General features: G+C 60.4%; 58 protein-coding genes (2 of these 58 running past the window's edge). 34 read left to right on the forward strand and 24 right to left on the reverse strand.

Features of this window, described 5'->3' with window-relative positions; translation table 11 throughout:
• From KGA96_RS13680 to KGA96_RS13725, 10 genes are all read left to right on the forward strand, one after another.
• Positions 1–41: the final stretch of an AraC family transcriptional regulator gene (locus KGA96_RS13680; RefSeq protein ID WP_046042045.1), read on the forward strand. Its footprint begins 865 nt before the window's first position; only the last 41 of its 906 coding nucleotides appear in the window; the start codon falls outside the window, past its left edge; the stop codon is at positions 39–41.
• A 255-nt stretch (positions 42–296) separates the two neighbouring features.
• Positions 297–1,607 carry an ABC transporter substrate-binding protein gene (locus tag KGA96_RS13685; RefSeq protein ID WP_223513217.1) on the forward strand — a complete coding sequence of 437 codons (1,311 nt, stop codon included), beginning with the start codon at positions 297–299 and terminating at the stop codon, positions 1,605–1,607.
• A gap of 184 nt (positions 1,608–1,791) precedes the next feature.
• On the forward strand, positions 1,792–2,718 hold the full coding sequence (locus KGA96_RS13690; protein ID WP_046042047.1) for a carbohydrate ABC transporter permease: 927 nt from the start codon (positions 1,792–1,794) through the stop codon (positions 2,716–2,718).
• 8 nt (positions 2,719–2,726) lie between these two features.
• Complete coding sequence (locus tag KGA96_RS13695; protein ID WP_046042049.1) at positions 2,727–3,557, forward strand: carbohydrate ABC transporter permease; 831 nt, start codon at positions 2,727–2,729, stop codon at positions 3,555–3,557.
• A gap of 34 nt (positions 3,558–3,591) precedes the next feature.
• Positions 3,592–4,695 (forward strand): ABC transporter ATP-binding protein, encoded by a 1,104-nt coding sequence (locus KGA96_RS13700; RefSeq protein WP_223464093.1) that lies wholly within the window; start codon positions 3,592–3,594, stop codon positions 4,693–4,695.
• 16 nt (positions 4,696–4,711) lie between these two features.
• Positions 4,712–6,184: a mannitol dehydrogenase family protein gene (locus KGA96_RS13705; protein WP_223513219.1), complete on the forward strand. Its 1,473-nt coding sequence runs from the start codon at positions 4,712–4,714 to the stop codon at positions 6,182–6,184.
• 74 nt (positions 6,185–6,258) lie between these two features.
• The gene (gene xylB, locus KGA96_RS13710) at positions 6,259–7,764 is read left to right on the forward strand and encodes a xylulokinase (RefSeq protein ID WP_223513221.1); all 1,506 of its coding nucleotides are present in this window, start codon (positions 6,259–6,261) and stop codon (positions 7,762–7,764) included.
• Positions 7,765–7,770: 6 nt separating this feature from the next.
• Positions 7,771–8,715: a carbohydrate kinase family protein gene (locus KGA96_RS13715; protein WP_223513223.1), complete on the forward strand. Its 945-nt coding sequence runs from the start codon at positions 7,771–7,773 to the stop codon at positions 8,713–8,715.
• A gap of 240 nt (positions 8,716–8,955) precedes the next feature.
• Complete coding sequence (locus tag KGA96_RS13720; RefSeq protein ID WP_046042055.1) at positions 8,956–9,222, forward strand: DUF2790 domain-containing protein; 267 nt, start codon at positions 8,956–8,958, stop codon at positions 9,220–9,222.
• 90 nt (positions 9,223–9,312) lie between these two features.
• Positions 9,313–9,708: a hypothetical protein gene (locus KGA96_RS13725; protein ID WP_046042056.1), complete on the forward strand. Its 396-nt coding sequence runs from the start codon at positions 9,313–9,315 to the stop codon at positions 9,706–9,708.
• On the opposite strand, the gene KGA96_RS13730 is transcribed toward KGA96_RS13725, so the two are convergent.
• Complete coding sequence (locus tag KGA96_RS13730) at positions 9,705–9,971, reverse strand: DUF1652 domain-containing protein (RefSeq protein ID WP_046042057.1); 267 nt, start codon at positions 9,969–9,971, stop codon at positions 9,705–9,707. The two genes, KGA96_RS13725 and KGA96_RS13730, sit on opposite strands and share 4 nt — an antisense overlap.
• A gap of 278 nt (positions 9,972–10,249) precedes the next feature.
• On the opposite strand from KGA96_RS13730, the gene eco reads away from it, so the two are divergent.
• Positions 10,250–10,732, forward strand: coding sequence for a serine protease inhibitor ecotin (gene eco / locus KGA96_RS13735; RefSeq protein ID WP_046042058.1), 483 nt, complete (start codon positions 10,250–10,252; stop codon positions 10,730–10,732).
• Positions 10,733–10,783: 51 nt separating this feature from the next.
• Here the strand turns inward: eco and ilvA are convergent, their stop codons facing one another.
• The 4 genes from ilvA to lpxO all read right to left on the reverse strand — a co-directional run bounded on the left by ilvA (position 10,784) and on the right by lpxO (position 14,709).
• A complete protein-coding gene (gene ilvA, locus KGA96_RS13740; RefSeq protein WP_080925342.1) occupies positions 10,784–11,797 on the reverse strand; it encodes a threonine ammonia-lyase, biosynthetic in 1,014 nt (337 codons plus the stop codon).
• 204 nt (positions 11,798–12,001) lie between these two features.
• The gene (locus KGA96_RS13745; RefSeq protein ID WP_223513235.1) at positions 12,002–13,165 is read right to left on the reverse strand and encodes a PQQ-dependent sugar dehydrogenase; all 1,164 of its coding nucleotides are present in this window, start codon (positions 13,163–13,165) and stop codon (positions 12,002–12,004) included.
• A gap of 67 nt (positions 13,166–13,232) precedes the next feature.
• Positions 13,233–13,580, reverse strand: a complete 348-nt coding sequence (locus KGA96_RS13750; RefSeq protein WP_223464086.1) for a hypothetical protein — start codon at positions 13,578–13,580, stop codon at positions 13,233–13,235.
• Between the two features lie 229 nt (positions 13,581–13,809).
• A complete protein-coding gene (lpxO, locus tag KGA96_RS13755; RefSeq protein ID WP_046042061.1) occupies positions 13,810–14,709 on the reverse strand; it encodes a lipid A hydroxylase LpxO in 900 nt (299 codons plus the stop codon).
• 488 nt (positions 14,710–15,197) lie between these two features.
• Here lpxO and KGA96_RS13760 point away from each other — a divergent pair, with 488 nt between their 5' ends.
• A complete protein-coding gene (locus tag KGA96_RS13760; protein ID WP_046042062.1) occupies positions 15,198–16,784 on the forward strand; it encodes an ABC-F family ATPase in 1,587 nt (528 codons plus the stop codon).
• Positions 16,785–17,066: 282 nt separating this feature from the next.
• Entirely contained in the window at positions 17,067–18,254 is a 1,188-nt protein-coding gene (locus KGA96_RS13765; RefSeq protein ID WP_046042063.1) for an MFS transporter, read from the forward strand.
• A gap of 32 nt (positions 18,255–18,286) precedes the next feature.
• Here the strand turns inward: KGA96_RS13765 and KGA96_RS13770 are convergent, their stop codons facing one another.
• Together KGA96_RS13770 and KGA96_RS13775 are read right to left on the reverse strand one after the other, a co-directional pair.
• A complete protein-coding gene (locus tag KGA96_RS13770) occupies positions 18,287–19,324 on the reverse strand; it encodes an alpha/beta hydrolase family protein (protein WP_046042064.1) in 1,038 nt (345 codons plus the stop codon).
• 167 nt (positions 19,325–19,491) lie between these two features.
• Entirely contained in the window at positions 19,492–20,103 is a 612-nt protein-coding gene (locus KGA96_RS13775) for an FMN-dependent NADH-azoreductase (RefSeq protein ID WP_046042065.1), read from the reverse strand.
• Between the two features lie 131 nt (positions 20,104–20,234).
• Here KGA96_RS13775 and KGA96_RS13780 point away from each other — a divergent pair, with 131 nt between their 5' ends.
• A complete protein-coding gene (locus KGA96_RS13780; RefSeq protein ID WP_046042066.1) occupies positions 20,235–21,143 on the forward strand; it encodes a LysR substrate-binding domain-containing protein in 909 nt (302 codons plus the stop codon).
• Positions 21,140–21,499 carry an MmcQ/YjbR family DNA-binding protein gene (locus tag KGA96_RS13785; RefSeq protein ID WP_046042067.1) on the forward strand — a complete coding sequence of 120 codons (360 nt, stop codon included), beginning with the start codon at positions 21,140–21,142 and terminating at the stop codon, positions 21,497–21,499. The genes KGA96_RS13780 and KGA96_RS13785 overlap by 4 nt, the downstream gene beginning before the upstream one ends.
• 12 nt (positions 21,500–21,511) lie before the next feature.
• On the opposite strand, the gene KGA96_RS13790 is transcribed toward KGA96_RS13785, so the two are convergent.
• Both KGA96_RS13790 and KGA96_RS13795 read right to left on the reverse strand, forming a co-directional pair.
• The gene (locus KGA96_RS13790) at positions 21,512–21,940 is read right to left on the reverse strand and encodes a DUF1294 domain-containing protein (protein WP_046042068.1); all 429 of its coding nucleotides are present in this window, start codon (positions 21,938–21,940) and stop codon (positions 21,512–21,514) included.
• Entirely contained in the window at positions 21,937–22,767 is an 831-nt protein-coding gene (locus KGA96_RS13795) for an undecaprenyl-diphosphate phosphatase (RefSeq protein ID WP_046042069.1), read from the reverse strand. Before KGA96_RS13795 ends, KGA96_RS13790 begins: the two co-directional genes overlap by 4 nt.
• Positions 22,768–23,061: 294 nt before the next feature.
• Here KGA96_RS13795 and pnuC point away from each other — a divergent pair, with 294 nt between their 5' ends.
• The 8 genes from pnuC to KGA96_RS13835 all read left to right on the forward strand — a co-directional run bounded on the left by pnuC (position 23,062) and on the right by KGA96_RS13835 (position 29,317).
• Entirely contained in the window at positions 23,062–23,625 is a 564-nt protein-coding gene (gene pnuC / locus KGA96_RS13800) for a nicotinamide riboside transporter PnuC (protein WP_046042070.1), read from the forward strand.
• Positions 23,622–24,146, forward strand: a complete 525-nt coding sequence (locus KGA96_RS13805; RefSeq protein ID WP_223464084.1) for an AAA family ATPase — start codon at positions 23,622–23,624, stop codon at positions 24,144–24,146. Before pnuC ends, KGA96_RS13805 begins: the two co-directional genes overlap by 4 nt.
• Before the next feature lie 392 nt (positions 24,147–24,538).
• Positions 24,539–24,940, forward strand: coding sequence for a hypothetical protein (locus tag KGA96_RS13810; protein WP_263286976.1), 402 nt, complete (start codon positions 24,539–24,541; stop codon positions 24,938–24,940).
• 1 nt (position 24,941) lies between these two features.
• A complete protein-coding gene (locus KGA96_RS13815; protein ID WP_046042073.1) occupies positions 24,942–25,520 on the forward strand; it encodes a hypothetical protein in 579 nt (192 codons plus the stop codon).
• 64 nt (positions 25,521–25,584) lie between these two features.
• The gene (locus tag KGA96_RS13820; RefSeq protein WP_046042074.1) at positions 25,585–26,439 is read left to right on the forward strand and encodes a hypothetical protein; all 855 of its coding nucleotides are present in this window, start codon (positions 25,585–25,587) and stop codon (positions 26,437–26,439) included.
• Between the two features lie 61 nt (positions 26,440–26,500).
• Complete coding sequence (locus KGA96_RS13825) at positions 26,501–27,181, forward strand: C39 family peptidase (protein ID WP_046042075.1); 681 nt, start codon at positions 26,501–26,503, stop codon at positions 27,179–27,181.
• 44 nt (positions 27,182–27,225) lie between these two features.
• Positions 27,226–27,969: a hypothetical protein gene (locus KGA96_RS13830; RefSeq protein ID WP_046042076.1), complete on the forward strand. Its 744-nt coding sequence runs from the start codon at positions 27,226–27,228 to the stop codon at positions 27,967–27,969.
• Positions 27,970–28,015: 46 nt separating this feature from the next.
• A complete protein-coding gene (locus KGA96_RS13835; RefSeq protein WP_223513239.1) occupies positions 28,016–29,317 on the forward strand; it encodes a hypothetical protein in 1,302 nt (433 codons plus the stop codon).
• A gap of 54 nt (positions 29,318–29,371) precedes the next feature.
• Here KGA96_RS13835 and KGA96_RS13840 read toward each other — a convergent pair whose 3' ends face one another.
• The gene (locus tag KGA96_RS13840; RefSeq protein ID WP_223464075.1) at positions 29,372–30,697 is read right to left on the reverse strand and encodes a sigma-54 dependent transcriptional regulator; all 1,326 of its coding nucleotides are present in this window, start codon (positions 30,695–30,697) and stop codon (positions 29,372–29,374) included.
• Positions 30,698–31,039: 342 nt separating this feature from the next.
• On the opposite strand from KGA96_RS13840, the gene KGA96_RS13845 reads away from it, so the two are divergent.
• The 3 genes from KGA96_RS13845 to nhaB all read left to right on the forward strand — a co-directional run bounded on the left by KGA96_RS13845 (position 31,040) and on the right by nhaB (position 34,462).
• A complete protein-coding gene (locus tag KGA96_RS13845; protein WP_007970062.1) occupies positions 31,040–31,306 on the forward strand; it encodes a hypothetical protein in 267 nt (88 codons plus the stop codon).
• A gap of 285 nt (positions 31,307–31,591) precedes the next feature.
• Entirely contained in the window at positions 31,592–32,881 is a 1,290-nt protein-coding gene (locus KGA96_RS13850) for a hypothetical protein (protein WP_046042079.1), read from the forward strand.
• 78 nt (positions 32,882–32,959) lie between these two features.
• Positions 32,960–34,462 (forward strand): sodium/proton antiporter NhaB, encoded by a 1,503-nt coding sequence (nhaB, locus tag KGA96_RS13855; protein ID WP_046042080.1) that lies wholly within the window; start codon positions 32,960–32,962, stop codon positions 34,460–34,462.
• Positions 34,463–34,510: 48 nt separating this feature from the next.
• Here nhaB and zwf read toward each other — a convergent pair whose 3' ends face one another.
• Positions 34,511–36,034 (reverse strand): glucose-6-phosphate dehydrogenase, encoded by a 1,524-nt coding sequence (gene zwf, locus KGA96_RS13860; protein WP_046042081.1) that lies wholly within the window; start codon positions 36,032–36,034, stop codon positions 34,511–34,513.
• Positions 36,031–37,011 carry a phosphogluconate dehydrogenase (NAD(+)-dependent, decarboxylating) gene (gene gnd / locus KGA96_RS13865; protein ID WP_046042082.1) on the reverse strand — a complete coding sequence of 327 codons (981 nt, stop codon included), beginning with the start codon at positions 37,009–37,011 and terminating at the stop codon, positions 36,031–36,033. The genes zwf and gnd overlap by 4 nt, the downstream gene beginning before the upstream one ends.
• A 272-nt stretch (positions 37,012–37,283) precedes the next feature.
• Here gnd and KGA96_RS13870 point away from each other — a divergent pair, with 272 nt between their 5' ends.
• Entirely contained in the window at positions 37,284–37,466 is a 183-nt protein-coding gene (locus KGA96_RS13870) for a DUF6026 family protein (RefSeq protein ID WP_046042083.1), read from the forward strand.
• Positions 37,467–37,672: 206 nt separating this feature from the next.
• Positions 37,673–37,882, forward strand: a complete 210-nt coding sequence (locus KGA96_RS13875) for a hypothetical protein (protein ID WP_046042084.1) — start codon at positions 37,673–37,675, stop codon at positions 37,880–37,882.
• Between the two features lie 81 nt (positions 37,883–37,963).
• Here KGA96_RS13875 and KGA96_RS13880 read toward each other — a convergent pair whose 3' ends face one another.
• The 3 genes from KGA96_RS13880 to zapE form a co-directional block, all read right to left on the reverse strand.
• Positions 37,964–38,455, reverse strand: coding sequence for a GNAT family N-acetyltransferase (locus KGA96_RS13880; RefSeq protein ID WP_046042085.1), 492 nt, complete (start codon positions 38,453–38,455; stop codon positions 37,964–37,966).
• A gap of 116 nt (positions 38,456–38,571) precedes the next feature.
• Positions 38,572–39,153 carry a DinB family protein gene (locus KGA96_RS13885; protein WP_046042086.1) on the reverse strand — a complete coding sequence of 194 codons (582 nt, stop codon included), beginning with the start codon at positions 39,151–39,153 and terminating at the stop codon, positions 38,572–38,574.
• Positions 39,154–39,179: 26 nt separating this feature from the next.
• On the reverse strand, positions 39,180–40,298 hold the full coding sequence (zapE, locus tag KGA96_RS13890) for a cell division protein ZapE (RefSeq protein ID WP_046042087.1): 1,119 nt from the start codon (positions 40,296–40,298) through the stop codon (positions 39,180–39,182).
• A gap of 157 nt (positions 40,299–40,455) precedes the next feature.
• On the opposite strand from zapE, the gene KGA96_RS13895 reads away from it, so the two are divergent.
• On the forward strand, positions 40,456–41,508 hold the full coding sequence (locus tag KGA96_RS13895; protein WP_046042088.1) for an aldo/keto reductase: 1,053 nt from the start codon (positions 40,456–40,458) through the stop codon (positions 41,506–41,508).
• A gap of 114 nt (positions 41,509–41,622) precedes the next feature.
• Here the strand turns inward: KGA96_RS13895 and speB are convergent, their stop codons facing one another.
• Entirely contained in the window at positions 41,623–42,582 is a 960-nt protein-coding gene (speB, locus tag KGA96_RS13900; RefSeq protein ID WP_223513241.1) for an agmatinase, read from the reverse strand.
• Positions 42,583–42,602: 20 nt separating this feature from the next.
• Entirely contained in the window at positions 42,603–43,694 is a 1,092-nt protein-coding gene (locus KGA96_RS13905) for a polyamine ABC transporter substrate-binding protein (RefSeq protein ID WP_223513243.1), read from the reverse strand.
• Positions 43,695–43,795: 101 nt separating this feature from the next.
• On the opposite strand from KGA96_RS13905, the gene KGA96_RS13910 reads away from it, so the two are divergent.
• From KGA96_RS13910 to KGA96_RS13920, 3 genes are all read left to right on the forward strand, one after another.
• Positions 43,796–44,689, forward strand: a complete 894-nt coding sequence (locus KGA96_RS13910; protein WP_046042091.1) for a LysR family transcriptional regulator — start codon at positions 43,796–43,798, stop codon at positions 44,687–44,689.
• 164 nt (positions 44,690–44,853) lie between these two features.
• A complete protein-coding gene (locus KGA96_RS13915; protein ID WP_223464070.1) occupies positions 44,854–45,960 on the forward strand; it encodes an enoyl-CoA hydratase/isomerase family protein in 1,107 nt (368 codons plus the stop codon).
• A gap of 3 nt (positions 45,961–45,963) precedes the next feature.
• The gene (locus KGA96_RS13920) at positions 45,964–47,115 is read left to right on the forward strand and encodes an acyl-CoA dehydrogenase family protein (protein WP_223513245.1); all 1,152 of its coding nucleotides are present in this window, start codon (positions 45,964–45,966) and stop codon (positions 47,113–47,115) included.
• A gap of 124 nt (positions 47,116–47,239) precedes the next feature.
• Here the strand turns inward: KGA96_RS13920 and KGA96_RS13925 are convergent, their stop codons facing one another.
• From KGA96_RS13925 to KGA96_RS13950, 6 genes are all read right to left on the reverse strand, one after another.
• Entirely contained in the window at positions 47,240–48,013 is a 774-nt protein-coding gene (locus tag KGA96_RS13925; RefSeq protein WP_008023124.1) for an enoyl-CoA hydratase, read from the reverse strand.
• Between the two features lie 30 nt (positions 48,014–48,043).
• A complete protein-coding gene (locus KGA96_RS13930; protein WP_223513248.1) occupies positions 48,044–49,171 on the reverse strand; it encodes an acyl-CoA dehydrogenase in 1,128 nt (375 codons plus the stop codon).
• A 142-nt stretch (positions 49,172–49,313) separates the two neighbouring features.
• Positions 49,314–50,507 (reverse strand): acetyl-CoA C-acyltransferase, encoded by a 1,194-nt coding sequence (locus KGA96_RS13935; protein ID WP_223457062.1) that lies wholly within the window; start codon positions 50,505–50,507, stop codon positions 49,314–49,316.
• Between the two features lie 12 nt (positions 50,508–50,519).
• Positions 50,520–51,281: an SDR family NAD(P)-dependent oxidoreductase gene (locus KGA96_RS13940; protein ID WP_046042097.1), complete on the reverse strand. Its 762-nt coding sequence runs from the start codon at positions 51,279–51,281 to the stop codon at positions 50,520–50,522.
• A gap of 16 nt (positions 51,282–51,297) precedes the next feature.
• On the reverse strand, positions 51,298–52,962 hold the full coding sequence (locus tag KGA96_RS13945) for an AMP-binding protein (protein WP_223513252.1): 1,665 nt from the start codon (positions 52,960–52,962) through the stop codon (positions 51,298–51,300).
• Positions 52,963–53,098: 136 nt separating this feature from the next.
• Positions 53,099–54,022 (reverse strand): carbon-nitrogen hydrolase family protein, encoded by a 924-nt coding sequence (locus tag KGA96_RS13950; RefSeq protein WP_223464067.1) that lies wholly within the window; start codon positions 54,020–54,022, stop codon positions 53,099–53,101.
• Positions 54,023–54,106: 84 nt separating this feature from the next.
• On the opposite strand from KGA96_RS13950, the gene KGA96_RS13955 reads away from it, so the two are divergent.
• Positions 54,107–55,015 (forward strand): LysR family transcriptional regulator, encoded by a 909-nt coding sequence (locus KGA96_RS13955; protein WP_046042100.1) that lies wholly within the window; start codon positions 54,107–54,109, stop codon positions 55,013–55,015.
• Between the two features lie 9 nt (positions 55,016–55,024).
• On the opposite strand, the gene KGA96_RS13960 is transcribed toward KGA96_RS13955, so the two are convergent.
• Complete coding sequence (locus tag KGA96_RS13960) at positions 55,025–55,279, reverse strand: hypothetical protein (protein WP_007970091.1); 255 nt, start codon at positions 55,277–55,279, stop codon at positions 55,025–55,027.
• Between the two features lie 164 nt (positions 55,280–55,443).
• Between KGA96_RS13960 and KGA96_RS13965 the strand changes: the two genes are divergently transcribed.
• A protein-coding gene (locus KGA96_RS13965) for a YqjD family protein (RefSeq protein WP_223464066.1) crosses the window boundary here: on the forward strand, positions 55,444–55,449 show its 5' portion. 312 nt of this gene lie beyond the right edge of the window; the window shows 6 of its 318 coding nt (coding positions 1–6); its start codon is at positions 55,444–55,446; its stop codon lies beyond the right edge, outside the window.

The raw sequence follows: 55,449 nt of genomic DNA on the forward strand, positions 1-55,449 counted from the left end.
GGTTGGTGGTGCAGCGGTTGACCGAGCAAAACCTGGGTTGACCCCTCACATCCCACAGGTACAGCGCTAAGCCTTGAAACCTGTACGGATTCAATACCCCTCCTTCGCTGAAAAGCCCTTCCCTGCGCCCAACACCCAAAACTTCAGTGCAAAAAAGTATCGATCAAGGTGCGATGGATGATTTGTCTCGCCTGCCATTGAAGGATGTAATCAGCACAGATTCTTCCCTCCGCAGGAAGACACAAAAACAATAACTGTCCTTCTGTCTCCCGCCGGGTGCAGAAAAGGAGTGCACGATGCAACCTTCGGTAAAAGCCCTGCTTACCCTCACCTGCATGACCCTCAGCAGCGTCACCCTTGGTGCGCAGACCCTGACCATCGCCACCGTCAACAACAGCGACATGATCCGCATGCAAAAGCTCTCGAAAACCTTCGAGGCCGAGCATCCGGACATCAAGCTCAATTGGGTGGTCCTCGAAGAAAACGTCCTGCGCCAGCGCCTGACCACCGACATCGCCACCCAGGGCGGGCAGTTCGACGTGCTGACCATCGGCATGTACGAAGCCGCACTCTGGGGCGCCAAGGGCTGGCTGGAGCCGATGAGGGATTTGCCGGCCAGCTATGCCCTCGACGACGTGTTCCCGTCGGTGCGCGAAGGCCTGTCGGTCAAAGGCTCGCTGTACGCCCTGCCGTTCTACGCCGAGAGCTCGATTACCTATTACCGCACCGACCTGTTCAAGGACGCTGGCCTGACTATGCCCGAGCGTCCGACCTGGGAGCAGATCGGTGAATTCGCCGCCAAACTGAACAAACCCGAGCAGGAACAGTACGGTATCTGCCTGCGGGGCAAGGCTGGCTGGGGCGAGAACATGGCGCTGATCAGCACCGTGGCCAACGCCTATGGCGCGCGCTGGTTCGATGAAAAGTGGCAGCCGGAATTCAACGGCCCCGAATGGAAAAACGCGCTGAACTTCTATGTCGACACCATGAAGCAATCCGGCCCGCCGGGGGCGTCGAGCAACGGATTCAATGAAAACCTGGCGCTGTTCAACAGCGGTAAATGCGCGATCTGGGTCGATGCCAGCGTCGCCGGCTCGTTCGTCACCGACAAGTCCCAGAGCAAGGTCACCGATCACGTCGGCTTCACCTATGCGCCGCATCAGGTCACTGACAAGGGCTCGGCCTGGTTGTACTCCTGGGCGCTGGCCATTCCGACCAGTTCCAAGGCCAAGGACGCGGCGAAAACCTTCAGCGCCTGGGCCACGTCCAAAGAATACAGCGCACTGGTCGCGGAAAAAGACGGCATCGCGAACGTGCCACCCGGCACCCGGGCCTCGACCTACAGCGAGGCGTACATGAACGCCGCGCCGTTCGCCAGGGTCACGCTGGAGTCGCTCAAGGCCGCGGACCCGGGCAAGCCGGGCGCCAGGCCTGTGCCGTACATCGGCATCCAGTTGGTGACCATTCCCGAGTTCCAGGGCATTGGTACCCAGGTCGGCAAATCCTTCTCGGCGGCGCTGATCGGCCAGACCACGGTCGACCAGGCCTTGGCGGCAGCCCAGCAAACCACCGAGCGCGAGATGAAGCGCGCGGGTTATCCCAAGTAACCCTTCAGTACTCATTTTTGTGGCGAGGGAGCTTGCTCCCGCTGGGCTGCGAAGCGGCCCCAAACCCAGCAACAGTGTCTTTTCTGACAGGACACTTTCGCCAGGTTTACGACTGCTTCGCAGCCGAACGGGAGCAAGCTCCCTCGCCACAAGTAACTCGCCGAATAACGAGCAAGTGATCACCATGAATACATCAACTGCCAAAGCTCACATGGACATTGCCCAACCCCAGCGCAAAAGCCGCGTGGCCAATCCCGGCTGGTTCCTGGTCAGCCCTTCGGTGGCCTTGCTGCTGTTGTGGATGATCGTACCGCTGGGTATGACCGTCTACTTCTCGACGATTCGCTACAACTTGCTCAACCCCGGCGAGAACGAGTTCGTCGGGCTGGAAAACTTCACCTACTTCCTCACCGACTCGGGCTTCCTGCCCGGCGCCACCAACACCTTGTTGCTGGTGGGCAGCGTGCTGCTGATCAGTGTGGTGTTCGGCGTGCTGATCAGTGCGCTGCTTGAGGCCAGTGAGTTTTTCGGTCGCGGCATCGTGCGGGTGATGCTGATCTCGCCGTTTTTCATCATGCCCACGGTGGGCGCGCTGATCTGGAAGAACCTGATTTTCCATCCGGTGTCGGGGATTCTCGCCTACGTCTGGAAGCTGTTCGGTGCGCAACCGGTGGACTGGCTGGCGCACTACCCGCTGCTGTCGATCATCATCATTGTCTCGTGGCAATGGCTGCCCTTCGCGATCCTGATCCTGATGACCGCCATGCAGTCCCTCGACCAGGAACAGAAAGAAGCCGCGCGCCTCGATGGTGCCGGGCCCATCGCGATTTTCTGGCACCTGACCCTGCCACACCTGGCGCGTCCGATTGCGGTGGTGGTGATGATTGAAACCATCTTCCTGCTCTCGGTGTTCGCCGAAATCTTCACCACCACCAACGGCGGCCCCGGCTACGCCTCGACCAACCTCGCCTACCTGATCTACAACCAGGCGCTGGTGCAGTTCGACGTCGGCATGGCCTCGGCGGGCGGCCTGATCGCCGTGGTCATCGCCAACATCGCCGCGATCATCCTGGTGCGGATGATTGGCAAAAACCTGACCGACAAAGCCTGAGGCCTGCCATGACTCTTCAACAATCCCGTCGTTTGCAAAGCCTGCTGCTCGGTACGTTGGCCTGGGCCATCGCCATCGTGATTTTCTTTCCGATCTTCTGGATGGTACTGACCAGTTTCAAGACCGAAATCGATGCCTTCGCCACACCGCCGCAGTTCATCTTCATGCCGACGCTGGAGAACTACCTGCACATCAACGAGCGCAGCGACTATTTCAGCTTTGCCTGGAACTCGGTGGTGATTTCCTTCAGCGCCACGGCCCTGTGCCTGCTGATCGCGGTGCCGGCGGCCTACTCCATGGCGTTCTACGAAACCCAGCGCACCAGAGGCACGCTGCTGTGGATGCTCTCCACCAAGATGCTGCCGCCAGTGGGTGTGCTGATGCCGATCTATCTGCTGGCCAAGAGTTTCGGCCTGCTCGACACGCGGATCGCGCTGATCGTGATCTACACGCTGATCAACCTGCCGATCGTGGTCTGGATGATTTACACCTACTTCAAGGACATCCCCAGGGACATCCTCGAAGCCGCGCGGCTGGACGGCGCGACGCTGGCCCAGGAAATGCTGCGGGTGTTGCTGCCCATCGCCAAGGGCGGCCTGGCATCCACGGTGCTGCTGTCGCTGATCCTGTGCTGGAACGAGGCGTTCTGGTCGCTGAACCTGACCTCATCGAAAGCCGCGCCATTGACCGCATTGATCGCTTCGTACTCAAGCCCCGAAGGGCTGTTCTGGGCCAAGTTGTCGGCTGTCTCGACCCTGGCCTGTGCGCCGATCCTGATCTTCGGCTGGGTCAGCCAGAAACAACTGGTGCGCGGCCTGTCGTTCGGCGCCGTGAAATAGCCCTCAAAAGAATAAGCACAAAAGGAGCGCCACCATGGCCAACCTGAAAATCAAGAATCTGCAAAAAGGCTTCGAAGGCTTTTCCATCATCAAGGGCATTGACCTGGAAGTGAATGACAAGGAGTTCGTGGTCTTCGTCGGCCCGTCGGGGTGCGGCAAATCCACGCTGCTGCGACTGATCGCGGGGCTGGAGGAAGTCAGCGGCGGCACCATCGAGCTCGACGGTCGCGACATCACCGAAGTGAGCCCGGCCAAGCGCGACCTGGCGATGGTGTTCCAGACCTACGCCCTGTACCCGCACATGAGCGTGCGCAAGAACATGTCGTTCGCCCTCGACCTGGCCGGCGTGGCGAAAGCCGAAGTGGAGAAGAAGGTCAGCGAAGCAGCGCGCATCCTCGAACTGGGGCCGATGCTGGAGCGCAAGCCCAAGCAACTGTCCGGCGGCCAGCGCCAGCGCGTGGCGATTGGCCGGGCCATCGTGCGCAACCCGAAAATTTTCCTGTTCGACGAACCGTTGTCCAACCTCGATGCTGCCCTGCGGGTACAGATGCGACTGGAACTGTTGCGCCTGCACAAGGAACTGCAAGCCACGATGATCTACGTGACTCACGATCAGGTCGAAGCGATGACCATGGCCGACAAAGTGGTCGTACTCAATGGCGGCAAGATCGAGCAAGTCGGTTCGCCGCTGGACCTCTATCACCAGCCGGCCAACCTGTTCGTCGCCGGTTTCCTGGGCACGCCGAAAATGGGCTTCCTCAAGGGTAAGGTCACCCGCGTCGACAACCAGGGCTGCGAAGTGCAACTCGACGCCGGAACCCGCGTCAGCCTGCCCTTGAGCGGCAGGCATCTGAGCGTCGGGAGTGCGGTGACGCTGGGCATTCGCCCGGAGCATCTGGAGCTGGCCAAACCCGGCGATTGCACCTTGCAGGTCACCGCCGATGTCAGCGAACGCTTGGGCAGCGACACCTTCTGCCACGTCCGGACGGCATCCGGCGAAGCCCTGACCCTGCGCGTTCGCGGCGATCTGGCCAGCCGTTACGGTGAAACCCTGAGCCTGCATCTGGATGCGCAACACTGCCATTTATTCGATGCCGACGGCGTGGCGTTGACCCGCCCGCTGCGCGTTGCTGCCTGAATTCAGAGAGCCTGCGATGAAACTCAATAAACACAACCTCAGCCGCCTCGCCCCTGAAGTGGTCCTGCCCGCCTACGCCCTGGGCGAGACCCGCCAAGGCATCGCGCACATCGGCGTCGGCGGTTTCCACCGAGCCCATCAGGCTTACTACACCGACGCCTTGATGAATACCGGCGAAGGCCTGGAGTGGGCCATCTGCGGTGTCGGCCTACGCACTGAAGACCGCCGCGCCCGTGACGACCTTAGGGATCAGGATTACCTGTTCACCCTGTTCGAACTCGGCGATAGCGACGACACCGAAGTGCGGGTGATCGGCGCCATCCGCGACATGCTGCTGGCCGAGGACGGTGCCCAGGCATTGATCGACAAATTGGCCAGCCCCGAGATCCGCATCGTCTCTCTGACCATCACCGAAGGCGGGTATTGCATCGACGACAGCACCGGCGAGTTCATGGCGCACTTGCCGCAGATCCAGCATGACCTGGCGAACCCTGACGCCCCGAAAACCGTGTTCGGTTTCCTCTGCGCCGCACTGGCCAGGCGCCGCGCCGCCGGCACAGCGACCTTCACCCTGATGTCCTGCGATAACCTGCCGCACAACGGCGCCGTCACCCGCAAGGCCCTGCTGGCTTTCGCCGCCTTGCACGACAGCCAATTGCGCGACTGGATCGACACCAACGTCAGTTTCCCCAACGCCATGGTCGACCGCATCACGCCGATGACCAGCACCCACCATCGCTTGCAACTGGCGGACCAGCATGGCGTGGACGATGCCTGGCCGGTGGTCTGCGAACCCTTCGCGCAATGGGTGCTGGAAGACCGGTTCGTCAACGGTCGCCCGGCCTGGGAAAGGGTCGGCGTGCAATTCACCGACGACGTCACGCCCTACGAAGAAATGAAGATCAAGCTGCTCAACGGCAGTCATCTGGCGCTGACCTACCTGGGGTTCCTCAAGGGTTACCGCTTCGTCCACGAGACCATGAACGACCCGCTGTTCGTGCGCTACATGCGCACCTACATGGATCTGGACGTGACGCCACAGCTGCCGGCGGTGCCAGGAATCGACCTGACCGAGTACAAGAACACCCTGGTGGCGCGCTTCTCCAATCAGGCGATTGCCGACCAGCTTGAACGGGTGTGTTCGGACGGCTCGTCGAAGTTTCCGAAATTCACCGTACCGACCATCAACCGCTTGATCGCCGATGGCCGCGAGACCAAGCGCGCGGCGTTGGTGGTGGCGGCGTGGGCGCTGTACCTCAAGGGCGTGGATGAGCATGGCGAGACCTACGCGATTGCGGATCCACGGGCGGCATTCTGCCAGGCGCTGGTGGCCGATGATGTGTTGATTACCCAGCGTTTGCTGGCGGTCGAGGAGATTTTTGGTACGGCCATTGCGCGCTCGCCGGAGTTTGTCGCGGCTTTTGAGTGGTGTTGCAACAGCTTGCGGGAGGTTGGGGTTTCGCGGACGTTGGAGCGGGTGCTGGCTTGAGGTCGGTGGTGTAGCGACTGCCGTCTTCGCGAGCAGGCTCGCGATAAGGGCTTACTGATATCCAAGGATCTTGCATGACAACCCAACAACTATTCCTCGGCATCGACTGCGGCACCCAGGGCACCAAAGCGGTCATCCTCGACGCCGTCAGCGGCGAGGTGCTGGGCCAAGGCGCAGCCACCCACACGATGATCAGCGGCCCCAACGGCCGTCGCGAACAGGACACCGGCCAGTGGCTGGAAGCCTTCGCCACCGCCACCCGCCGCGCCTTGCTCGCGGCCAAAGTCGATGGCCAGTCTATTCTCGGCATTGGCGTGTCCGGCCAGCAACATGGCCTGGTGCTGCTCGACGATCAGGGCAAGGTGTTGCGCCCGGCGAAACTCTGGTGTGACACCGAAACGACCCCGGAGAATGACCGACTGCTCGCGCACCTGGGTGGTGAAAAGGGTTCTCTGGAACGCCTCGGCGTGGTCATCGCGCCGGGCTACACCGTATCCAAGCTGTTATGGACCAAAGAGCAGCATCCCGAGGTGTTCTCCCGGATCGCCGGCATTCTGCTACCCCACGATTACCTCAACCATTGGCTAACCGGCCGCAGTTGCAGCGAATACGGCGATGCCTCGGGCACCGGGTATTTCAACGTGCGTACGCGCCAGTGGGATTTGCAGTTGTTGCGCGACATCGACCCCAGCGGACGCCTGCAAGCGGCGCTGCCGGAGCTGATCGATGCCCACCAGGCGCTCGGCATCATTCTGCCGGGCATCGCCGAACACCTGGGCATCAACCCGAAGGCCCTGGTCTCCAGCGGTGGCGGCGACAACATGATGGGCGCCATCGGTACCGGCAACATCCAGCCCGGTGCAATCACCATGAGCCTGGGCTCGTCGGGCACGGTGTACGCCTATGCCGATCAGCCGTACGTCGCCGTGGATTCCGCGGTTGCCACGTTCTGTTCTTCCAGTGGCGGCTGGCTGCCTTTGATCTGCACCATGAACCTGACCAATGTCACCAGCCTGATTCGTGACCTGCTGGACCTCGACATCGATCAGTTCAACGAACTGGTTGCCCAGTCGCCGATAGGTGCCGAGGGCGTTTGCATGCTGCCGTTCTTCAACGGAGAGCGGGTGCCTGCCCTGCCCCATGCCAGTGCCAGCCTGTCGGGGCTGACCATGACTAACCTGACCCGGGCCAACCTGTGCCGCGCGGTGGTCGAAGGCACGACGTTCGGTTTGCGTTACGGACTGGACCTGCTACGCCACAATGGCTTACAAAGCCGCAGCATTCGGCTGATCGGCGGCGGGTCAAAAAGTGCGGTCTGGCGGCAAATCGTCGCCGACACCATGAATACGCCGGTGATCTGCACCGAACAAAGCGAGGCTGCGGCCTTGGGTGCGGCGATTCAGGTGGCCTGGTGCGTATCCCGGGCGAACGGGCGCGAAGACAGCCTGGCGCAATTGTGCGAGCGCTGCGTGAAACTCGACCCGGTCAGTGAAACCCTGCCGGTCGCCGACAATGTGCAAGCCTGCCAGCAGGCGTATGAACGCTATCAACAGCAAGTCGCAACCCTAATTAAAGAGTGAACAACTATGTACCTGGTGTGTGGCGAAGCGCTGTTCGATTTTTTCAGTGAAAACGACGCCAGTGGTGTGGCGTCCAAAGTGAATTTCAAGGCCATTGCCGGTGGCTCGCCGTTCAACGTGGCGGTGGGCTTGCGCCGCTTGGGCGTGGACGCGGCGCTGTTGGCCGGGTTGTCCACCGACTACCTGGGCCGGCGCCTGCTGCAAGTGTTGCAGGATGAGGGCGTGTGCCAGGACTACCTGCTGGATTTTGCCGCGCCGACCACCCTGGCGATGGTCGCGGTCGGGGCCAATGGCTCGCCGCAGTACAGCTTCCGTGGCGAAGGCTGCGCGGATCGACAATTGCAACCGGAGCACCTGCCGACACTCGGGCCTGAGGTACGCGGCCTGCATATCGGCTCGTTTTCCCTGGTAGTGCAGCCGATTGCCGATACACTATTGGCATTGGTGCGTCGGGAAAGCGGCAAGCGCCTGATCAGCCTCGACCCCAACGTTCGCTTGAACCCGGAGCCGGACATCCGCCTGTGGCGTAACCGGATCGCGACGCTGGTGGAGCTGGCTGATCTGATCAAGGTCAGCGACGAGGATCTGCATCTGCTTTACCCCGGCCAAGACCCGGCGCAGGTTATTGAGGGCTGGTTGCAGCACCGCTGTCAGCTAGTGTTCCTGACCCGGGGTGGCGAAGGCGCGAGCGTGTTCAGCCGGACTCACGGTTCGTGGTCGGCTCCTGCCTGTGCGGTAAAAATCGCCGACACCGTGGGTGCGGGCGATACCTTTCAGGCGGCCCTGATTACCTGGCTGACTGAACAGCAACTGGACTCGGTAGAGGGCGTGAAGCAACTTGGCCGCGAGCAGATCGATCGCATGCTGAAGTTCGCGGTGCAGGCGGCGGCGTTGACGTGCAGCAAGACCGGGCCGGATTTGCCTTATCGCAAGCAACTGGATTTGCGCTGAGTTCAAAGGCCTCATCGCGAGCAGGCTCGCGTTGACTTTCCATCAGGCGCCCTATGGTCTTAACTGATACACAGGATCGCGCATCCGCGGCAAGCGGTGTTCAGCCGGGTTAACCCTCGCTTAACCGTGCGATCCAACACTTCACTGGACCGCACGCTCTCAGACTGTTCTGACGCCCAGTGCGGCAAGTTCGACAAGCGACACATCGAACTGACATCCCGTCCGCACCGGAGATCGCTGATGAACACTCGCACCCTGCTGGTTACCGCCGCCTTCGCCTGCACCGCGTTTGCCGGCCTGGCTCAGGCCAATGACACCACAACTTCCCAAGCCGTGCCCTATCACTACGGCATGCCATTGCATGTCAGCAAAGTGATTTCACTGACCGAGCCGGACACCATGGAGTGCAAAGTGGTGAAGGCCGAGATGAAGTACATCGATGACACGGGAAAACCCGCAGAAATCACCTACCGTAAACTTTCCGACGCTTGCGAGAACCAGGGCTGACTGAATAGTCTGATTTGGTACTTGGCAGTATTCCTTTGAGGGTTGCGGCGCTATGCTCTAGCGCCCCCTCTCTGCCCGCAAGGATTGGCCATGCAGTTGTCGTTTCGCACGTTATCGATGTTTACCGCCGCTTTATGCCTTGTTCTGAGCCTGGTCTGGGGCCTGACACCGCAATGGTTATTGTCGTTCTGGGATATCGAGTTTTCATTCGCGGTGGGATTGGTCGCGCGACGCACCGCCGTGCTGTTTGGGGCGTTGAGCGTGTTCTCTTTTCTGGTTCGCAACGCGCCCCCTTGCGAAACCCGCAAAGCGCTGAGCCTCGGCTTCGTCGTCGGCGCCTGGGGATTGGCCGTGCTGGGTTTTGCCGAATGGCTCAGTGGCCATGTCGGGCCGGGGATTTTGCTGGCAGTCGGGTTTGAACTGGCGCTGGGCCTGGCATTCTTCCAGACCCGGCGCGTGTCCGTCGAACTCGAAACAGCAGGCTAGAGCGCTTTACCCAGCATAGAGTGCGGATCGACCTCGATGTGATGCTGTCGGGAACGCAGTTGGGCAATCAACTCGTTGATTTCCCGACAACCATTGAGCCCGGAGGCATCGATGCCGGTGACCAATAGATCGAGCTGATCGGTTTTCCCGTCTGCATAGACCTTGACGGTCATCGACAGATCCGGCGACAGCGTGCACTGGCAGCGCTTGGGCAGAAAACTGCTTTCGATGATGTTGCGAATTTCCAAGGCAGAAAGAAACATGGCGACTCCCTCCTTTGTGAGACTGCCCGACGATCAATGCTTGCTCATTTGAAATCCCGGCAAGCTTCAAGGACAGCTACAGCATAAAACATACCCCGGATTTCGCAGTGCAGTTCATCGGCAATTCAAGGTTAAGGCGAGTTACCTGTAAAGCCTGTCATGCAGTTTGCAATAATCGGACTTGGCGACCCTGCAATTTGAACACCGGGCGTCCCGGGTTTGCATTCACTGCACACGACAGTGAAAATGCCGCCCTTCACTTCAAGCAAGGAGGCATCATGAGTTCGTTGACCGTTAACGCTTGCACTGCGCTAGTCGCACTGGGGCTTGCAGGCGTGGCCCACGCCGCCAAACTCGAAGACACCGCACCCTATCCGAAGGCCGAAAGCGGGTTCACCCGCCAGGTGATCCACCTCGCGCCACAGACCCGGGAAAACGACTTCCAGGTCGAGATCCTGGCTGGCAAGACGATGACCGTCGACTGCAACAATCCGCGTCTGGGCGGCATTCTCGAGGAGAAGAACCTCGAGGGGTGGGGCTATCCGTTCTATCGCCTGGAAAAAGTCATTGGCCCGATGAGCACGCTGATGGCCTGCCCGGCCGGCACGAGCAAGCAGGGTTTTGTACCGGTGGTCGGTGACGGCTTCCTGGTGCGTTACAACAGCAAGCTGCCGCTTGTGCTGTACGTGCCCAAGGACATCGAAGTGCGCTATCGGATCTGGTCGGCGTCGACCAAGGTCGAGAAAGCCGTTCAGGAGTAACCAGGCTAGCCGGCGGACCCTCGCGGCCTCCGCTGTCTACCTGCCCAGGCATCATGTCGAGGCGCCACTCAATGCGGCGCGCTCGGCCACATGCCCCAGGCTGTCGAAGTTGATATTGGCACCCGAGTCGATCGCCACCAGTGTCTGCCCCAAGGCACCGGTCTGCGCGACGTATTTCTTGATCCCGGCCACGGCCAGCGCCCCGGAAGGTTCGGTGATCGAGCGGGTATCGTCGTAGATATTCTTGATCGCCGCGCAAAGCTCGTCGTTGCTGACCGTCATGACCTCATCGACGCAAAACCGGCAGACCTCAAAACCGTAAGCGCCGATCTGTGCCACCGCCACCCCATCGGCAAAGGTGCCAACGCTCGGCAACACGACCCGTTCGCTGGCATGCATCGCCGCTTGCAGACACGCGGAATGTTCCGACTCGACGCCAATGATGCGAACTTCCGGCCGCAAGTATTTGACGTAAGCGGCGATACCCGCGATCAGTCCGCCACCGCCCACCGGCACGAAGATCGCGTCCAGCGGACCCTGATGCTGGCGCAGGATTTCCATGGCCACCGTGCCTTGCCCCGCGATCACCTCCGGGTCGTCGAAGGGCGAAACGAAGGTGCGACCGGTTTCCCGGGCCAGATCCAGCGCATAGGCCAGTGCAAACGGAAAGCTTTCGCCGTGCAACACCGCATCGGCGCCGCGACTGCGCACCCCGACGACCTTCAATTGCGGCGTCGTGCAGGGCATGACGATGGTGGCGTTGATCCCCAGTTCCCGCGCGGCCAGCGCCACGCCCTGCGCATGATTGCCCGCAGAAGCCGTGACCACGCCGCGAGCCTTTTGCGCTTCGCTCAATTGCACCAGCTTGTTGTAGGCGCCGCGGATCTTGAAGGAAAAGGTCGGTTGCAGGTCTTCGCGCTTGAGCAGGACCTGGTTGCCCAAGGCTTCGGACAAGGCCGGCGCCGGTTGCAACGGCGTGCGCACGGCCAGTTCATAGACTGGCGCTGCAAGGATTTTTTTGACGTAGCGTTCCAGCAGGGCTTGTTGATCGGCGGTAAAACTCATGGTCGTCTCCTGACATTGTTCGGGGCCCGGGAGACAGAAAGTAAAAACCCGCCTCTAGGGCGGGTTGGGTGCTGCAGTCGTGAGCTAGCCCGCCAAATGAGGAATGGCGGTAATAATGCTTGGCTGGCAGCGCAATACGGTGGAAGTCATGGCTCGAAATTAGCCGGACGTTGATGGCAAGTCAATGGCAAGTTTTTAGATGCCTTAGTTAGCCGGCAACTTCAAACCCACCTTGTACAACCCGCCGTTCTCCTCATCGGTCAATACATACAAGTAGCCGTCCGGCCCCTGCCGCACATCGCGGATGCGTTTTTTCAAATCCCCGAGCAAGCGTTCCTCGTGGATCACCTTGTCGCCATCGAACTCCAGGCGGATCAGTTCCTGGCTGACCAGCGCGCCGATAAACACGTTGCGCTGCCAGGCCTTGAAACGATCGCCATCGTAGAACGCCATGCCGCTCAGGCCCGGGGACTTTTCCCAGACATGATTCGGGGCAACGGTGCCTTCGACGGTCTCACCCTTGGCTTCGGGAATCGGTTCACCGTTGTAGTTGATGCCATGGGTGGCCAGCGGCCAGCCGTAATTCTTGCCGCGCTCGATGATGTTGACTTCATCGCCGCCCAGAGGGCCGTGTTCGTTTTCCCACAGCGTGCCGTTCCACGGGTTGAGCGCCGCACCTTGCGGGTTACGCTGCCCGTAGGACCAGATCTCCGGGCGCACGTTGGCCTGGCCGACAAAGGGGTTGTCCTTGGGCACCGTGCCGTCCGGGTAGATGCGCACCACTTTGCCTTGCAGCTTGTCGAGGTCCTGGGCGGTCGGGCGGTCGTTGTTTTCCCCCAGGGTCACGAACAGATAGCCGGCGCGGTCGAACACCAGCCGCGAGCCAAAATGGTTGCCAACCGAGAGTTTGGGTTCCTGACGCAGGATCACCTGGAAATCCTTGAGCGCCGTCATATCGTCGGAGAGCCGCCCGCGGCCCACCGCTGTGCCAGCCTTGTCGCCCTGACCGCCACCTTCGGCATAGGACAGATAGACCATCCGGTCCTGCTTGAAATCCGGCGACAACGCCACGTCGAGCAATCCACCCTGCCCCTTGGCCCAGACCGTGGGTACACCATTGAGCGGTGCCGACAACTTGCCTTCGGCGGTCACCAGTCGCAGGTTGCCGGGCCGTTCGGTTACCAGCATGCCTTTACTATCCGGCAAGAATGCCAGGGCCCAGGGGTGCTCCAGCCCCGTCACTATGGGGGTGACCTCAAGGGTGCCGTCTTCGCTTTTCATCGCCTGGGTGGGCGCGGCAAGCACAGGGACACTAGCGCTGATCAATACGCTGGCACAGAGGATTGCCAATAAGTTCTTACGCAACATGCAGGATTCCTTTTCTGATGGAAATGGGGCCTGGTGAAAAATAGCGGTCAGACGTCATACCTGCCACTCAACGGTTGCTGGTACCGGTGTCTCGTGGGGGAGGATTGGGAATGAATTTCGGTGGGCTGGCGGGCGCTGTCCGGTCGGGATAGCGATTACCGATACCACCGTTGTCCAGCGTCGGCGATCGCTGGACCGGCACGGTATTCGGCCCGCGTATGGCCGGGGCGCTGGGTTGAGTGCCTTGCATGCTGTTGGGATTGGCCCGCTGAATCGGACTGTTGTAAGGGTTGTTGCGGGTGCTGCCCGGCAGGTTCTGGGCCAACTGCAACGAAGCAAGGGCATCGGCCTGGGCCAGTGGGCCCAATACGGTACTCAAGGCCAGCGCAATGGCGCCAAACACATATCGGTTCATGGGGTGCCTCTCTGCGTCCGCGTGGATAAGGACTTCGATACCACGCTACGCCCGAGGTTCGGATTTGTTAACAAAAACCTCCCCGGCACGATGCAACACGACGTTGATCCGGCCTCTTCGCGAGCAGGCTCGCTCCCACAATGGACGGTGGGCATTCATGACATTTGTGGTTAGTTCATAACCTGTGTGAGTGTGGCTAGCGATGAGGCCGGCCGCCCGAACACCCGGCTCAGATCAGAATGAACACCACCAGCAACCCGGCAAAGATCGACCACTTTTGGAAGTAGTAAAGCTTGCGGTTGCGCTTTTTCAGTTCCTTGCCGTGCAGGCGCACCTTGTAGACCTTGCTGAACAGCCGGTTGAGCCCGCCGGTCCGGTCTCCGTCCTCGTTCGGTGCACCTGCCGCCGACATGACATTGCGGCTGAACCAGCGATTGAATGCCGCTGCCCAGCGATACTTCATCGGCCGCTCGATGTCGCAGAACAAAATGATGCGATTGTGCGGCGTGGTGTTCTCTGCGTAATGAATGTAGGTCTCATCGAACATCACGGCTTCGCCATCGCGCCAATGGTAGTTCTGGCCATCGACATTGATGTAGCAACCGTCGGCGTTGGGTGTGTCCAGCCCGAGGTGATAACGGTACGAACCGGCATACGGGTCGCGATGGCGCACCAGCCTGGAGCCCGGTGGCAACTCGGCGAACATCGCCGCCTTGATCGAGCCGATGCCCTGCACCAGTTCGGTGGTGCGCGGGCAGAGTTTCATGGCCGACGGATGGCTATCGCCATACCACTTGAGATAGAAGCGCTTCCAGCCGGTCTTGAAAAACGAGTTGAAACCGACGTCATCGTATTGGTTCGAACGCTTGATCTCGCCTGCGTGAAGCAAGTTCTGGCCTTCGGCACGAATTTGTTCCCAATGCGCCTGCAGCGGGCTCAGGTCGGGAAAGTCAGCTGGATCGAGATACGGTTTGTTGGGGATTTTCGAAAACAGATACACAAAGCAGTTGATCGGCGCCAGAAACGTCGAGTGATCACTCAACTGGCGACCCAGCTTGTGGCGCACTCGGCCACGCAGGTGGACATACGCAATAGAGACAACGTAGATAACGGCAATGATCAGCTTCACGGAAATCGTCACAGGTCGGAAGTAAACAAACTGCGCCCTTTACCGGCATGCCGGTCCCCGGGTCTTGTGGAGCGGCTGAATACGAAACAGCGGCCCCTTGGTGCCATCGAGCCACGCCGATGGTCGGCGTTCAACTGACGGATGGCATTTTAGCCACAGTCTGTAACCAATAGTTAACCTGCAACTGTGAAAATGTGTCCGCAAAAACCGCCAAAGCGTTGCAGAGGCCTCATCGCCCTATCGTTTAAAGAGCCAGACCAGTACAATCGCCGCCAAACTTTACGCGCCCCCAGGTTGAGAGCGGGAAAATCCCCTTTCAGCGCACGTTGACTCGGGCCAGGCGCGCCACATGCTGCTGTCCACTTAATGCCAGATGGAACTTCCACTGCCGATCGGGATGAATGTCCCGGGGTCCGAACAGTGGAAACGGGTACTGAACCGGTACTGCCGCAACCCTAGCTACTCTGAATGCTTCGCAGGAAAAACCTTTGATTTCTACAGCTAACATCACGATGCAGTTCGGCGCCAAGCCGCTCTTCGAAAACGTCTCGGTCAAATTCAACGGTGGCAACCGTTACGGTCTGATCGGCGCCAACGGTTGCGGCAAGTCGACCTTCATGAAGATTCTCGGCGACGACCTCGAGCCGTCCGGCGGCCAGGTCATGCTGGAGCCGAACGTGCGCCTGGGTAAATTGCGCCAGGACCAGTTCGCCTACGAAGAATTCACCGTGATCGATACCGTGATCATGGGTCACGAAGAACTGTGGAAGGTCAAGGCCGAGCGCGACCGCATCTACTCGCTGCCGGAAATGAGCGAAGAAGACGGCATGGCCGTGGCCGAGCTGGAAACCGAATTCGCCGAAATGGACGGCTACACCGCCGAATCCCGTGCCGGTGAACTGCTGCTGGGCCTGGGTATTCCCCTGGAACAGCATTTCGGCCCGATGTCCGAAGTCGCGCCAGGCTGGAAACTGCGGGTATTGCTGGCCCAGGCATTGTTCTCCGATCCTGAAGTGCTGTTGCTCGACGAACCGACCAACCACCTGGACATCAACACCATTCGCTGGCTGGAAACCATTCTCAAGGCGCGTAACAGCACCATGATTATCATTTCCCACGACCGTCACTTCCTCAACAGCGTCTGCACCCACATGGCTGACCTGGACTACGGTGAGCTGCGCCTGTTCCCGGGCAACTATGACGAGTACATGACTGCGGCAACCCAGTCCCGCGAGCAGTTGCTGTCGGACAACGCCAAGAAGAAAGCCCAGATCTCCGAACTGCAGACGTTCGTCAGCCGCTTCTCGGCCAACGCCTCGAAAGCCAAGCAGGCCACTTCCCGCGCCAAGCAGATCGACAAGATCCAGCTGGCCGAAGTCAAGCCATCGAGCCGCGTGAGCCCGTTCATCCGTTTCGAACAGACCAAGAAGCTGCACCGCCAGGCCGTGACCATCGAGCAGATGTCCAAGGGTTTCGACGGCAAGACCCTGTTCAAGAACTTCAGCTTCACCGTTGAAGCCGGCGAGCGCCTGGCGATCATCGGCCCGAACGGTATCGGCAAGACCACCCTGCTGCGCACCCTGATGGGCGAGCTGACCCCGGACGCCGGTTCCGTGAAGTGGACCGAAAGCGCGGAGCTGGGCTACTACGCCCAGGACCACGCCCATGACTTCGAAGACGACGTCAGCCTGTTCGACTGGATGGGCCAGTGGACTCAGGGCGAGCAGATCATCCGTGGCACCCTGGGTCGCATGCTGTTCTCCAACGACGAGATCCTCAAGTCGGTCAAGGTCATCTCCGGTGGTGAACAAGGCCGCATGCTGTTCGGCAGGCTGATCCTGCAAAAGCCGAACGTTCTGGTGATGGACGAACCGACCAACCACCTGGACATGGAATCCATCGAAGCGCTGAACCTGGCGCTGGAAAACTACCCGGGCACGCTGATCTTCGTCAGCCACGACCGTGAGTTCGTATCGTCCCTGGCCACCCGCATCATCGAGTTGAGCCCTAACGGCGTGACCGACTTCAGCGGCACCTATGACGATTACCTGCGTAGCCAGGGTGTGGTGTTCTAAAGGCAGCCATCAGTTTTAAGCTGCAAGCTACAAGTTAAGAGCCCTGTCCATGTGACGGGGCTTTTTGCATTCCGGGCCAAGGTTTTTTGTTGGTGCATGAATCATCGCGAGCAAGCTCGCTCCCACAGGGGAATGCATTTCAAAATGTGGGAGCGGGCTTGCTCGCGAAGAGGCCATGAGGAACAGTGATAATGTCACGGCAAAAGTAGTTAGCCTGCTTTCTTTTATCCCAACGCCGCGCCATGATGCAGTTCTCCCACCGCCGCCCGCGAACGAGCCCTCATGTCTGTGCAGCAAGTGCCCCCGCAAAGCTCCATGGCGATCACCCTGCAGATCGTCTCCATCGTCTTCTATACCTTTGTTGCCTTCCTTTGCATCGGACTGCCGATTGCGGTATTGCCGGGTTATGTCCACGAGCAACTTGGGTTCAGCGCTATCGTGGCCGGGCTGACCATCGGCTCGCAATACCTCGCCACCCTGCTCAGCCGCCCCATGGCCGGGCGGATGTCCGACAGCGTTGGCACCAAGCGCGCCATCATCTATGGCTTGTCGGGGATTGTGCTCAGCGGTGTGCTGACCTTGCTGTCGACCCTGTTGCAAGGCCTTCCCTTGCTCAGCCTGCTGATCCTGATCGCCGGGCGCCTGCTGCTGGGGATCGCCCAAGGGTTGATCGGCGTCGGCACCATCAGTTGGTGCATGGGCCAGGTGGGCGCCGAGCATACCGCGCGGTCGATTTCCTGGAACGGCATCGCGTCCTATGGGGCGATTGCCATTGGCGCGCCGCTGGGCGTGGTCATGGTGCAACAACTGGGTTTCGCCAGCCTGGGCATTGCCCTGTCGCTGCTGGCCCTGGCTGCACTGCTGCTGATTCGCAACAAGCCTTCGGTGCCGGTGGTGCGCGGTGAACGCTTGCCGTTCTGGGCCGTGTTCGGACGCATTGCGCCGTTTGGCGCGAGCCTGAGCCTGGCGTCCATTGGCTATGGCACCCTGACGACCTTTATCACCTTGTATTACGTCAATCGCGGCTGGACTGGCGCGGCCTACTGCCTGACCGTGTTCGGCGTGTGTTTCATTCTGTCGCGGCTGCTGTTCATATCCGCCATCAGTCGTTTTGGCGGGTTCACATCAGCCATTGCCTGCATGTGCATCGAGACAGTTGGCCTGGTGCTGTTGTGGCTGGCACCGTCGACCGGGTACGCGCTCATTGGCGCCGGCCTGACCGGATTCGGCCTGTCCCTGGTGTACCCGGCACTAGGTGTCGAGGCCATCAAACAGGTGCCCAACTCCAGCCGGGGCGCGGGACTGAGTGCTTATGCGGTGTTTTTCGACCTGGCGCTAGCCATCGCCGGCCCGTTGATGGGTGCAGTGGCGTTGAACCTGGGTTATGCGTGGATTTTCTTCAGTGCGGCGTTGTTGTCGGTGACGGGCCTGGGGCTGACGTTGCTGCTCAAGAGCCGTTCGATGACGTAAGCCTTGGTACTGACCACAGGGTTTTGTGCAAACTACTGATCGGCAGTCTGCATCCCGGCCCGGGTCGGCCTGCCCAGGGTGCGCGAGAAAAAGCTTCCGGCTTCGGAGATCAGATTGCGGTGAATGTCTTGCCGGTCGACGCCATCGGCATCGGTGCACAGCGCGGGCATGATCACGATCTGCTCGTCATTGCACGGCGCCATGAAGATGAAGTGCCCTGCCCCGGCCAGCAGCTTGAAGTCAGGCGCTGTCGGCAGTTTGCGCGCCAGTGCCGCAGCGTTCTTGTCGACAGCCACCAGCTTGTCGCCATCACCGCTGTAAAGCAGTACCGGCACATGCACATCGGCCAGGGTGTGGCGGCCGAACTTCAGGCTCAACGGCGCCATCAGCATCAAGGCGTGGACGCGAGGATCGGCCACCGGTTGCAGGTCATCGCGGTCGACAATCAATTCGCCCTGGGTGTTGCAGGCATCGTGGTCATCCGGGCGCTCCTGGCAGTACCGGCGCAGGCGATCCAGGTCCGGGGTGGCGCCGGATAGAATCAATGCGGTCTCGCCACCGGCCGAATAACCGATGACCCCCACCTGGTCGGCGTTGACGAACGGCGACAGCATACGATCGCCCAAGGTCGCGGTAATGGCTTCGGAAATCTGGATCGGCCGGCCGTACAGGTTACTCAAAGTACCGAGTCGGCTGTGGTCCCTGGAGTTGTCACCGGGGTGAATCACCGCCACCACGACAAAACCTTTGCGCGCCAGCGACGTGGCAAGGTCGTGCAGGGCCAGGGGGGTGCCGGTGTTTCCGTGGGACAGCATCAGCATCGGGAACCGGCCGATGGCGACCTTGATGTCCTCCCCGGCTTCGACGGTGTAACCCTCGAGCTTGCTGGTGTGCTCCCGATCACTGGAAGGATAGAAGGCGATGGCGCGCATCGGCTGCAGGTCCAGCGGGTCGAGAAAAGTCATCTCATGGAAGCCGACGCTCCAGTGAGGATGTGGTGCAGGTGCGGCGCGCACTGTATTCAGGCTGCTGAGCAGGCAAATCAGTAAAGCTGCACAAAGACGCATCATGGATGCCCCACCTTGTTACCGGACTTGAGACGTACGCCCTGGACTGCATAACTCGGGCCACAATCTGAAACGACCAGAAACAAAAAACTCCGTAGCTGGTACTTGCGTAACCAGAATACAGAGTTTTTTGGGGTTTACCTGAACGGTTGCTTACTTTTACGCAAGCCTTACGCAGCGGCGAACAACTGCTCGCTGATCTGCGTGTGGGCAGCGCTCATGGCTTTGTTGCGCACGTCGTCACCGTAAGCCAGGCCTTCGGCGCGGACGATTTCGATGTCGGTGATGCCGATGAAACCGAACAGCAACTTCAAATACTCTTCGTGGGCAACACCGGTTGCCTGACCGGCGTGCATACCACCGGAAGTCGAAACGATCACGACTTTCTTGCCACCGCACAGGCCTTCAGGGCCAGCTTCGGTGTAACGGAAGGTTTGACCGGCCACCGCGATGCGGTCGATCCAGGCTTTCAGTTGAGTCGGGATGGTGAAGTTGTACATCGGTGCGGCAATCACCACGGCATCGGCAGCCAGGAATTCGGCCAGGGTCGAGGCGCTCAGTTCGGCTTCGTGCTGTTGTGCGGCGTTGCGCAGTTCAGCGGTGGTGCCGGCGGCGACCAGGGTGGTGGCGGAGAAGTGGCTGATGGCGTCGGCGGCCAGGTCGCGGTAGGTCACCACGGCGGTTGGCTCGGCGGCTTGCCAGGCTTTGACGACTTCACCGCTCAACTGACGGGATGCCGAGTTGTCGCCCAGGATGCTCGAATCGATATGCAGCAGTTTCATGTGGGATCTCCAAGTGAGGATCGCCCACAAGGGCGATCTGATGGGACTAATCCTACAGGCGAAACCAATAGCTGATTAGGCGGTAACAATGCGATAGTTCGTCCCACAGATAGAACAATCGGATTCAGATCATGCAAGACCTCAACGACCTGTATTACTTCGCCAAAGTCGTGGAAGCCGGGGGATTCGCCGCAGCCGGGCGTTTGCTGGGCATTCCCAAGTCACGATTGTCACGGCGCATCGCCGAGCTGGAAGAGCGCCTCGGCGCACGGCTGCTGCAACGCACCACCCGACAACTGAAGCTGACTGCCGTCGGTGAACGTTACCTCAGGCACTGCCAGGCGATGTTGCTGGAGGCGGAAATGGCCGACGAGGCCGTGGCCAGCATGTCCAGCGAGCCCCGCGGGCGTTTGCGGGTGTCCTGCCCCGTCGGGCTGGCCCATGAAATATTGCCGGGGGTGATCAGCGACTTTCTGGAGCGGTTTCCGCAAGTCCAGCTGGAGGTGATGTTACTCAACCGGCGGGTCGACCTGGTGAACGAAGGCATTGACGTGGCCCTGCGCGTACGGGAACTGGGCGACGAAGACCCGCTGCTGGTCACCCGCCGCCTGCGTCAGGCGCAGATGCTGATGGTCGCCAGTCCCGGCTTCCTCGTTGGCCGTGAGATCACCCATCCCGAAGATCTGAAAAGCCTGCCGGTGCTCGGCGCTCTGGAAGCCGACCGCATGGTGCACATCCGCATGCTGGATCAAAAAGGCAAAAGTTGTGAACTGGCGCTCGAGGCCCGGCTGGGCATCGATGACTTTATCGTGCGCAAGGCCAGCACCCTCTCTGGACTCGGCTTTACGATGCTGCCCATGATGTATTGCGAGCAGGAACTGGAAAACGGCTCACTGGTGCAGTTGTTGCCCGACTGGTCGCTGCCCGGTGGCTGGTTGCAAGCGGTCTATCCTCATCGACGCGGAGTGATGCCGGCAGTACGCGCCTGGATTGACCATCTGGTCGAGTCATTCAATGCCTGTGGAGAACGAGTGTTATGAAAGCCGGACGGATGAGCGAAGAGGATGTCGCGAAATTCTGCCTTACCCTGCCCGGAGCACGGGAAGACTATAAATGGGGCGGCGTGCGAGTATTTTCGATTGCCGGGAACAAGATGTTCGCCTTGCAGGGCTTGCGAGGTGATTCCCTGGCCTTCAAGGTCGACAAGGATCTGTTTCTCGGTCATTGCGACCGCCCGGGGATTCATCCGGCGCCTTATCTGGCGCGCGCCCAGTGGATCATCATGGAAACGCCCTACCCGCTCGGCAGCGAAGAACTACAGGGCTTGCTGCGCCGCTCCCACCAATTGGTGGTCAGCAGGCTGCCAAAGCGCACTCAAGTCGGCCTGTTGCTTTAGCGCCTTGTCTTATCAGAACAAGGCGAACAGGTGTGCGCCAAGGAACAGGTGATCGATCCAGAACACCTGGTGCATCAGCACGATGATCCAGAACACCAACTGGTAGGAGACTTTGCGGGTTTTGTGCCGAAACGCTTGCTGGGCCAGCAAAGCGCCGGGCCAGCCACCGGCGAGTTCCAGCGCATGCAGGACATTCTCCGGCGTCCGCCATTGCTCGGCGCGGGCCTTGCGCTTGTCGCTCCAGTACAGGAAAAACGTCACGACGCTGACGATGCCGTAGGCCGCCAGGGGAATCAACGACACCCCGTGCAGCCATGACGATACCGAACCCGAAAGCGGCAACGCGCACAGGATTGCGAACACCAGCCACTTCAGCCGAGGATGGCGGATCTGTCCCCCGGGCTGGCGCCCGGGGTTATTGCGCGAGCTTGAGTCACTCACGGCTTGGCCGCGCTCCAGTCGACCCAGCCGAATTGCCAGGTCGCCAGGATGATCAGGCCGAACACAATGCGATACCAGGCAAACGCCGCATAACTGTGGTTGGCGATGAACTTGAGCAACCCGCGGACCGCGATCATCGCGAAGACGAACGCCGTGACGAAACCGATCGCGAACACCGGGAAGTCCGCCGGGACAAACAGGTGACGGTATTTATAGCCCGAGTACACCGCTGCGCCGACCATGGTCGGCATCGCCAGGAAGAACGAGAACTCGGTGGCGGTCTTGCGCGACAGGCCGAACAGTAACCCGCCGATGATCGTCGAGCCCGAACGCGAAGTGCCCGGAATCATGGCCAGGCACTGGGCGAAGCCGACTTTCAGGGCGTCTTTCCAGGTGATGTCATCCACCGTTTCGGCGTGGACTTCATGCTGCCGGCGCTCGGCCCACAACATGATGAACCCGCCCACGACCAGCGCCGTTGCCACGGTGATCGGGTTGAACAGGTACTTGTGGATCAGGTCGGCGAAGATCACACCCAACACCACGGCCGGCAAGAACGCGATCAACAGGTTCGCGGTAAACCGCCGTGCGCCCGGCTGGGTCGGCAGGCCGATGACCACGTCGAAGATCTTGCGTCGAAACTCCCATACCACCGCCAGGATGGCACCCAGCTGGATAATGATGTTGAACGCCATCGCCCGCTCGCCCCCGAAGCCGAGCAGGTCGGCCACGATGATCTGGTGGCCGGTACTGGAAATGGGCAGGAACTCGGTCAGCCCTTCTACAACCCCAAGAATCAATGCCTGAAAGGCGGTCCAAAGATCCATCAATCCCCCAAAAGGCTATGCGCGCCGGCATGCCCCGTTAGTATTTTTCAAAAGCTTGAGTTGCGATCAGCCTAGCTGAAGCCCGCGCATCAAGGATCACCACAGAACCGTCAAAATCCTGTGAAAAAACAATCCTGATCCGGGATTAACCGTGCGGGGCCGAAATCCTATCAGACAAGTCCGATTAGCGCTGCCGCGTTATCGCGTGCCAATGAAGCACACCTTGCGCCACGGGATTCCCGACGCCAATCCGGTTACAATCCGCCCCCTTTTCGATTTTCCCAAGGAGCCTCCATGTCCGGGCTTGAACTGTTTGCCGCCGCCCTCGGTGTCATTGCCGTCTGGCTGACGGTCAAACAGAACCCCTGGTGCTGGCCCATCGGCCTGGTCATGGTGCTGCTCTATAGCTGGATCTTTTTTGAGGTGAAGCTGTATTCGGACATGTTGCTGCAAGTCGTCTATGCCGCCCTGCAGCTTTACGGCTGGTGGCAGTGGACACGGGTAGGTGAAACGACCCATGGCCGTGAAGTCAGTCGACTCGATGCCCGCCCCATGGCGTTGAGCCTCGCCATTGGCGCACTCGGGAGCCTGTTGCTGGGGGCGGCCATGGCCCACTGGACAGACGCGGCACAACCCTGGCTCGATGCAGCACTGACCGGATTCAGCCTGGTGGCGCAAGTCTGGATGGCGCAAAAACGTCTCCAGTGCTGGCCGCTGTGGATCACCCTGGATGTGATTTTCGTCGGGTTGTTCATCTATAAAGACCTGTACCTGACCGCCACCCTGTACGGGTTGTTCACCGTTATTGCTGTGCTCGGCTGGCGTGAATGGCGCGCCGATCCGGCGTTGCGCGCATGAAAGTCCTGGTACTCACCGGCCCTGAATCCAGCGGCAAAAGCTGGCTGGCGGCCGAGTTGCAACAGCGTTTCGGCGGGGTTCTGGTCGACGAGTATGTGCGCTGGTTCATCGAGCAGAATCCGCGGGACACCACCTTGGCCGACATTCCGGACATCGCCCGCGGTCAATTGGCATGGGAGGACGAAGCGCGGGCGCAACAGCCGCCGTTGCTCATCCTCGACACGCACCTGCTGAGCAATATCCTCTGGAGCCAAACCCTGTTTGGCGACTGCCCCGCCTGGATCGAACAAGCACTATTGGATCGGCATTACGACTTGCACTTGCTGCTGTCGCCGGAACACGTCGAATGGACGGATGACGGCCAGCGTTGCCAGCCCCGATTGAGTGAACGCCAGGCATTTTTCGACCAGACCCTGGCCTGGCTCGAGCGCCACGCACAACCGGTTCAAGCACTCCACGGAAATTGGGCCGAACGCCGATTCCAGGCACTGGACGCCGTAACCCGATTGCTCGGTGCCTGACCGGCGTTTGGGGCAAATTCCCCACCATCCCCCCCTGCCCCGGGGGAAAAGTGTCCGGCCCTGAAACACCTTCCCTACCTCAAACCACCCATTTCAGCGCCCTTCACCGCTTGAACATCAGATTTGTTAAGTCATTGATACAACGTCGCTGAAACCCTTGTTCCAGAGCGGTTTATCCACATTAGCAGGCTTCCTGCGCAGGGTTTTGTCTCACCTTTGAAACATTCTCGACAAAGGGAATCCGGCCAACATCCATAAGCCATTGAATCAATTAGATATTCAAAAACCGGCACAGCTTTCGCTCTCACCTTCATAAAGCCGACAAGGGTCAGCCCACATGAGAAGGTAACACCGTCGTGGGGATACTCAATAAACAAGCCTTGACGTGCCTGATGCTGATCGCGAGCGCTGCAGGCACGGTTTTCAGTTTCGACGCTAAAGCCGAAGGCAATGGCGTCATCGTGCTTGATCGCACCATTCACTCAACCCCTATCGGTCGCAGCGGCGGCAGAGATCCAAACCCCAACACCCTCAATGCCAACCCATCGGCCCGCGTCACCGGCGAACTCAGCGACGCCGACATTGCCGGGGTCACCACCGGAACGGCCCTTAACCACAGCAACGGGCAAAACCTGGGTGGCCTGCAAGGCCTCAACGTCGTCACCAACCCCAACGGGATGCCCGGCATGTCCGTCGGCCAAGGTGGTGGCAGTGGCAGCGCGATTTCCGGAACCATCAACCGCGCCATGGGCAGCGGCCTCGGCTCACTGGGCAAAATGGCGGGGGGCCAATGAGATGAGTCGATCCCTGCTGTTACTAGCCCTGCTCGGCTGCACCGGCGTGATGGCCGATTCGGGCGTCAGTTCGGTGAACACCGCCACCCTCCGGGATTCCGGTACTCAATACCGCGGCAACTTCAACGTCAACCAGGCGGCTGGCGATCAACAGCAGCAGGCCAACGTCCGCGCGATCGCCATTGATACCCAGGCCGGTGCGACCACCAACGTCCAGCAGAAAATCACCACGCCCGCCAATCCGTCGATGGATGCAACGGCCACCATCGGCGGCGCCGCCTTCAGTAATGGCAATGGCGTACTGGGCGTCAACCAGGGCGCCGGGGCGAACAACCAGATGGCCAACGCCATGCGCGTCAGCATCAGCGCTGCACCGCAAGCCATCGACGATAGTGCCCTTTCTCAACAGAACGTGGCGTTGTTACCGAACTCGGAAGCAACTGGCACCCCAAACGGCAGTCGCCAGGTCGTGACAAGCGACCAGGCCTTCACCGGCAGCCGGGGCGTGATCCAGGTGAACCAGAGCGCCGGGGTGGGGAACCGAATGGCTAACACCCTGAGCATCCGGGTCGCTGACTGACCCCGATACAGTGCGATCAAGGACGTACCAACACTTGACCAACTAATGAGCACGGAGAAACACCATGAACCCGACAACTGCTCTCAAACCACTGGCTTTCGCTCTGGCAGCAGTGATGGCATTCGCAGCACAAGCAGGCGGTCTGGATGATCACGAGCAGGGCAACGGCCAGAGCAATGGACAGGGCAACAACCATCAGCCCAAAGGCCCGACGCTGGAACAAATTCTGCAGATTACAGCAGGCGCCGGGGCCGTCGTGATGGACTCGCAGGAAAGCAGTGACAGCAGCGTATTGAACCGGGACACCAGGAACGACGCTAAAGTCGATAACTCCCTGAACAACTCCAACGGCAACATGGGAGCCAACGTTGCAGCCGGTAACGGCAACCAACAAGACAATGCCGCCGCCCTTGCCACGGCTGACGAAAGCTTCATCTTCGGCACCGCGGTCGCCGTCTCCAGCGCGACTCAGAAGAGCACCGGCAACGCCGCCAGGAACCACTCCAACACCAACAATACAACGCTCAATAATTCAGGCAACAGCGGTTCCGGCAACATCGGCATCAACGTGACCACCGGCGAGTTCAACCAACAGAAAAACAACCTGGCGATTGCCGTTTCGGGTGGTCGCGTAGCACAAGCGGCGGCGGCGGCCAACCAAAGCACGTCCGGGCTGAACGTCACCAATAACGGCCACACGACTGATTTCGTAGCCGTAGGTGTATTGGGTCTGTCTGGCGTAACCACTCAACAAGTGATAACGCCAGAGGGTTGGAAACCCCCTGTAACCAACAATGCTTCGATAACGGGTTCGATGAACAACTTCTCCGGCAACGGCGGAGCCAACGTATCGTCTGGTGTGGGCAACCAGCAAAGCAACTCGCTGTCCATCGCCGCGGGCTGCAAGTCTTGTCAGTAATCGCGATTGCAATGGAAGCTCCGGCGACGGGTTTTTTCCACAGTCCCAAGGCGTATCGATCATGCGTAAGACTGTCCTTTTCGCCCTGCTCTGCCTGTCTGGCCTGACCCAGGCTGCACAGATGCCGGTCGCCGCCCTGCCGGGTGGTGTGCTGGTGTATAAGCACGTACAGAGTTTACGCGAGCGCAAGTTCAGCGACATCGTCGAACAGAAAACCGATTTCAGCTGCGGTGCCGCCGCGCTGGCAACGATACTGCGCCAGGCCTATTGGCTCGACGTCGATGAAGAGCACATCATCAAAGGCATGCTGGTCACCGCAGACCAGGAACTTGTGCGTACCCAGGGTTTTTCCATGCTGGACATGAAGCGCTACATAGAACGCATCGGCATGCGCGCCCGGGGCTACAAGATCCCACCGGAAAGACTCGAAGCAGTGACGATTCCGGTGGTGGTATTGATGGAGATTCGCGGCTACAAGCACTTCGTGGTGTTGCAGCGGGCGGACAAGAACTGGGTCTATATCGGCGACCCGGTACTCGGACACAAACGCTACTCCCATGATGACTTTGTCAAAGGCTGGAATGGCATTATCTTCGCCATTGTCGGTCCCGGTTACGAAAAAACCAATGCGTTACGCAGTCCTCCGGAACCGCTGACAGCCAAGAACAAGATGGATAACTTCAACCCGGTCAAAGATGCTGAATTGATGGATTTTGGTTTCATACAGAGCGACTTCTTTTAATCGCCAATAAGATGATAGGGGGCAGGACGCTCCGGGAGCAGCAAATGAAAACCTCGTATTGGGTGGTCGCTGCCTGTCTGGCAGCGACCACTTCAGGTTTTGCTGAAGAGTTCAGACCCATCGAAATCAAGGACCAGGAACTGGCCGAGTTGCGTGGCCGGTATGTGATGCCGGGGCGGGTCATCAGCTTCGGTGTTGTCATGAGCAGCACCTGGCGCAATGCCAGTGGTGATCTGATCGGAGCCTCCAGCTCGATGCAGCTTCAAGCTGCAACGGTCAAACCCGAGTTCTATGTTTCAACCATCAAGCAATCCGGTCATGGCGGTTCGCCCAAATCGGGTAGCGGTCACGTGTCGGGGGGCGATGGGCTGAGCACTTCCCGGGGCATAACCCAGGTCACACGGGCCGCAGGCGATGGCAACAGCGCAAACAACAACATCGCCATCAACGTCAAGGAGGCCAGCACGGCCCCTGCGCTGGTGCCAAGCCAGGGCCAGGCGCTGATAGCCGGTCAAACCATTACCGGCAGCAATGCCGCAGGCAGTGTCGCCGTATCCGCGACCAGCGGCGGTGTTCAGATGGCCATTACCGCCAACAACAACCAGGGCACAAGCCTGCAACAAGTCGCCCAAGGCGGGTTGCTGCAAAACACCCGGTTGCTGGGCAGCAGCAATATGGTCGACAACATGACTCAACTCAACGTAGTGCTCAACAATAATGGCCCGAGTGCGGGTGCATTGGACTGCGACCTCAACCAACTCGCTGCATTACGGACCATGGGCTATTGAACTACGCTGAGTCTGGACCATTGGGCACAAATGGACGGCTTATTTCATGTACCGATCAGTATCACTGCGTGCAGTCGCATGCTTGAGTGCTCTACTCCCCGCTGCGATGTTGCAGGCAGCACCTGACCCGGAAATGGAGGCTCTCAAACAAGAGCTCCTGGAGTTGAAACAACGTTACGAAGTACAGCAAAAAGCCCTGGCGGTGCTCGAACAACGGGTCCGCCAGGTTGAGGACCAGCCCGCTTCCCCCCCTCCCAAACGCCTGGCCAAGTCGCCAGCGGACCTCAAGGGCAATCCAGGCGTCGGCACCGGCGCCGCGGCGGCCTCGGGGGGTGCCGCCGGGGGCAGCGGCAGCTCTTATGGACAATCGCTGGCCAATGACTCGCAACCGGCGCAAAGCGTTTCGAACCTGTATGACGAGGCCAGCGGGTTCTTCGGCGGCGGCAAGTTCAGTTTCGAAACCGGGATAACCTACTCCCGATACGATACCCGCCAACTTGTCCTCAATGGTTTTCTCGCCCTGGACTCGATCTTCCTCGGCGCCATCAACCTGGACCGGATCAAGTCCGACACCTGGACGCTTGACCTCACCGGCCGCTACAACTTCAACAATCGCTGGCAGTTCGACCTTAACGTACCGGTGGTCTACCGTCAGTCCACCTACCAGTCCGGTGGCGGCAATAACGGCACCGCAAACGTCACGACCGAAGATACCGTCAAGCAAGACCCGACCATTGGTGACGTCAACTTCGGTATCGCCTACAAATTCCTCGACGAGTCGGTCAACACGCCGGATGCCGTGGTGACCTTGCGCGTCAAGGCGCCTACCGGCAAAGACCCGTTCGGCATCAAGCTGGTTCGGGTGGCCGATAACTCAAACCTGGCCGTGCCTGAGTCCTTGCCTACCGGTAACGGCGTCTGGTCGATTACGCCGGGGGTCTCGCTGGTCAAGACGTACGATCCGGCTGTACTGTTCGGCAGCCTGTCCTACACGTACAACATGGAAGAGTCTTTCGACGACATCAGCTCCAACCCGGCAGTCAAGACACCGGGCAAGGTACGCATTGGCGACAGCTTCCAGATTGGCGCCGGTATCGCGTTCGCCTTGAACGAAAAGATGAGCATGTCGTTCTCGGTCTCTGACCTGGTGCAACGCAAAAGCAAGCTCAAGGAAGATGGCGGGGATTGGCAATCGGTGATCTCCAGCGATGCCAACGCCGGTTACTTCAACATCGGCATGACCATTGCGGCCACCGACAACCTGACCATCGTGCCCAACCTGTCCATCGGCATGACGGACGATGCCCCGGACTTCCAGTTCAGCCTGAAACTCCCTTACTACTTCTGACCCGAACAAAAAAACCGCTGCAATTGCAACGGTTTTTTGGTTTCCCACTGGAGTTCAGCGGATCTGGTGCTTGTGCAACAACCGGTAGAAGGTAGGTCGCGACACACCCAATACTTTGGCGGCGACACTCAGGTTATCGCTGTGGCGACTCAATACATCGCACAACGCCTGGCGTTCGGCCCGGGACTTGTATTCTTCGAGGGTGCCCATCGGCGCGGCGATTGTATGCTGACTGATCAACCCCAGATCACGGGCCTCGATCTGCCGGCCTTCGGCCAACACCAGCCCGCGACGAACGCGGTTGGCCAGCTCGCGAACATTGCCTGGCCAGTCGTGTTTGCCCATGGCAATCAACGCGTCGTCGCTGAAACTGCGTGGGCGGCGCCCGGTTTCATGGCTGTAGAAATGGGAGAAGTGGTTGGCCAGCACCGCCAGGTCGCCATGACGCTCGCGCAACGGAACGGTCGCCACCTGCAGTACGTTCAAGCGGTAATACAAGTCTTCGCGAAAGCGCTTTTTCTCGATGGCGGCTTCAAGGTCGACGTTCGTCGCCGCCAGAACCCGCACATCCACCGCAATCGGCTGACTGCTGCCGACCCGTTCGATGTGTTTTTCCTGGAGGAACCGCAACAGGTTGGCCTGCAACTCCAGTGGCAAGTCACCAATCTCGTCGAGAAACAGAGTGCCACCGTTGGCGGCTTCTATCCGCCCGATCTTGCGTTGGTGCGCGCCGGTAAATGCGCCTTTCTCATGGCCAAACAGCTCGGACTGGATCAAGTGTTCGGGGATCGCCCCACAATTGATTGCGATAAAGGGTTTGCTGTGACGCTGGGACAGACGATGCAGGGTTCGTGCGACCAGTTCCTTGCCAGTGCCGCTTTCACCGCGAATCAACACGGGAGATTCGGTTGGAGCCAGTTTGCTCAACAGTTTTCGCAGTTCACGGACAGGTTTGCTGTCGCCCAGCAATTCGTGCTCGGGCTGGTCAACATGGACCGTACCCTGCCCGCGCAAGCGTGCCATGCCAAACGCCCGGCCCAGCGTGACCTGAACCCGGGACACATCGAACGGCAAGGTATGAAAGTCAAAAAACCATTCACAGACAAAGTCGCCGACATTTTGCAATCGCAGTACTTCCTGGTTGAGTACGGCTATCCACTCGGTGCCGCTGCGGCTGATCAATTCCTTGACAGCCTCCGGGTGCGCAAGGTGAGAGGGCTGCAAGCGCAGCAAACCCACATCACAGGTTCGGTCAACGGCGTTTTCCAGCGTGCAGCTGTCAACGTCCCAACCGATCGAGCGCAATCCAGGGAGCAGGCGATAGCAATCGTCACACGGGTCCACCACTAACAAACGTCGTAAGGCAGGCGCATCGCTCATGACTGTTCCTTGGCGCCAAATTTACGAAATTTTATTAAAAACAGTCATTTGGCAGACCTAACTGTAACATTAGCAAGAATTTGACAGGGCCTTGTACTGTTTGACTATAGGACTGCCATAAAACCAGTTATAAGTTGCGACTATGTTAGTCACCTAACGACTCTTTCCTTTCATTCAGCTTTCAACGTCAGGCTCATTCTTGAGCCTGTGAAATAAAGTGGAAATTTCTTTTGATTGTGTGTGACCCGAACCCCGGTTGCGGGCATCAGTACAAGTAACCAGCTGAACGGTAAGCCCAACCGTCGGCCTATCACTTGATTGGGCACACAGAGAGAAGACCCTATGAACGCCCCGCTCCGTATCAACGAAGCACTTCTGATTGCCGACCGCGCATTTAAACCATTCAAATGTGTGGCCTGGGCTCCACAAGACGGTAATGGCGAACTCAGCCTGACCGTAATCGACCGCACCAGCACCAGCATTGGCCGTAAGCAGATCCCAAGCAGCGCCTATTCCGATCCCGCGCAACTCGAACTGCTGCTGGAACAGGCTCGCGCCGAATTGAGCGAGGAAGGTTACACACTGCAGTCGTGGTCAATGCCGCACTAATCGTTTTGCGGATTACTCCGGGGTAATCCGCGCCCTTTTCCTGTGTTTAGTTCGCAGGTTTTTCTGGCCGCGCGCACTACTTGACACTCTTAATTCGAACTTTGCATGCACCTGATACTTTGCAGGCTCGCCATTGGTTCGAAAAGACACTGTTGTGGCACACAACGACTCTCCGTCTGTTAGTTCTTGCAGTTGTGCATCTCCCCGTTCAGGGATTGAATATTCTCCCAATACAGTCGCCCTCCAAACTTCTGGATCAGGACGACTCGCAAGGAGATGCGGTGCATGTCAAGCCAGTCCGCTTTTGCCTACTCCGCCACCCGGAACAACGTAGGGGCCCTCGATACGACGTTTGCCGCCAACGGCAAAACCCAGGTGTATTTCGCCGACAGTCTTTTCAGCCTGGCCAATGACGTTGCGATCGATGCCCAAGGTCGCTTGCTGGTAGCCGCAAAAGTCGGCATGGCCGATGGCAGCCGCTTTGGCCTGGCCCGTTTACTCGCCGATGGTTGCGCAGACCTGACGTTCGGCAAACAAGGCAGTGTCATCGGGCAATTCGAACCGGGGTTCGAAGCCATGGCCACCAAAGTCCTGGTCTTGCCCGACGGCAATATCCTGCTGGCCGGCCTGCAATATGAAAACGCGCACCGCACGCTCCCGTCCCTGGCATTGCTGGATCAGGATGGCCGCCTGGTGCAAGGTTTTGGCGATAATGGCCGCCGTGTCGTGCGATTGCCTGGCGGTCTGTCCCTGGGCATGCGTGATAAATGGCTCCCTCCCGGTGTGCCGGGCGCAGAAGCCTGCGATGTGGCCGTACAGCAAGACGGCCGGATCCTGATCCTGGCCAACCATCACTTCGAACTGGCCGATCACGTCGGCATGTTGATACGACTGGATGTCGAAGGCTCGCTGGACTACTCGTTCAACGGCCGCGGCTTCGTGATGGTCCGGCACCTGCTGATGAATACCTGGCTCAGCAGCCTGACGGTACAACGCGATGGTCGAATCCTGGTCGGTGGATCGATCAACTTCCCTGAAGAAGGCTTGCTGGCACGCTATCACCCGGACGGTCGCCTCGACGACCGTTTTGCCGTGGACGGATTCATGACCTTCAAGGCGCAAGGACATGGCGCCCGGGTCAACCGGGTGGTTCAGCAAAACGAAGGCGACATCCTGTGTTATGGCAGCAGTTGCGAGCCAATGCACTGCCTGACATACAAAATGCACAGCAACGGCCGACCCGACACTCATTGCAACGGAGGACACCCGCAACGGCGGGATATCGGTTACAGCGGATGCCAGTGGACCGCCGCGCAGCTACAGCCCGATGGCAGTGTGCTCACGGCGGGCGCCACCATCGGCGGCGTCGAAGCAGACTTCATTCTCGGGCGATGCCTGCCCAACGGCCTTCCCGATCGCCATTTTGGCAAAGGCAGCGGCTATACACGTACCCGTCTCGGCCCCAGCCTGGATACCGCCACCTGTGTCGCCGCGCAAGCCGATGGAAACATCGTCGTTGGAGGCTATTCGCTGCACGGAAACTACAAGGCGGTCGTCGCTCGCTTCCAGGGATAAACACCGGCATTTTTCCTGCGCTTGATCTTCTGGTGCGCTTGCGGCAAGTTGCGCGCTTCTCAAGACAAGGAGCAGCCGATGTCCGGTTCAATGGCCCAGGCGTTCGCGCACAACTTTCTCGGGCACTCGCCCCGTTGGTACAAGGCCTGCATCGTCGGCTTTCTCATCCTCAATGCCCTGGTGCTCTGGACCGCAGGCCCGGTGGCTGCCGGCTGGCTACTGGTGCTGGAGTTCATCTTCACCCTGGCCATGGCGCTCAAATGCTATCCGCTGATGCCCGGCGGCCTGCTGTTGATTGAAGCCCTGCTGCTGAAGATGACCACGCCCCAGGCGCTGTACGACGAGTTGCTGCACAACTTCCCGGTGATCCTGCTGCTGATGTTCATGGTGGCCGGTATCTATTTCATGAAGGACCTGTTGCTGTACCTGTTCTCGCGCTTGTTGCTCGGGGTCCGCTCCAAGGCCCTGCTGGCCCTGATGTTCTGCTTTCTTTCGGCCTTTCTGTCGGCGTTCCTCGACGCCCTGACCGTGACCGCCGTGATCATCAGTGCCGCCGTAGGCTTTTACTCGGTGTATCACCGCGTTGCCTCGGGCAACGATCCGCGCCAGGACAGCGAGTTCAGCGACGACCAACATCTGCCCACCCTGCATCAGGGTGATCTGGAACAGTTCCGCGCCTTCCTGCGCAGCCTGCTGATGCACGGCGCCGTGGGCACCGCGCTGGGCGGTGTCTGTACGCTGGTCGGCGAACCGCAGAACCTGCTGATCGGCCATGAAATGGGCTGGCACTTCTCCGAGTTCTTTACCCGGGTTGCGCCGGTATCCCTGCCGGTACTGGTTGCCGGGCTGGTAACCTGCGTCCTGCTGGAAAAACTGCGCTGGTTCGGATACGGCACGCTGCTGCCGGATAACGTCCGTGCGGTGCTGGCCAACTACGCCGCCGAAGACAATGCCGAGCGCACCACGCGCCAACGCGCAGCGCTTCTGGTGCAAGGCTTTGCGGCATTGATTCTGATTGCCGGGCTGGCGTTCCACATCGCCGAAGTGGGCTTGATCGGCTTGATGGTGATCGTGCTGATCACCGCCTTCACCGGTATCACCGACGAACACCGCCTGGGCACCGCGTTCAAGGACGCCATGCCGTTCACCTCATTGCTGGTGGTGTTTTTCGCCGTGGTCGCGGTAATTCACGATCAGCAACTGTTCGCCCCGTTGATCCACTGGGTGCTGACGCTTCCGGCAGACCAACAACCGGGCATGCTGTTCATTGCCAACGGCCTGCTGTCCGCCATCAGCGACAATGTGTTCGTGGCGACCATTTACATCACCGAAGTGAAGCGCGCTTTCATGGCGGGCGAGATGACCCGTGAGCACTTCGAAACCCTGGCCATCGCGATCAATACCGGCACCAACCTGCCGAGCGTGGCGACGCCCAACGGTCAGGCGGCATTCCTGTTCCTGCTGACCTCGGCGATCGCACCGCTGGTGCGCCTGTCTTACGGGCGGATGGTCTGGATGGCATTGCCGTACACCGTGGTGATGGGCTTGCTCGGGTGGTATGCGGTGAGTTACTGGCTCTGACACTGCCGCCTCCTGTGGGAGCGAGCTCGCTCCCACAGGAGATACGTGTTATCCGAGGCGGTGCCAGACGCGGCCGTCACGGGTGAGCAGCTCTTCGCCGGCCTTGGGGCCGTTTTCCCCGGCGGCATAGCTCTGCACGCTTGAGTCCTGCTGCCAGGCATCCAGGAACGGCTGCACGGCGCGCCAGCCGTTCTCGATGTTGTCGGCGCGCTGGAACAGCGTCTGGTCACCCGTCAGGCAATCGTAGATCAGGGTTTCGTAGCCGGTGGACGGCTGCATCTCGAAGAAGTCCTTGTAGGCGAACCCCAGCTCGATGTTATCCATTTTCAAGGCCTGACCGGGACGCTTGGCCAGCAGGTCGAACCACATGCCTTCGTTCGGCTGGATCTGAATGCGCAGATAGGTCGGCTGCAGCTCATCGACCTCGGTATCGCGGAACTGCGCATAGGGCGCCGGCTTGAAGCAGATCACGATCTCGGTGTCACGCACACTCATGCGCTTGCCGGTCCGCAGGTAGAACGGCACGCCGACCCAGCGCCAGTTATCGATCATGACCTTGAGGGCCACATAGGTTTCAGTATTGCTGTCGGGGGCGACGTTGTTTTCCTGGCGATAGCCCGGCAGTGCCTTGCCGTCGATCTCACCGGCGGCGTATTGGCCGCGCACCGAGTTGGCGCGGGCCTCCTCCACCGTCCAGGGCCTGATCGCGCCAACGACCTTGGCTTTCTCGCCGCGCACCGCATCGGCGCCAAACGCCGCGGGCGGCTCCATCGCCACCATCGCCAGCAGCTGGAACAGGTGATTGGGCACCATGTCCCGCAGCGCGCCGGTGTGCTCATAGAAACTGCCACGGGTTTCCACGCCGACGGTTTCGGCGGCGGTGATCTGCACGTGGTCGATGTAGTGATTGTTCCAGAACGCTTCGAACAGACTGTTTGAGAACCGGCTGACCAGGATGTTCTGCACGGTCTCCTTGCCCAGGTAATGGTCGATGCGGTAGATCTGCTTTTCCGTCATCACCTTGAGCAGGCAAGCGTTCAAGGCTTCGGCCGTATGCAGGTCGGAGCCGAAGGGTTTTTCGATCACTACCCTTCTGAAGGCCTCGGGGGTTTCTTCCAGCAAGCCGGCCGAACCGAGGCGGCGCACCACTTCACTGAAGAAACGCGGCGCGGTGGCCAGGTAGAACACCGCATTGCCGGTACCGCTGTCGGCGATTTTCGCCGCCAGCGCTTGATAAGTGCTGTCGTCCAGGAAGTCGCCCTGGACGTAGCTTATGCCTTTGGCGAGCTTGGCCCACAGTGCCGGGTCAAGGGCTTGATCGCCCTTGCCGGTCCTGGTGGCCACCTCGTTGCGAATGAAGTCCTCGAGTTTTTTCGCGAAGCCTTCATCGCTGATGGCGTTGTGGTCAACGCCGATGATCCGCAGTCCATTCCCGAGTAAACCGTCACGGCTGAGGTTGTACAGCGCCGGCATCAGCAGGCGCTTGACCAGATCGCCGTGGGCGCCGAACAGGAACAGCGTGGTCGGCGGCGCGGGTTCAGCCTTGGATTTCCTGCGGATCGCGTGGGTCATTTTTTCGAGGTCTCCACATGGCCGCCGAAGCCGAAGCGCTGGGCCGAGAGAATCTTGTCGCCAAAGGTGCCTTGCCCACGGGAACGGTAGCGGGAGAACAGCGAGTTCGACAGCACCGGCACCGGCACCGCTTGCTCCATGGCAGCTTCGATGGTCCATTGACCTTCACCGCTATCGGCCACGGACCCGGAGAAACCGTCGAGTTTCGGATCGCCGGCCAGGGCGTCGGCAGTCAGGTCCAGCAACCACGAGGACACCACGCTGCCACGGCGCCACACTTCGGCGATATCGGCGACGTTCAGGTCAAAACGCTGGTCTTGCGGCAGGCTCTCGCTGTTTTTGGTCTTGAGGATGTCGAAGCCTTCTGCAAACGCCTGCATCATCCCGTATTCGATGCCGTTGTGGATCATCTTCACGAAGTGCCCGGCACCAGCGGGACCGGCGTGAATGTAACCACGCTCGGCACGATCGTCGTCGGACTTGCGGTCCTTGGTGCGCGGGATGTCGCCCATGCCCGGGGCCAGGGTTGCGAACAGCGGGTCGAGGCGTTTAACGGTCTCGGCATCACCGCCGATCATCATGCAGTAACCGCGTTCCAGGCCCCAGACGCCGCCGGACGTACCGACGTCGATGTAGTGCAGGCCTTTTTCCGACAGGGTCTTCGCCCGGCGGATATCGTCCTTATAGAAGGTGTTGCCGCCGTCGATGATGGTGTCGCCGGCTTCGAGCAAGGTGCTCAGGGTGTCGATAGTTTCTTCGGTCGGCGCGCCGGCCGGCAGCATGACCCAGACCGCACGCGGTTTGGCCAGGCCAGCGACCAGTGCTGGCAGGTCGGTGACGCCGGTGGAGCCCTCTGTGGCCAGGGCTTCGACAAAGGCGGTATTGCGGTCATAAACAACGGTGGTGTGCCCGTTGAGCATCAGGCGCCGCGCAATATTGCCGCCCATGCGGCCCAGTCCAATAATCCCGAGTTGCATGTGCTGATGCTCCCTACTACAAATAAAAGTGTGTCAAAGGTTATAGCCCAACGCGACTCATGAGGTTAGTCCAGAGCGTTGGCGTGAAGTTTCCGGGCATTGTGCCCGATCCTGATGGTTAACGTCGGGAATCAAACCGAAGACACAACGACCATGAAAAATAAAAAAGTTCCCTTTGGGGGCAAAAGAAATCAAAATTGGCGCCGATAGTAGGTCAGCCCCGGATTTCGAGGCGTACCTACAGTTGAGACACGCCATTTGCGAGGTGAGCAATGGGCACAGTACATACCGCACTGCCAGCACAAACCCTTTACGTCACAATCCGTCGCGATGAATTGCGCCAGTTGAAAGACGAACGCGATCAGTTGAAGCAGGAACTGGCGCATTTGCGGCTGTTGCTGCAAACCGGCCAGACGCAGCCCCTGGCTGTGACGCAACGCGCCCCACTCGCCTGACCCCCTCCTTTCAAGCGGGAGCAGTCTGCACTGCTTCCGCACCGGCTCGCGACCTTCTCCGAGCAGGCTTCCCGTCCCGCGATAGCCACGAAGGCCGTTGGTGAAGTTAATTCCCATTTAACGGATTCGGCGGATAATGCCATTTCGACACTGCTTCATTGATTCATGGACGAAAGGCATCCGACATCTGTAGTGGGAGGCAAACCATGAAACGCACCGCAATGATTCTCGCCGGCCTGATGGCCTTGGGCTCAACCAGTGCTTTTGCCGAAGGTGGAGCCGAACGCATGCGCTATTACTACGAAAGCCTGCGACTGGCCCAGCAAGAAGCCCTCGGCCACCCTGTCCAGAGCACTGAGCTGCGGGTTCCGGACGATCAAACCGCACAAATGACTGAAACCTACAGACCGAAATGATCCATGGGCTTCTGACTGCGGCGCCATGGCCACAGAAGACTGTCGGGCGTCCTGACGGACGCCCTTTTTTTGCCAGTTGAATCAGAGGCTCTTGGTCCAGAACAGCATCCGCCCATGGGCCGGGTCGAACATGCCGGGGGCGAAACCGGCTTTTTCATAGGAACCCTGGGCCACGGCATTGCCCTCCAGCACTTCCAGGGTCAGCTTGCAGCAGCCACGCTGACGGGCGATGTCCTCGACCTTTTGCAACATCCTCTGGCTCAAGCCCAGGCCGCGAAATTTTTTCACCACCGCCACATCGTGCACATTGACCAGCGGCCGGCAGGCAAAGGTCGAGAATCCCTCGAAGCAATTGACCAGCCCGGCCGGTTCGCCACCGACAAAGGCCAGCACACTGAAAGCGTGGGGGCGCCGGGCAAGCTCGGCCGGGAGTTGTTCCAGTACATCGGCCGGCAACGGCTGGCCGCCGCCCATCGGGTCCTCGGCGTAGTGGTTCAACACCAGGCAAATAGCTTCGGCATGCACCGGATTGGTGTAACTGGCCTGAAGCACAAGAATTTCTGCGGAGTCCATTTCCATCCTCGATCACACATAAAGTAGCCCCCAGCATGTATTCACGCTGAAGTGCCGGCAGACCATAGCGCGAGCACCGTGGTACCGACAATCGCAACCGAGGAAATCTTTGGCACTCAAGCGCCCCAGATCAACGCCTCCGTCCACCCCAGTTCGACAAAATCCTCGGCCCGCAAGTGCGACTCACCGGCGCAGAAAAACTCGTCGAGTTGTGGTGGCTGGACCGAGGTGCCGCTGAGCATGGCGTGAACCTGGCCGCGGTGATGGATCTGGTGTTCAAACAAATGGGACAGCAGGCGCAAGCGACTGTCGTATTGCGGAGTGTCCCGGGCGATGGTCACGATTTTGCCGAGGTCGGCATCGCGCATCTGCTCGCAGTAGGCGATCAGCCGGCGGTCGACGTGGGCCTGTTCGCCAACCAGGTCCGGCGCCATGAGACAGGGTTCGTCTTCCTTGAAAAACACCCGGCAATCGGGATGCGGATCATCGCCGCGCAGTTCGCGCTCCAGGGCGTCCACATAAAACCAGTCACAGGTGAGGATGTGGTTGAGGGTGGCGCGGATCGTCGGGAAGAAACTGACCCTGGGTGCGCTCAGTTCCTGCGGGCTCAACTGACGCCAGGCCTTGGCCAGTCGGTGATTGGACCAGGCGTTCTGATAGGCCATGGTCAGCAAATGGTGCGACAGGGGCTGATTCATCTTCGCTGCTCCCGATCAAATCCGGATCAAACTTCGGCAAACCGCTGCAGTTGCATTTCCTGCAATCGACTGAGGGTACGGCGGAACGGGAATTCCAGATAACCCTCAGTGTAAAGCGATGCCATCGGTACTTGCGCTTCAAGGTACAGCGGCACCTTGCGGTCGTAGCACTCGTCCACCAGGGCAATGAACCGTCGCACACCGTCGTCATGCACTGACAACTGCGGCAACTCGCGATCTCCCGCGTCCACCCGCTCGACACCGTCCTCGGTACCGCGGGCAATGCGTCCGGCGCGTTTCTGTGCGCTGAGGTTGGGCACGTCACTCAACAGAATAGCGCCGTAGGTATCGCACAGGGCGATGAAATCCATGGCCGCGAAGGGTTGCTCGCACAGCGCGGCGTAACGGGTCCAGAGCACCGTCGGGCTGGCCTTGACCACCTCGAGGGTGCGGTAACCGACCTCTATCGGCTCGCGAGAGACTGACTGGCCTGCGCTCAACATCTGGAACACTTCACCCAGCGCGCCGGGCCTGCCGGATTCGGCCACCCAGTAACGTTGCGAACCGGCCCCCGGATGCAGGCGGTGGTCTTCCCCGCCATCCACTGCAATCACCTGCATGTGTTGCTTGATCGCCGCGATGGCGGGCATGAAACGGTCGCGATTGAAGCCGTCGGCGTACAACTGGTCCGGCGGCAGATTGGACGTGCAGACCACCACCACACCCTGTTCGAACATCACCTGGAACAGGCGCCCGAGAATGATCGCGTCGCCGATGTCATTGACGAACAACTCGTCGAAACACAGCACCCGCACTTCTTCGGCCAGTTCACGGGCCAACGCCTTGAGCGGATCGGCAGTGCCGGTCAGTTGAAACGAGCGCTGGTGCACCCAGCCCATGAAGTGGTGAAAGTGCTGACGCCGCGCCGGTACTCGCAGGCTTTGGTAGAACTGATCCATCAACCAGGTCTTGCCCCGCCCCACCGGCCCCCACAGGTACACGCCGGAAATGTGCGCGCGGCCTTCGTGCAGCGCCTCGTGGCATTTTTGCAGGGCCCACACGGCATGTTCCTGGGCCTCGTCCTGGACGAAGCCCTTTTGTTCAATGGCATGCTGCCAGGCGCTTAAGGGGGAATCGATAGTCATGGGCGGCAGTATGCCATTGCGCATGAATAACGCGACCAGTGATCGGCGATTTTATGCAGAAAGGAAAAGCGCCTTGACGATTTAGATTCCAGCATCATATTTAATAGATGTTGATACAAATCTATAGCCTCTGTCGCCATCCCTCTGGAGTCATCCCATGCATTACAGAGTTTTCGGTCGTAAAACCGGCTTGCGTGTTTCCGAACTGGCGTTGGGCGCCGGCAACTTTGGTACCGGTTGGGGTCATGGCGCCGAGCGCGACGAAGCCAGGCGCATTTTTGATGGCTACCTGGAAGCCGGCGGCAACTTCATCGATACCGCCAATGGCTATCAGGGCGGGCAGTCCGAGGCCATGCTCAGCGAATTCATCGCCGCAGAACGGGATCGCCTGGTCATCGCCACCAAATACACCCTCGGGACTACACCGGCGGCCGGCATTTCCCACACTGGCAACAGCCGCAAGAACATGGTGCGCGCCGTGGAAGAAAGCCTGAAACGCCTGAAGACCGAGCATATCGACCTGTTCTGGGCCCACATGAGTGATGGCGTCACGCCCATGGAAGAGATCCTGCGCGGGTTCGACGACCTGGTCAGTGCCGGAAAGATTCATTACGCCGGGCTGTCGAACTTTCCCGCGTGGCGCATCGCCCGTGCCGACCTGCTGGCCGAGGTGCGCGGTTTTGCGCCGATTGCCGCGATCCAGGTCGAGTACAGCCTCGCCGAGCGCACCGCCGAGCGTGAACAACTGCCGATGGCCGAAGCCCTGGGCCTGGCCGCGACCTTGTGGTCGCCGCTGGGTGGCGGCTTCCTGACTGGCAAGTATCGCAACAGTGAGGGCGACAATCGCGCGAACAAGCTCGGCGTGCTGATTCACGCCGAAAAAAGCGCCCGCGAAACCGCCCTGCTCGACACCTTGATCGATGTCGCCGCAGAACTGGACGCCAGCCCGACCCACGTGGCCATTGCCTGGTTGCGGGAGAAGGCCCGGCGCTCGACCACGGCACTGATCCCGATCCTCGGCTCCCGGACCCGGGAGCAACTGGACGCCACGTTGGGCGCGCTGAATGTGCAGTTGAGCACCGAGCAACTGGCACGACTGGACGGCGTCAGTGACGTGGCCAAGGGCGTGCCGCACGAATCCATTTCCGGTTCGTTCGCGCGGTTCAGCGGGGGGCAGATCCTCGACTTGCCAATCGTTCCAGTGGCCTGACACCACCAAAACTGTAGGAGCGAGCCTGCTCGCGATGAGGGCGGAACATTCAACATCTATGTTGGCTGAACGACCGCTATCGCGAGCAGGCTCGCTCCTACAGGGTTAGGCGTATTACCGATCAACCTTATGCCTGGCCGCATACAGACAAAGCATCTCCATCGCCAGCGTCGCCGCCGCCAGTGACGTGATCTCCGCGCTGTCATAGGCCGGAGCCACTTCCACCACGTCCATGCCCACCAGGTTGATCCCGCGCAGACCGCCGAGAATCTCCAGCGCCTGCACCGTGCTCAAGCCGCCGCACACGGGTGTTCCGGTGCCTGGGGCGAACGCCGGATCGAGGCAGTCGATGTCGAAGGTCAGGTAAACCGGGTTGTCGCCGACCCGCGCGCGAATCGCCTCGACAATCGCTTCGCAGCCACTGCGATGCACCTGCCGCGCGTCGAGCACTTGAAAGCCTTGATGATCGTCGTTGGTGGTGCGCAAACCGATTTGTACCGAGCGCGACGGGTCCACCAGCCCTTCCCTGGCCGCGTGCCAGAACATGGTGCCGTGGTCGATGCGCTTGCCCTCTTCGTCCGGCCAGGTGTCGCTGTGGGCGTCGAAGTGGATCAGCGACAGCGCTCCGTGCTTGCGGGCATGGGCCTTGAGCAGCGGATAGGTGATGAAATGGTCGCCGCCAAAGGTCAGCATCGCCGTGCCGGCATTGAGGATGCGCTCAGCGTGGGCCTCAATCATTTCGGGCGTCGACTGCGGCGAGCCGTAATCGAAATCGCAATCGCCGTAATCGATGACCGCCAGGTGATCGAACGGATCAAACGTCCACGGCCAGTGCCGTTCCCAGGCGATCCCGGCAGAGGCGGCGCGAATGCCCCGTGGTCCGAAGCGTGCGCCGGGGCGGTTGCTGGTGGCCGTGTCGAACGGCACGCCACTGACGGCCACATCAACGCCACGCAGGTCACGACTGTAGCGGCGACGCATGAAACTGGTGATACCGGCGTAGGTACTTTCAGCGGCCGTGCCGTATAGGCTGTCACGGGTGATGGCTTGATCGTTCTGCATCGGGACGTCCATTGAAGGCTCCTTCTCTTTTCTTATTGGCGGCTACGGAAAGTGGTCCACAAGCGGGTGCGCTGGCGCATGTCCTTGAGGCTCATGCTGCGGTCGGCGTACAACCGCTCCCGCACATCGGCCATCGGGTAGATGTCCGGATCGGTGCGCACCGCTTCATCCACCAGCGGCGTGGCGGCCTGATTCGCCGTGGCGAAGAACAAAGTGTTGGTCAGTGCGGCCACGGACTCGGGGCGCAACATGAATTCGATAAAGGCACGGGCGGCTTCGGGGTGCGGCGCGTCCTTGGGGATCGCCAGGTTGTCCTGCCACACGAGGGTGCCTTCCCTGGGAATCCGGTAGGCGATTTCATAGGGTTTATTGGCCTTGCGTGCCTGGTCGGCGGCCATGCTCGCGTCGCCGTTGTAGGTCAGCGCCAGGCACACGCTGCCATTGGCCAGGTCGCTGATCTGCCGCCCGGTGGCGACGTACAGCACGTTCGGCTGTAGCTGATGCAGCAACGCCTCGGCGGCTGACAGATCGTTCTTGTCCGTGCTGTAGGGATCTTTACCCAAATAATGCAGCGCCAGTCCGATCACCTCCTGAGGCGAGTCGAGAATGGCGATGCCGCAGTCTTTCAACTTGTTCGCGTACTCGGGTTTGAACAGTAGGTCCAGGCTGTTGAGCGGCGCATCCGGCAAGCGCTGTTTGACCGCCTCGACGTTCATGCCCAGACCCAGGGTGCCCCAGGTGTAAGGCACGCCATAGCGGTTGCCCGGGTCGACGGCGGCGAGTTTTTCCAGCAAGTCCGGATCGAGGTTGGCGTAACCCTTGAGCCCTTCGTGGGGAATCGGTTTCAACGCCCCGGCCGCAAGCCCCCGGGCCAGCACGCTGGAGGACGGCACCACCACGTCATAACCGCTGCCGCCGGTGAGCAACTTGGTCTCCAGTACTTCCGAAGAGTCGAAGGTGTCATAGCGCACATGGATACCCGTCTCCTGCTCGAACCGTTGCAGGGTTTCGGGGGCGACGTAATCGGCCCAACTGTACAGATTGACCACCTTGTCTTCGGCCTGGGCCGAGGCGGCCATGGCAAGGAACAGCGCGGGTAAACACAGCTTGAACTTGGGAGCCATGACGAACACCTGACCAGAGGAAGTGGTTGCAGGATGCGTCGTCGGATACATTGGTAAAATATCAAGTTAATTAACCTGACTTTATTACGGAGTAATGTTTGATGCTCGGCCAACTCCACGATCTGGATCTGCAATTGTTGCGGCTGTTTGTCAGCGTGGTGGAGTGCGGCGGCTTCAGCGCCGCCCAGGGCGAGTTGGGGTTGAGCCAGTCGAGCATCAGCCAGCAAATGGCCAAACTGGAAACCCGCCTGGGCTATCGACTATGCAGTCGCGGCAAGGGCGGGTTCAGGATCACGCCAAAGGGCGAACAACTGCTCAGCGCCACCCGTGGATTGTTCCAGTCCATCGAAGCCTTCCGGCATCAATCCAACGGCGTGGCCGGGCGCTTGATCGGCGAAGTGCGCCTGGGCCTGTCCGAAGCCCTGGATCAATCGGTGCTGCAACGGGTGGCCGAGGCGATCCGGTGCTTCCGTGAACGGGACGAATCCGTGCGCATCGAACTGATCAGCGCCATGCCCGGCGAAATGGAGCGCTTACTGCTGCAACAGCGCCTGGACCTGGCCATCGGCTACTTCTCGCAAGTGCAAAGTGCGTTTGACTACCGCCAACTGTTCATTGAGACCCAGCATCTGTATTGCGCCCCCGGCCATCCGCTGTTCACCAACCCGGCCCCCAACGATCAGGACCTGCAGGCCTGCGACCGGGTCGATCACCCCTACCGTTTCCTGCGCAGTGACGAACCCTTCCAGGGCAAGTTGTGTTCGGCGCGCTCCGAACAAGTGGAAGGCACCCTCGCCTTCATCCTTTCCGGCAAGCATGTCGGTTACTTGCCCAGCCACTTCGCTCGCGGCTGGGAAGACAAGGGTTTGCTCAGGGCCGTGCGCCGAGGCGACATGAGTTTCGATGTCGCGTTTCATCTGGCCCGGCATCGGGCACAGGTGGCCGGCGAGGCGCAGAAGGCGTTCGAAGAGGATCTGCTCGCGGCGTTTGCCTGAATTCGCCTTGGTCTACGCTGTAACAGTATCGGACACCGACATGCAAAAATGCACAGATAACCTGCAGTTATCCGGGTTGTACAAGGCAAATTTGCACTGATACGATCCGCCATCGCTCGCGCGCGAGCATCTCGATAAAGAACAATAAAAGCAGGGAGTTAGTGATGACTGCTCAGGTTTTTTCTCCCGGGACTCAGTCCATGGATGCCATGCAGAACGAAGTGCTGGCCGAGGTTCGCAACCACATTGGTCACCTGACCCTCAACCGCCCCGCCGGCCTCAATGCCCTCACCCTGGACATGGTGCGAAACCTGCACCGCCAGCTCGACGCCTGGGCACAGGATCCGCAAGTCCATGCCGTGGTCTTGCGCGGTGCCGGGGAAAAAGCCTTCTGCGCTGGCGGCGACATTCGCTCGCTGCATGACAGCTTCAAAAACGGCGACACCCTGCACGAAGATTTCTTCGTCGAGGAATACGCCCTCGACCTCGCGATCCACCACTACCGCAAACCGGTGCTGGCCCTGATGGACGGTTTTGTCCTCGGCGGCGGCATGGGCCTGGTGCAAGGCGCAGACTTGCGCGTGGTCACCGAGAAAAGCCGCCTGGCCATGCCGGAAGTCGGCATCGGCTATTTCCCCGACGTCGGCGGCAGTTACTTCCTGCCGCGCATCCCCGGTGAGCTGGGGATCTACCTCGGTGTCAGCGGTGTGCAGATTCGCGCCGCCGATGCGCTGTATTGCGGCCTGGCCGACTGGTACCTGGAAAGCGACAAACTGGGCACGCTAGACGAGAAACTTGACCAGCTCGAATGGCACGATACGCCACTCAAGGATCTGCAAGGCCTGCTGGCGAAATTCGCCGTGCAACAACTGCCCGACGCGCCACTGGCGACTTTGCGCCCGGCCATCGACCACTTCTTCGCCCAAGCCGACGTGCCGAGTATTGTGGAGCAACTGCGTCAGGTAACGGTCGCGGACAGCCATGAGTGGGCCGTCACCACCGCCGACCTGCTGGAAACCCGCTCGCCGCTGGCCATGGCCGTGACCCTGGAAATGCTCCGTCGCGGACGCGAGCTGCCGTTGGAACAATGTTTCGCCCTTGAGCTGCACCTGGACCGCCAGTGGTTCGAGCGCGGCGACCTGATCGAAGGCGTGCGCGCCTTGCTGATCGACAAAGACAAGACACCACGCTGGAACCCGCCCACCCTCCAGGCGCTGGACGCCGAACACGTGGCGAGCTTCTTCAGCGAGTTTGACCAGAGCGAGAGCTGAGCCATGCACGATATTGAATTGAGCGAAGAACAAGTCATGATCCGCGACATGGCCCGGGATTTTGCCCGCGGCGAAATCGCGCCCCATGCCCAGGCCTGGGAAAAGGCCGGCTGGATCGACGACGGTCTGGTGAAGAAGATGGGCGAACTGGGCCTTCTGGGCATGGTGGTCCCCGAGGAATGGGGCGGCACCTATGTCGACTACGTGGCCTACGCCCTGGCGGTAGAAGAGATTTCCGCCGGCGACGGTGCTACCGGCGCCTTCATGAGCATCCACAACTCCGTGGGCTGCGGACCGGTGCTCAACTACGGCAGCGAAGAACAGAAACAGACCTGGCTGGCGGACCTTGCCAGCGGCCAGGTCATCGGCTGCTTCTGCCTGACCGAACCCCAGGCCGGTTCCGAGGCGCACAACCTGCGCACTCGCGCCGAACTGCGCGCCGGCCAGTGGGTGATCAACGGCGCCAAACAATTCGTCAGCAACGGCAAGCGCGCCAAGCTGGCGATTGTGTTTGCCGTGACCGATCCGGACTTGGGCAAACGTGGCATCTCGGCGTTCCTGGTACCGACCGATACCGCAGGTTTTATCGTCGACCGCACCGAACACAAGATGGGCATCCGTGCTTCCGACACCTGCGCGGTGACCCTGAACGACTGCACCATCCCCGAAGCCAATCTGCTGGGCGAACGCGGCAAAGGCCTGGCCATCGCCTTGTCCAACCTCGAAGGCGGCCGCATCGGCATCGCCGCCCAGGCGCTAGGCATCGCCCGCGCGGCGTTTGAAGCGGCCCTGGCGTATTCCCGTGATCGTGTGCAGTTCGGCAAAACGATCAATGAACATCAGAGCATCGCCAATTTGCTGGCCGACATGCACATGCAATTGAACGCCGCTCGGTTGATGATCCTGCACGCCGCACGCCTGCGCACGGCCGGCAAACCCTGCCTGTCGGAGGCGTCACAAGCCAAGCTGTTTGCGTCGGAAATGGCGGAAAAGGTCTGCTCGTCCGCCATTCAGATTCATGGCGGCTATGGCTACCTGGAAGACTATCCGGTGGAGAAGTACTACCGGGATGCGCGGATCACGCAGATTTACGAAGGGTCGAGCGAGATTCAGCGGATGGTGATTGCCCGTGAACTGAAGAATTATCTGGTCTAAGAGCTTAAAAGCTTCGCGAGCAGGCTCGCTCCCACAGGTTCCGAGGGTGTACACAATATGTGTGAACGACCGAGAACACTGTGGGAGCGCGCTTGCTCGCGATAGCGTCAGCAGGAACGCCGCATTACTTACCTTGGAATTCAGCCTCACGCTTGGCAATAAACGCCGCCATTCCTTCCTTCTGATCCTGCGTCGCAAACGCCGCATGGAACACCCGACGCTCAAAGCGCACGCCCTCGGCCAGGCTCACTTCAAAGGCACGGTTGACGCTTTCCTTGACCATCATCGCTATCGGCAGCGACTTCTTGGCGATCAGCGCCGCGACTTTCAGTGCTTCATCCAGCAGCTCATCGCTTGGCACGATACGCGCCACGATGCCGCAACGCTCCGCTTCCACGGCATCGATCAAGCGGCCGCTCAGGCACATTTCCATGGCCTTGGCCTTGCCCACGGCGCGGGTCAGACGCTGGGTACCGCCCATGCCCGGCAGCACGCCGAGGTTGATTTCCGGCTGGCCGAATTTGGCGTTGTCGCCGGCCAGAATGAAGTCGCACATCAACGCCAGCTCACAACCGCCACCCAGGGCGAAACCGTTGACCGCCGCGATGATCGGCTTGCGGCGGTTGGCCACGCGGTCGCTGTCGCTGAACAGGTCGTCGATGTAGATCTGCGGATAGGTCAGCTCGGCCATTTCCTTGATGTCGGCACCGGCGGCGAAGGCTTTTTTCGAACCGGTCAGGACGATGCAGCCGATGTTCGAGTCAGCCTCGAAGCCATCGAGGGCCTGGTTCAGTTCGCTGACGATCTGCGCGTTCAACGCATTCAGCGCTTGTGGACGGTTGAGGGTGATCAGGCCAACGCGGCCGTGGGTTTCCAGCAAAATCGTTTCGTAGCTCAGCTCTTTGTCGCTCACAGGGGGGACTCCTTCTTATAAGTTGCGCGAAATGACCATGCGCTGAATATCGCTGGTGCCTTCGTAAATCTGGCAGACCCGCACGTCGCGGTAGATCCGTTCCAGCGGGAAGTCGTTGAGGTAACCGTAGCCGCCAAGGGTTTGCAGCGCCGAGGAGCATACCTTCTCGGCCATTTCCGAGGCGAACAGTTTGGCCATCGACGCTTCGACCAGGGCCGGTTTGCCACTGTCACGCAGGGCGGCGGCGTAGTGCACCATTTGCCGCGCCACGGCGATCTGGGTCGCCATGTCCGCCAGGCGGAAGGCCACGGCCTGGTGCTCGATGATCGGCTTGCCGAAGCTCTCGCGCTCACGGGCGTAGTCTCGCGCCGCTTCGAACGCGGCGCGGGCCATGCCCACCGATTGCGAAGCGATGCCGACGCGACCGCCTTCAAGGTTGGCCAGGGCAATCCTGTAGCCTTCGCCCTCCTCGCCCAGACGGTTGGCCACCGGCACCTTCACGTCTTCGAAGAGAATCTGGCAGGTGTCGGACGCATGCTGACCGAGCTTGTCCTCGACCCGTGCAACGGTGTAGCCCGGCGAATCGGTCGGCACGATAAAGGCACTGATGCCGCGTTTGCCAGCGCTCGGATCGGTCACCGCAAACACGATCACCACCCCGGCATTCTGCCCGGAAGTGATGAATTGCTTGCAGCCGTTGAGTACGTAGTGATCGCCTTCCAGGCGGGCACGGGTTTTCAGGCCGCTGGCGTCGGAACCGGCTTGGGGCTCGGTCAAAGCGAAAGCGCCGAGCATCGCACCGCTGGCCAGCGGTTTGAGGAAGCGCTCTTTCTGCTCATCGGTGCCGTAGTTGAGGATCGGCACACAGCCCACGGAGTTGTGCACGCTCATGATGGTCGAGCAGGCGCCATCGCCGGCGGCGATTTCTTCCAGCGCCATGGCGTAGGCCAGGTAACCGGTGTCGCATCCGCCCCACTGCTCCGGCACCAGCATGCCGAAGAAGCCCAGCCCGGCCATCTCGCCGATAGCTTCCTTGGGAAAGCGATGCTCACGGTCCCACTCGGCAGCGAACGGCTTCAGCCGTTCCTGGGCAAAGTCCCGGGCCATGTCGCGGATTTGTTGTTGGTCGTCATTGGGGATCATGGTGAATCCTTGAATCTGGTTACGACGCAGAACCCTGTAGGAGTGAGCCTGCTCGCGAAGAGGCCGTGTCAGTCGACATCATCGTCGGATGACACACCGCTTTCGCGAGCAAGCCCGCTCCCACTTGGGATTGGCGTCAGTTTCAGTAGAGGCATTCCACGGCCATGGCCGTCGCTTCACCGCCGCCGATGCAAATCGCTGCCACGCCGCGCTTCAAGCCTTTCTGGCGCAGGGCCGAAAGCAGGGTCACCAGAATCCGCGCGCCGGACGCGCCGATCGGGTGCCCGAGAGCGCAAGCGCCGCCGTGCACGTTGAGCTTCTCGTGGGGGATTTCCAGATGCGTCATCGCGGCCATGCCGACCACGGCGAAGGCTTCGTTGACTTCCACCAGATCGACGTCGTTGAGCGACCAGCCGGTTTTTTTCATCAATTTCTTGATCGCACCGATTGGCGCCACCGGGAACAGGCCCGGGGTGTCGGCGAATGCGGCGTGGCCATGAATCACCGCCAAGGGTTTCAGGCCTTGCTTCTGTGCCTGCGACTGGCGCATCAGCACCAACGCGGCGGCACCGTCGGAGATCGAACTGGAATTGGCCGCCGTCACCGTACCGCCATCGCGGAACGCCGGTTTCAACGAAGCGATCTTGTCCAGCCTGGCTTTTGGCGGCTGCTCGTCATTGCTGATCACCACCTGCTCTTTGCCGACGGTCACGGTCAGCGGGACGATTTCGGCCTTGAAGCTGCCGTCCTTGATCGCCTGCTGCGCGCGGGTGGTCGAGGCAATGGCGAACGCGTCCTGGGCTTCACGGCTGAAGCTATTGGTTTCGGCGCATTCTTCGGCGAAGGTGCCCATCAGGCGGCCCTTGTCGTAGGCGTCTTCGAGGCCATCGAGGAACATCGAGTCCTGCACCCGGCCATGACCCATGCGGTAGCCGGCACGGGCGCGGTCCAGCAGGTAAGGTGCGTTGGACATGCTTTCCATGCCACCGGCGACCACGACGTCGGCACTGCCCGCCACCAGCATGTCATGGGCCAGAATCGCCGCTTCCATGCCGGAGCCGCACATTTTGTTCAGGGTGGTGCAGCGGGTCGATTTATCCAGCCCCGCGCCCAGCGCCGCCTGACGCGCAGGGGCCTGGCCAAGGCCGGCCGGCAGCACGCAGCCGAACAACACTTCGTCGACAGAATCGCTGGCAACGCCAGCGCGTTCCACCGCTGCTTTGATGGCCGCCGCGCCGAGTTGCGGCGCGGTCAGGCTTTTCAGTTCGCCCTGGAAGCCGCCCATCGGGGTGCGGACGGCGCTGACGATAACAATTGGATCGTTGGAAATAGTCATGACAAATCCTCCTTACTTGGCGGCCATGCGCAAGGCACCGTCGAGACGGATCACCTCGCCATTGAGCATGCTGTTTTCAATGATATGCCTGACCAGCCCGGCGTACTCGGCCGGTTTGCCCAAACGCGGCGGGAACGGCACGCCGGCGGCCAGGGAATCGCGGACTTCCTGGGTCATGCCGGCCATCATTGGCGTCTCGAAGATGCCCGGGGCGATCGTCATGACACGGATGCCGAAACGCGCCAGCTCACGGGCCGCCGGCAAGGTCAGGCTGACAATCGCCCCCTTGGACGCCGAGTAAGCCGCCTGGCCGATCTGACCGTCGTAAGCTGCGGCAGACGCGGTGTTGATGATCACGCCGCGCTCGCCATCGGCATCCGCTTCGGTTTCAGCAATCGCTGCGGCGGCGAGGCGCAACATGTTGAAGCTGCCGATCAGGTTGACGTTGATCACTTGGCTGAAACTGGCCAGCGCATGTGGGCCGTTCTTGCCGAGAATCTTCTCGCCACGCACGATGCCGGCGCAATTGACCAGGCCATTGAGGCCGCCAAAGGCTTTGACCGTCGCCTGTACCGCAGCTTCGGCCGCCGCTTCGTTGCTGATATCCGCCACCACGCTGTGTGCACCAAGGCGCTGGGCCTGGGCTGCAACGGCTTCGGCGTTCATGTCCACCAGCATCACTTTCGCGCCAGCGGCGACCAGCACCTCGGCGGTGGCTGCACCGAGGCCGGAAGCGCCACCGGTGACGATAAAAATCTTGTTCTGGATCTGCATCATTATTTCCCTGGATTCAAGCTGGAAGGTTCTTCGCCGCAGCCTCTTGAGCCTTGGCGATTTCCTGGTTGCGCAAGATAAAGCGCTGCAATTTGCCGCTGGGGGTTTTCGGCAATTCGCTGACAAATTCGATTTCACGGGGGTACGAGTGCGCCGCCAGACGCTTGCGCACGTGTTGGCGCAGCTCTTCGGCCAACTCGGGGGCGGCGCGGTACTGTGGGCTGAGCACGACGAAGGCCTTGACCAGTTCGGTGCGCTCCGGATCGGGCTTGCCGACCACTGCAGCCTCGACCACGGCCGGGTGTTCGATCAGCGCACTTTCCACGTCGAAGGGACCGACCCGGTAGCCGGAAGTGGTGATCACGTCATCGCTGCGACCGACGAAGCTGATGCTGCCGTCCGGGTTCCACTCGACAGTGTCGCCACTCAGGTAGTAGTTGCCGACAAAGGCCTTGGTCGGTCCGCCTTCGTAGCCGGCGAACCAGCACATCGGCGACTGGCTGCGGTCGATGGCGAGGATGCCCGGCTGGCCAACGCCGAGTTCCTTGTATTCATCGTCCAGTACCACAATGCGGTGGCCCGGCGAGGCAAAACCGGCGGCGCCCATGTGAATCGGGTGCTCAAGGCCGTGGTGGTTGCACAGCACCATGCCCAGTTCGGTCTGGCCGTAGTGGTCGTGGATAACCACGTCGAGGTTGTCGGCGAACCAGCGGATCACTTCCGGGTTCAGCGGCTCGCCGGCGCTGCTGACGATACGCAGCTTGCCTTTGATCGACTTGGCGAATTCATCGCCGCCGGCAATCAGCAAACGGTACGCCGTCGGCGAACCGGTGAGGTTGGTGATGCCGTATTTGTTGATCACCCGGCAGGTGCTTTCGAGGGTGAACGGGCCATCGTAAAAGGTGATCGGATGGCCCATGGACATTGGCCCCGTGACCCCGAAATAAATACCGTAGGCCCAACCCGGATCGGCGACGTTCCAGAAGGCATCTTCCGGGCGCAGATCCACCGCATCGCGGGTGTAGCTCTGGAACGCAACGATGGCCTTGAGCGGCACCGACAGCGCTTTCGACGGGCCGGTGGTGCCCGAGGTGAACATCAGCAGGAACGGATCTTCGCCGGTCAGCAGCACCGGTTCACAGTCGGCGGAACAATTGGCCAGTTCGGCCCAGAAACTGGAATCGCCACGCACCAGGCCCTGCCCTTTGGGGCCGGTGACAGTAACGATGGTCGGGCAATCGGCGACTTCGGCGAGTTTCGACCGGTTCACTGCATCGGTCACCACCACTTTGGCGCCAGAGCTGCCCAGGCGGTGCTCGATGGCCTTGGGCCCGAACGCGGTAAACAGCGGTTGATACACCGCGCCGATGCGCCAGGTGGCGAACACGGTGATCAAGAGTTCGATATTGCGGGGCAACAGGCCGGCGACCTTGTCGCCTTTCTTTACGCCCTGGGCCAGCAGGTAGTTGGCGAAACGCGCGGCCTTGTCCTGCAAGTCGGTGAAGGTGTACGTCGCACCAGTGCCGTCGCGTCCTTCCCAGAACAGCGCGATGCGACCCGGCAAGGCATGCCGGTCACAGCATTCGACACAGGCGTTGAGGGCCGTCAGATCGCCTGCGAGTGCGGCATCGACGGTGTGCTGATAATTGAACTGAGAAGTAGCAGACAAGTAATCGCGCATTGCCAGAATCCCTCTGTGTTTTTTATTAGGTTGGGGGAACCGTAATCAACAGGGAAATACTCGCTCTGTGCGGGTTAGCGGGCAATGGTCAAAGTTATCAAGTTGCCTGACTGCTTTGGCCAAAGCCCGCAGGGCATCAGGAGGTGAAGCGCACTCCGGGTTTGGCGCGCTCGTCCACGGTCAGCTCGAACACATCCGGCCGGGCGTAGTGCCCGACCACGTCATAGTCGTAGCGGGCGCGTACCAGGTCGTCGGTGTCAATTTGCGCGGTGAGCAACCCAGCGCTGTCGCGCAGAGGTCCTGCGAGGATGTCGCCCATGGGACCTACGATCACACTGCCGCCAGCAATCAACGGCCGCTCCGCCGGCCAGTTGGCAATGTCCAGGCCCAGGGCTTGGGGCGATGCCTGGACCTGGCAGGCGCTGACCACGAAGCAGCGCCCTTCATGGGCGATGTGGCGCATGCTGACTTGCCACATCTCCCGCTCGTCCACGGTCGGCGCGCACCACACCTCCACGCCCTTGGCGTACATCGCCGTGCGCAGCAGCGGCATCATGTTTTCCCAGCACACCACCGCACCGACGCGCCCGACCTGGCTGTCGATCACCGGCAAGGTCGAGCCATCGCCCTTGCCCCAGATCAGGCGTTCGGTGCCGGTGGGCATCAGTTTGCGGTGTTTGGCCACCAGTCCGGCCTGCGGATCGAAGTACAGCGCAGTGCAGTACAAGGTGCTGCCGGCGCGCTCGATCACACCGATCACTAGATTCGCTCCGGTGCGTGCCGACAGCGCCGCCAGCGCCTCGGTTTCCACACCAGGTACGTCGATGGCATTGGCAAAATAACGGGCAAAGGCTTCGCGCCCTTGCGGCAGGCGATAGCCCAATTGGGTGCCAAAGCCCTCGCCCTTGGGATAACCGCCCAGCAGCGCTTCCGGCATCACCACCAACCCGGCACCGGATTCGATGATCGCGCTTTCATAGGACAGGATCTGTTCCAGGGTTTCAGCCTTGCCACCGGGCAAGGCGCCGATTTGCAGGGCCGCTACGATTGATTTGGGCATCTCGGAAACTCCATTCGCATCAGGTGTTGCTCATTCTCCGGCGTCAGGCAATCATCAATAAAGACCAATTCACTGCTGAATGATATGAGCCAAATGAATATCACCGACGTCGACCTCAACCTGCTCAAAGTCTTCGAAGCACTGCACGAAGAGTCCAGCGCCAGCCGTGCCGCACTACGCCTGGGCGTGACGCAATCGGCCGTCAGCGCGGCCTTGCGTCGGTTGCGCGAGCTGTATGGCGATCAGTTGTTCGTGCGCACAGGGCGCGGCCTGGCCCCCTCGCTCAAGGCCAACCAGCTCAAACCGGTGGTCAGCGATGCCCTGAACAAATGCCGGCAGAGCCTGGCGATGGTCGACCCGGCTGCGCAACAGTACGAAGGTCGCTCGGTCACCGTGGGAATGTCGGATGATTTCGAGATTGCCTACGGCCGGCGGCTGATCGAAGAAATCGCCCGTAGCGCGCCTAAACTGCGGCTGATTTTCCGCCAGACCCACAGCCAGATCGTCGCCCAGGCGCTGATGGAGCGCAGCATTGACCTGGCAATTACCGCGGGTGGGTTTGCCGAGCGGCTGCTCAGCCGTCAGGTGCTGGGGGAAGGTGGTTATCTGTGCCTGGCGGACCCGTCGAGCTTGGTCGAGGGCCAGCAGAGCATCGGTCTCGAGGAGTTTGTGGCCCGCGAACACATTCTGGTGTCGTCCGGCGGTTTTATCGGGATTACCGATGAAGGATTGGCGGCGCTGGGGCTCAGTCGGCGAGTGTGCGCCTCGACCACGCATTTTGCCGCGTTGCCGCATTTGCTCAAAGGCAGCCGGGCGGTGGCGACCATTCCGGCCCATGCCGCCCAAAGCATCGCAACACTCAGCGGGCTGGCGCTGCTGCCCTGCCCCCTGGCCTTGCCGCGCTACCCGATCGAACTGGGCTGGCGTACCAGCACCCAGCTCGACCCGGTGCTATTGAAAGTGCGCGAGGCGATTGTCGCGAGCTTCGCCTGACGGCCGATGTTACTTGTTGGCCGCCATCAGGCGATTGACTTCACTGCGCACCATGTTGGCGTATTCAGGGGGCGACATGCCGTCCAGTTCGGCGCGCACCCATTCGGCCCACTTGCCTTTGCGCTTGGCCCGTTCGCCAAACAACCGCGCGGCCTCACCCTTGGCTTTGCCCAGGTTGTTTTGCCAGAGTTCGAACAGACGGGATTTCTCGTCTTCAAGCGCAGCGCGCTCGGCGAGGGGTTTGTCGGCCAGATTGAAGCTCATGGGAATTTCCTGCTGCGTAAAATAGGCGACATCTTACACTGTAGGACGAAAGGTCCTGCGCCGGTTTTTCAGGAAGATGACCTCCCCGGGCAAAATAGCTGCAACTTTTCCAACAACGGCAAACTCCATTGTTCACTGTCCACTTACCTGCAAGGAGTACTTCAATGGCC

This window comes from Pseudomonas sp. GL-R-26, from assembly GCF_019947365.1.
In the GTDB taxonomy this organism is placed as follows: domain Bacteria; phylum Pseudomonadota; class Gammaproteobacteria; order Pseudomonadales; family Pseudomonadaceae; genus Aquipseudomonas.

Excerpts from the sequence above, each read along its gene's own strand:
- KGA96_RS13685 (WP_223513217.1), top strand. The coding sequence starts at position 297 with ATGCAACCTTCGGTAAAAGCCCTGCTTACCCTCACCTGCATGACCCTC.
- KGA96_RS13690 (WP_046042047.1), top strand. The coding sequence starts at position 1,792 with ATGAATACATCAACTGCCAAAGCTCACATGGACATTGCCCAACCCCAG.
- KGA96_RS13695 (WP_046042049.1), top strand. The coding sequence starts at position 2,727 with ATGACTCTTCAACAATCCCGTCGTTTGCAAAGCCTGCTGCTCGGTACG.
- KGA96_RS13700 (WP_223464093.1), top strand. The coding sequence starts at position 3,592 with ATGGCCAACCTGAAAATCAAGAATCTGCAAAAAGGCTTCGAAGGCTTT.
- KGA96_RS13705 (WP_223513219.1), top strand. The coding sequence starts at position 4,712 with ATGAAACTCAATAAACACAACCTCAGCCGCCTCGCCCCTGAAGTGGTC.
- xylB (WP_223513221.1), top strand. The coding sequence starts at position 6,259 with ATGACAACCCAACAACTATTCCTCGGCATCGACTGCGGCACCCAGGGC.
- KGA96_RS13715 (WP_223513223.1), top strand. The coding sequence starts at position 7,771 with ATGTACCTGGTGTGTGGCGAAGCGCTGTTCGATTTTTTCAGTGAAAAC.
- KGA96_RS13720 (WP_046042055.1), top strand. The coding sequence starts at position 8,956 with ATGAACACTCGCACCCTGCTGGTTACCGCCGCCTTCGCCTGCACCGCG.
- KGA96_RS13725 (WP_046042056.1), top strand. The coding sequence starts at position 9,313 with ATGCAGTTGTCGTTTCGCACGTTATCGATGTTTACCGCCGCTTTATGC.
- KGA96_RS13730 (WP_046042057.1), bottom strand. The coding sequence starts at position 9,971 with ATGTTTCTTTCTGCCTTGGAAATTCGCAACATCATCGAAAGCAGTTTT.
- eco (WP_046042058.1), top strand. The coding sequence starts at position 10,250 with ATGAGTTCGTTGACCGTTAACGCTTGCACTGCGCTAGTCGCACTGGGG.
- ilvA (WP_080925342.1), bottom strand. The coding sequence starts at position 11,797 with ATGAGTTTTACCGCCGATCAACAAGCCCTGCTGGAACGCTACGTCAAA.
- KGA96_RS13745 (WP_223513235.1), bottom strand. The coding sequence starts at position 13,165 with ATGTTGCGTAAGAACTTATTGGCAATCCTCTGTGCCAGCGTATTGATC.
- KGA96_RS13750 (WP_223464086.1), bottom strand. The coding sequence starts at position 13,580 with ATGAACCGATATGTGTTTGGCGCCATTGCGCTGGCCTTGAGTACCGTA.
- KGA96_RS13765 (WP_046042063.1), top strand. The coding sequence starts at position 17,067 with ATGTCTGTGCAGCAAGTGCCCCCGCAAAGCTCCATGGCGATCACCCTG.
- KGA96_RS13770 (WP_046042064.1), bottom strand. The coding sequence starts at position 19,324 with ATGATGCGTCTTTGTGCAGCTTTACTGATTTGCCTGCTCAGCAGCCTG.
- KGA96_RS13775 (WP_046042065.1), bottom strand. The coding sequence starts at position 20,103 with ATGAAACTGCTGCATATCGATTCGAGCATCCTGGGCGACAACTCGGCA.
- KGA96_RS13780 (WP_046042066.1), top strand. The coding sequence starts at position 20,235 with ATGCAAGACCTCAACGACCTGTATTACTTCGCCAAAGTCGTGGAAGCC.
- KGA96_RS13785 (WP_046042067.1), top strand. The coding sequence starts at position 21,140 with ATGAAAGCCGGACGGATGAGCGAAGAGGATGTCGCGAAATTCTGCCTT.
- KGA96_RS13795 (WP_046042069.1), bottom strand. The coding sequence starts at position 22,767 with ATGGATCTTTGGACCGCCTTTCAGGCATTGATTCTTGGGGTTGTAGAA.
- pnuC (WP_046042070.1), top strand. The coding sequence starts at position 23,062 with ATGTCCGGGCTTGAACTGTTTGCCGCCGCCCTCGGTGTCATTGCCGTC.
- KGA96_RS13805 (WP_223464084.1), top strand. The coding sequence starts at position 23,622 with ATGAAAGTCCTGGTACTCACCGGCCCTGAATCCAGCGGCAAAAGCTGG.
- KGA96_RS13810 (WP_263286976.1), top strand. The coding sequence starts at position 24,539 with ATGCTGATCGCGAGCGCTGCAGGCACGGTTTTCAGTTTCGACGCTAAA.
- KGA96_RS13815 (WP_046042073.1), top strand. The coding sequence starts at position 24,942 with ATGAGTCGATCCCTGCTGTTACTAGCCCTGCTCGGCTGCACCGGCGTG.
- KGA96_RS13820 (WP_046042074.1), top strand. The coding sequence starts at position 25,585 with ATGAACCCGACAACTGCTCTCAAACCACTGGCTTTCGCTCTGGCAGCA.
- KGA96_RS13825 (WP_046042075.1), top strand. The coding sequence starts at position 26,501 with ATGCGTAAGACTGTCCTTTTCGCCCTGCTCTGCCTGTCTGGCCTGACC.
- KGA96_RS13830 (WP_046042076.1), top strand. The coding sequence starts at position 27,226 with ATGAAAACCTCGTATTGGGTGGTCGCTGCCTGTCTGGCAGCGACCACT.
- KGA96_RS13835 (WP_223513239.1), top strand. The coding sequence starts at position 28,016 with ATGTACCGATCAGTATCACTGCGTGCAGTCGCATGCTTGAGTGCTCTA.
- KGA96_RS13840 (WP_223464075.1), bottom strand. The coding sequence starts at position 30,697 with ATGAGCGATGCGCCTGCCTTACGACGTTTGTTAGTGGTGGACCCGTGT.
- KGA96_RS13845 (WP_007970062.1), top strand. The coding sequence starts at position 31,040 with ATGAACGCCCCGCTCCGTATCAACGAAGCACTTCTGATTGCCGACCGC.
- KGA96_RS13850 (WP_046042079.1), top strand. The coding sequence starts at position 31,592 with ATGTCAAGCCAGTCCGCTTTTGCCTACTCCGCCACCCGGAACAACGTA.
- nhaB (WP_046042080.1), top strand. The coding sequence starts at position 32,960 with ATGTCCGGTTCAATGGCCCAGGCGTTCGCGCACAACTTTCTCGGGCAC.
- zwf (WP_046042081.1), bottom strand. The coding sequence starts at position 36,034 with ATGACCCACGCGATCCGCAGGAAATCCAAGGCTGAACCCGCGCCGCCG.
- gnd (WP_046042082.1), bottom strand. The coding sequence starts at position 37,011 with ATGCAACTCGGGATTATTGGACTGGGCCGCATGGGCGGCAATATTGCG.
- KGA96_RS13870 (WP_046042083.1), top strand. The coding sequence starts at position 37,284 with ATGGGCACAGTACATACCGCACTGCCAGCACAAACCCTTTACGTCACA.
- KGA96_RS13875 (WP_046042084.1), top strand. The coding sequence starts at position 37,673 with ATGAAACGCACCGCAATGATTCTCGCCGGCCTGATGGCCTTGGGCTCA.
- KGA96_RS13880 (WP_046042085.1), bottom strand. The coding sequence starts at position 38,455 with ATGGACTCCGCAGAAATTCTTGTGCTTCAGGCCAGTTACACCAATCCG.
- KGA96_RS13885 (WP_046042086.1), bottom strand. The coding sequence starts at position 39,153 with ATGAATCAGCCCCTGTCGCACCATTTGCTGACCATGGCCTATCAGAAC.
- zapE (WP_046042087.1), bottom strand. The coding sequence starts at position 40,298 with ATGACTATCGATTCCCCCTTAAGCGCCTGGCAGCATGCCATTGAACAA.
- KGA96_RS13895 (WP_046042088.1), top strand. The coding sequence starts at position 40,456 with ATGCATTACAGAGTTTTCGGTCGTAAAACCGGCTTGCGTGTTTCCGAA.
- speB (WP_223513241.1), bottom strand. The coding sequence starts at position 42,582 with ATGGACGTCCCGATGCAGAACGATCAAGCCATCACCCGTGACAGCCTA.
- KGA96_RS13905 (WP_223513243.1), bottom strand. The coding sequence starts at position 43,694 with ATGGCTCCCAAGTTCAAGCTGTGTTTACCCGCGCTGTTCCTTGCCATG.
- KGA96_RS13910 (WP_046042091.1), top strand. The coding sequence starts at position 43,796 with ATGCTCGGCCAACTCCACGATCTGGATCTGCAATTGTTGCGGCTGTTT.
- KGA96_RS13915 (WP_223464070.1), top strand. The coding sequence starts at position 44,854 with ATGACTGCTCAGGTTTTTTCTCCCGGGACTCAGTCCATGGATGCCATG.
- KGA96_RS13920 (WP_223513245.1), top strand. The coding sequence starts at position 45,964 with ATGCACGATATTGAATTGAGCGAAGAACAAGTCATGATCCGCGACATG.
- KGA96_RS13930 (WP_223513248.1), bottom strand. The coding sequence starts at position 49,171 with ATGATCCCCAATGACGACCAACAACAAATCCGCGACATGGCCCGGGAC.
- KGA96_RS13935 (WP_223457062.1), bottom strand. The coding sequence starts at position 50,507 with ATGACTATTTCCAACGATCCAATTGTTATCGTCAGCGCCGTCCGCACC.
- KGA96_RS13940 (WP_046042097.1), bottom strand. The coding sequence starts at position 51,281 with ATGCAGATCCAGAACAAGATTTTTATCGTCACCGGTGGCGCTTCCGGC.
- KGA96_RS13945 (WP_223513252.1), bottom strand. The coding sequence starts at position 52,962 with ATGCGCGATTACTTGTCTGCTACTTCTCAGTTCAATTATCAGCACACC.
- KGA96_RS13950 (WP_223464067.1), bottom strand. The coding sequence starts at position 54,022 with ATGCCCAAATCAATCGTAGCGGCCCTGCAAATCGGCGCCTTGCCCGGT.
- KGA96_RS13955 (WP_046042100.1), top strand. The coding sequence starts at position 54,107 with ATGAGCCAAATGAATATCACCGACGTCGACCTCAACCTGCTCAAAGTC.
- KGA96_RS13960 (WP_007970091.1), bottom strand. The coding sequence starts at position 55,279 with ATGAGCTTCAATCTGGCCGACAAACCCCTCGCCGAGCGCGCTGCGCTT.